74 protein-coding genes (1 of these 74 cut by a window edge) are annotated in these 53,279 nt (G+C 59.8%); 65 read left to right on the top strand and 9 right to left on the bottom strand.

The window, feature by feature from the left end:
• Nucleotides 1-335 precede the first annotated feature (335 nt).
• From AC1DD5_RS02185 to AC1DD5_RS01900, 58 genes are all read left to right on the top strand, one after another.
• Complete coding sequence (locus AC1DD5_RS02185) at nucleotides 336-581, top strand: helix-turn-helix domain-containing protein (RefSeq protein ID WP_477520504.1); 246 nt, start codon at nucleotides 336-338, stop codon at nucleotides 579-581.
• The gene (locus tag AC1DD5_RS02180) at nucleotides 578-739 is read left to right on the top strand and encodes a hypothetical protein (RefSeq protein WP_477520503.1); all 162 of its coding nucleotides are present in this window, start codon (nucleotides 578-580) and stop codon (nucleotides 737-739) included. Before AC1DD5_RS02185 ends, AC1DD5_RS02180 begins: the two co-directional genes overlap by 4 nt.
• Nucleotides 740-749: 10 nt before the next feature.
• Nucleotides 750-1,040, top strand: coding sequence for a hypothetical protein (locus AC1DD5_RS02175; protein WP_477520502.1), 291 nt, complete (start codon nucleotides 750-752; stop codon nucleotides 1,038-1,040).
• A complete protein-coding gene (locus tag AC1DD5_RS02170; RefSeq protein WP_477520501.1) occupies nucleotides 1,037-1,213 on the top strand; it encodes a hypothetical protein in 177 nt (58 codons plus the stop codon). The genes AC1DD5_RS02175 and AC1DD5_RS02170 overlap by 4 nt, the downstream gene beginning before the upstream one ends.
• Before the next feature lie 106 nt (nucleotides 1,214-1,319).
• On the top strand, nucleotides 1,320-1,517 hold the full coding sequence (locus tag AC1DD5_RS02165) for a hypothetical protein (protein WP_431116499.1): 198 nt from the start codon (nucleotides 1,320-1,322) through the stop codon (nucleotides 1,515-1,517).
• Nucleotides 1,514-1,648, top strand: a complete 135-nt coding sequence (locus tag AC1DD5_RS02160; protein ID WP_477520500.1) for a hypothetical protein — start codon at nucleotides 1,514-1,516, stop codon at nucleotides 1,646-1,648. Before AC1DD5_RS02165 ends, AC1DD5_RS02160 begins: the two co-directional genes overlap by 4 nt.
• Nucleotides 1,645-1,938: a hypothetical protein gene (locus tag AC1DD5_RS02155; RefSeq protein ID WP_477520499.1), complete on the top strand. Its 294-nt coding sequence runs from the start codon at nucleotides 1,645-1,647 to the stop codon at nucleotides 1,936-1,938. Before AC1DD5_RS02160 ends, AC1DD5_RS02155 begins: the two co-directional genes overlap by 4 nt.
• A 127-nt stretch (nucleotides 1,939-2,065) precedes the next feature.
• Nucleotides 2,066-2,245: a hypothetical protein gene (locus AC1DD5_RS02150; protein WP_477520498.1), complete on the top strand. Its 180-nt coding sequence runs from the start codon at nucleotides 2,066-2,068 to the stop codon at nucleotides 2,243-2,245.
• Nucleotides 2,242-2,430 (top strand): hypothetical protein, encoded by a 189-nt coding sequence (locus AC1DD5_RS02145; RefSeq protein ID WP_477520497.1) that lies wholly within the window; start codon nucleotides 2,242-2,244, stop codon nucleotides 2,428-2,430. The genes AC1DD5_RS02150 and AC1DD5_RS02145 overlap by 4 nt, the downstream gene beginning before the upstream one ends.
• Nucleotides 2,427-2,579, top strand: coding sequence for a hypothetical protein (locus AC1DD5_RS02140; protein WP_477520496.1), 153 nt, complete (start codon nucleotides 2,427-2,429; stop codon nucleotides 2,577-2,579). Before AC1DD5_RS02145 ends, AC1DD5_RS02140 begins: the two co-directional genes overlap by 4 nt.
• Entirely contained in the window at nucleotides 2,579-3,412 is an 834-nt protein-coding gene (locus AC1DD5_RS02135) for a PD-(D/E)XK nuclease-like domain-containing protein (protein WP_477520495.1), read from the top strand. The genes AC1DD5_RS02140 and AC1DD5_RS02135 overlap by 1 nt, the downstream gene beginning before the upstream one ends.
• Entirely contained in the window at nucleotides 3,409-3,960 is a 552-nt protein-coding gene (locus tag AC1DD5_RS02130; protein ID WP_477520494.1) for a hypothetical protein, read from the top strand. The genes AC1DD5_RS02135 and AC1DD5_RS02130 overlap by 4 nt, the downstream gene beginning before the upstream one ends.
• Nucleotides 3,961-4,077: 117 nt before the next feature.
• A complete protein-coding gene (locus AC1DD5_RS02125; protein WP_477520493.1) occupies nucleotides 4,078-4,908 on the top strand; it encodes an HNH endonuclease signature motif containing protein in 831 nt (276 codons plus the stop codon).
• A gap of 4 nt (nucleotides 4,909-4,912) precedes the next feature.
• Nucleotides 4,913-5,353 (top strand): single-stranded DNA-binding protein, encoded by a 441-nt coding sequence (locus AC1DD5_RS02120; RefSeq protein WP_477520492.1) that lies wholly within the window; start codon nucleotides 4,913-4,915, stop codon nucleotides 5,351-5,353.
• A gap of 232 nt (nucleotides 5,354-5,585) precedes the next feature.
• Entirely contained in the window at nucleotides 5,586-5,909 is a 324-nt protein-coding gene (locus AC1DD5_RS02115; protein WP_477520491.1) for a hypothetical protein, read from the top strand.
• Nucleotides 5,906-7,102: a DNA cytosine methyltransferase gene (locus AC1DD5_RS02110; protein ID WP_477520490.1), complete on the top strand. Its 1,197-nt coding sequence runs from the start codon at nucleotides 5,906-5,908 to the stop codon at nucleotides 7,100-7,102. Before AC1DD5_RS02115 ends, AC1DD5_RS02110 begins: the two co-directional genes overlap by 4 nt.
• Nucleotides 7,099-7,266, top strand: coding sequence for a hypothetical protein (locus AC1DD5_RS02105; RefSeq protein WP_477520489.1), 168 nt, complete (start codon nucleotides 7,099-7,101; stop codon nucleotides 7,264-7,266). The genes AC1DD5_RS02110 and AC1DD5_RS02105 overlap by 4 nt, the downstream gene beginning before the upstream one ends.
• Nucleotides 7,267-7,933: 667 nt before the next feature.
• A complete protein-coding gene (locus AC1DD5_RS02100; protein ID WP_477520488.1) occupies nucleotides 7,934-8,284 on the top strand; it encodes a hypothetical protein in 351 nt (116 codons plus the stop codon).
• A complete protein-coding gene (locus AC1DD5_RS02095; protein ID WP_477520487.1) occupies nucleotides 8,281-8,697 on the top strand; it encodes a DUF4326 domain-containing protein in 417 nt (138 codons plus the stop codon). The genes AC1DD5_RS02100 and AC1DD5_RS02095 overlap by 4 nt, the downstream gene beginning before the upstream one ends.
• Before the next feature lie 74 nt (nucleotides 8,698-8,771).
• A complete protein-coding gene (locus AC1DD5_RS02090; protein WP_477520486.1) occupies nucleotides 8,772-9,059 on the top strand; it encodes a hypothetical protein in 288 nt (95 codons plus the stop codon).
• A 95-nt stretch (nucleotides 9,060-9,154) separates the two neighbouring features.
• A complete protein-coding gene (locus tag AC1DD5_RS02085) occupies nucleotides 9,155-9,298 on the top strand; it encodes a hypothetical protein (RefSeq protein ID WP_477520485.1) in 144 nt (47 codons plus the stop codon).
• Entirely contained in the window at nucleotides 9,295-9,486 is a 192-nt protein-coding gene (locus AC1DD5_RS02080; protein ID WP_477520484.1) for a hypothetical protein, read from the top strand. Before AC1DD5_RS02085 ends, AC1DD5_RS02080 begins: the two co-directional genes overlap by 4 nt.
• A 112-nt stretch (nucleotides 9,487-9,598) precedes the next feature.
• Nucleotides 9,599-9,835, top strand: coding sequence for a hypothetical protein (locus AC1DD5_RS02075; protein ID WP_477520483.1), 237 nt, complete (start codon nucleotides 9,599-9,601; stop codon nucleotides 9,833-9,835).
• Nucleotides 9,828-10,262: a hypothetical protein gene (locus AC1DD5_RS02070; RefSeq protein ID WP_477520482.1), complete on the top strand. Its 435-nt coding sequence runs from the start codon at nucleotides 9,828-9,830 to the stop codon at nucleotides 10,260-10,262. Before AC1DD5_RS02075 ends, AC1DD5_RS02070 begins: the two co-directional genes overlap by 8 nt.
• Nucleotides 10,259-10,591 (top strand): hypothetical protein, encoded by a 333-nt coding sequence (locus tag AC1DD5_RS02065; RefSeq protein WP_477520481.1) that lies wholly within the window; start codon nucleotides 10,259-10,261, stop codon nucleotides 10,589-10,591. Before AC1DD5_RS02070 ends, AC1DD5_RS02065 begins: the two co-directional genes overlap by 4 nt.
• Nucleotides 10,588-10,767: a hypothetical protein gene (locus tag AC1DD5_RS02060; RefSeq protein ID WP_477520480.1), complete on the top strand. Its 180-nt coding sequence runs from the start codon at nucleotides 10,588-10,590 to the stop codon at nucleotides 10,765-10,767. Before AC1DD5_RS02065 ends, AC1DD5_RS02060 begins: the two co-directional genes overlap by 4 nt.
• Before the next feature lie 134 nt (nucleotides 10,768-10,901).
• Nucleotides 10,902-11,390 carry a hypothetical protein gene (locus AC1DD5_RS02055; RefSeq protein WP_477520479.1) on the top strand — a complete coding sequence of 163 codons (489 nt, stop codon included), beginning with the start codon at nucleotides 10,902-10,904 and terminating at the stop codon, nucleotides 11,388-11,390.
• Between the two features lie 120 nt (nucleotides 11,391-11,510).
• Entirely contained in the window at nucleotides 11,511-12,194 is a 684-nt protein-coding gene (locus AC1DD5_RS02050) for a hypothetical protein (protein ID WP_477520478.1), read from the top strand.
• 146 nt (nucleotides 12,195-12,340) lie between these two features.
• Nucleotides 12,341-12,799 carry a hypothetical protein gene (locus tag AC1DD5_RS02045; RefSeq protein ID WP_477520477.1) on the top strand — a complete coding sequence of 153 codons (459 nt, stop codon included), beginning with the start codon at nucleotides 12,341-12,343 and terminating at the stop codon, nucleotides 12,797-12,799.
• Nucleotides 12,800-12,812: 13 nt separating this feature from the next.
• Complete coding sequence (locus AC1DD5_RS02040) at nucleotides 12,813-13,031, top strand: hypothetical protein (protein ID WP_477520476.1); 219 nt, start codon at nucleotides 12,813-12,815, stop codon at nucleotides 13,029-13,031.
• 177 nt (nucleotides 13,032-13,208) lie between these two features.
• On the top strand, nucleotides 13,209-13,496 hold the full coding sequence (locus AC1DD5_RS02035) for a DUF7455 domain-containing protein (protein ID WP_477520475.1): 288 nt from the start codon (nucleotides 13,209-13,211) through the stop codon (nucleotides 13,494-13,496).
• A 467-nt stretch (nucleotides 13,497-13,963) separates the two neighbouring features.
• Nucleotides 13,964-14,164, top strand: coding sequence for a hypothetical protein (locus tag AC1DD5_RS02030; protein WP_477520474.1), 201 nt, complete (start codon nucleotides 13,964-13,966; stop codon nucleotides 14,162-14,164).
• A complete protein-coding gene (locus tag AC1DD5_RS02025; RefSeq protein WP_477520473.1) occupies nucleotides 14,165-14,965 on the top strand; it encodes a ribonuclease H-like domain-containing protein in 801 nt (266 codons plus the stop codon).
• A 1,197-nt stretch (nucleotides 14,966-16,162) separates the two neighbouring features.
• A complete protein-coding gene (locus AC1DD5_RS02020) occupies nucleotides 16,163-16,465 on the top strand; it encodes a type II toxin-antitoxin system VapB family antitoxin (protein WP_477520472.1) in 303 nt (100 codons plus the stop codon).
• Complete coding sequence (locus tag AC1DD5_RS02015; RefSeq protein WP_477520471.1) at nucleotides 16,462-16,743, top strand: HNH endonuclease; 282 nt, start codon at nucleotides 16,462-16,464, stop codon at nucleotides 16,741-16,743. Before AC1DD5_RS02020 ends, AC1DD5_RS02015 begins: the two co-directional genes overlap by 4 nt.
• A gap of 152 nt (nucleotides 16,744-16,895) precedes the next feature.
• Nucleotides 16,896-17,192, top strand: a complete 297-nt coding sequence (locus AC1DD5_RS02010) for a terminase small subunit (protein ID WP_477520470.1) — start codon at nucleotides 16,896-16,898, stop codon at nucleotides 17,190-17,192.
• Nucleotides 17,167-18,726, top strand: a complete 1,560-nt coding sequence (locus AC1DD5_RS02005) for a hypothetical protein (RefSeq protein ID WP_477520469.1) — start codon at nucleotides 17,167-17,169, stop codon at nucleotides 18,724-18,726. Before AC1DD5_RS02010 ends, AC1DD5_RS02005 begins: the two co-directional genes overlap by 26 nt.
• 8 nt (nucleotides 18,727-18,734) lie before the next feature.
• Nucleotides 18,735-18,962 carry a hypothetical protein gene (locus AC1DD5_RS02000; RefSeq protein WP_477520468.1) on the top strand — a complete coding sequence of 76 codons (228 nt, stop codon included), beginning with the start codon at nucleotides 18,735-18,737 and terminating at the stop codon, nucleotides 18,960-18,962.
• The gene (locus tag AC1DD5_RS01995) at nucleotides 18,959-20,941 is read left to right on the top strand and encodes a phage portal protein (RefSeq protein WP_477520467.1); all 1,983 of its coding nucleotides are present in this window, start codon (nucleotides 18,959-18,961) and stop codon (nucleotides 20,939-20,941) included. The genes AC1DD5_RS02000 and AC1DD5_RS01995 overlap by 4 nt, the downstream gene beginning before the upstream one ends.
• A gap of 2 nt (nucleotides 20,942-20,943) precedes the next feature.
• Nucleotides 20,944-21,951 (top strand): hypothetical protein, encoded by a 1,008-nt coding sequence (locus AC1DD5_RS01990; protein WP_477520466.1) that lies wholly within the window; start codon nucleotides 20,944-20,946, stop codon nucleotides 21,949-21,951.
• Between the two features lie 79 nt (nucleotides 21,952-22,030).
• Nucleotides 22,031-23,260 (top strand): phage major capsid protein, encoded by a 1,230-nt coding sequence (locus AC1DD5_RS01985; RefSeq protein WP_477520465.1) that lies wholly within the window; start codon nucleotides 22,031-22,033, stop codon nucleotides 23,258-23,260.
• 76 nt (nucleotides 23,261-23,336) lie between these two features.
• On the top strand, nucleotides 23,337-23,480 hold the full coding sequence (locus tag AC1DD5_RS01980) for a hypothetical protein (RefSeq protein WP_477520464.1): 144 nt from the start codon (nucleotides 23,337-23,339) through the stop codon (nucleotides 23,478-23,480).
• A gap of 2 nt (nucleotides 23,481-23,482) precedes the next feature.
• Nucleotides 23,483-24,049, top strand: coding sequence for a hypothetical protein (locus AC1DD5_RS01975; RefSeq protein WP_477520463.1), 567 nt, complete (start codon nucleotides 23,483-23,485; stop codon nucleotides 24,047-24,049).
• A complete protein-coding gene (locus AC1DD5_RS01970) occupies nucleotides 24,049-24,390 on the top strand; it encodes a phage head completion protein (protein WP_477520462.1) in 342 nt (113 codons plus the stop codon). Before AC1DD5_RS01975 ends, AC1DD5_RS01970 begins: the two co-directional genes overlap by 1 nt.
• Nucleotides 24,390-24,638 (top strand): hypothetical protein, encoded by a 249-nt coding sequence (locus AC1DD5_RS01965; protein WP_477520461.1) that lies wholly within the window; start codon nucleotides 24,390-24,392, stop codon nucleotides 24,636-24,638. The genes AC1DD5_RS01970 and AC1DD5_RS01965 overlap by 1 nt, the downstream gene beginning before the upstream one ends.
• On the top strand, nucleotides 24,631-25,014 hold the full coding sequence (locus AC1DD5_RS01960) for a hypothetical protein (RefSeq protein WP_477520460.1): 384 nt from the start codon (nucleotides 24,631-24,633) through the stop codon (nucleotides 25,012-25,014). Before AC1DD5_RS01965 ends, AC1DD5_RS01960 begins: the two co-directional genes overlap by 8 nt.
• 45 nt (nucleotides 25,015-25,059) lie before the next feature.
• Nucleotides 25,060-25,965: a phage tail tube protein gene (locus AC1DD5_RS01955; RefSeq protein WP_477520459.1), complete on the top strand. Its 906-nt coding sequence runs from the start codon at nucleotides 25,060-25,062 to the stop codon at nucleotides 25,963-25,965.
• A gap of 103 nt (nucleotides 25,966-26,068) precedes the next feature.
• Nucleotides 26,069-26,365: a hypothetical protein gene (locus AC1DD5_RS01950; RefSeq protein WP_477520458.1), complete on the top strand. Its 297-nt coding sequence runs from the start codon at nucleotides 26,069-26,071 to the stop codon at nucleotides 26,363-26,365.
• Nucleotides 26,366-26,424: 59 nt separating this feature from the next.
• The gene (locus tag AC1DD5_RS01945; protein WP_477520457.1) at nucleotides 26,425-26,724 is read left to right on the top strand and encodes a hypothetical protein; all 300 of its coding nucleotides are present in this window, start codon (nucleotides 26,425-26,427) and stop codon (nucleotides 26,722-26,724) included.
• A gap of 27 nt (nucleotides 26,725-26,751) precedes the next feature.
• Nucleotides 26,752-29,442 carry a tape measure protein gene (locus AC1DD5_RS01940; protein WP_477520456.1) on the top strand — a complete coding sequence of 897 codons (2,691 nt, stop codon included), beginning with the start codon at nucleotides 26,752-26,754 and terminating at the stop codon, nucleotides 29,440-29,442.
• The gene (locus AC1DD5_RS01935; RefSeq protein WP_477520455.1) at nucleotides 29,442-30,281 is read left to right on the top strand and encodes a hypothetical protein; all 840 of its coding nucleotides are present in this window, start codon (nucleotides 29,442-29,444) and stop codon (nucleotides 30,279-30,281) included. The genes AC1DD5_RS01940 and AC1DD5_RS01935 overlap by 1 nt, the downstream gene beginning before the upstream one ends.
• Nucleotides 30,282-30,290: 9 nt before the next feature.
• Nucleotides 30,291-31,586 (top strand): hypothetical protein, encoded by a 1,296-nt coding sequence (locus AC1DD5_RS01930; RefSeq protein ID WP_477520454.1) that lies wholly within the window; start codon nucleotides 30,291-30,293, stop codon nucleotides 31,584-31,586.
• 9 nt (nucleotides 31,587-31,595) lie between these two features.
• Nucleotides 31,596-32,561 (top strand): hypothetical protein, encoded by a 966-nt coding sequence (locus tag AC1DD5_RS01925; RefSeq protein ID WP_477520453.1) that lies wholly within the window; start codon nucleotides 31,596-31,598, stop codon nucleotides 32,559-32,561.
• Nucleotides 32,561-33,163: a hypothetical protein gene (locus AC1DD5_RS01920; RefSeq protein WP_477520452.1), complete on the top strand. Its 603-nt coding sequence runs from the start codon at nucleotides 32,561-32,563 to the stop codon at nucleotides 33,161-33,163. The genes AC1DD5_RS01925 and AC1DD5_RS01920 overlap by 1 nt, the downstream gene beginning before the upstream one ends.
• A 20-nt stretch (nucleotides 33,164-33,183) precedes the next feature.
• A complete protein-coding gene (locus AC1DD5_RS01915; protein WP_477520451.1) occupies nucleotides 33,184-33,516 on the top strand; it encodes a hypothetical protein in 333 nt (110 codons plus the stop codon).
• A 68-nt stretch (nucleotides 33,517-33,584) separates the two neighbouring features.
• Nucleotides 33,585-34,217, top strand: coding sequence for a hypothetical protein (locus AC1DD5_RS01910; RefSeq protein ID WP_477520450.1), 633 nt, complete (start codon nucleotides 33,585-33,587; stop codon nucleotides 34,215-34,217).
• A complete protein-coding gene (locus tag AC1DD5_RS01905; RefSeq protein ID WP_477520449.1) occupies nucleotides 34,217-34,402 on the top strand; it encodes a phage holin in 186 nt (61 codons plus the stop codon). The genes AC1DD5_RS01910 and AC1DD5_RS01905 overlap by 1 nt, the downstream gene beginning before the upstream one ends.
• Nucleotides 34,403-34,470: 68 nt before the next feature.
• Entirely contained in the window at nucleotides 34,471-36,456 is a 1,986-nt protein-coding gene (locus AC1DD5_RS01900; protein ID WP_477520448.1) for a glycosyl hydrolase family 28-related protein, read from the top strand.
• Here AC1DD5_RS01900 and AC1DD5_RS01895 read toward each other — a convergent pair.
• Nucleotides 36,444-36,653, bottom strand: a complete 210-nt coding sequence (locus AC1DD5_RS01895) for a hypothetical protein (RefSeq protein ID WP_477520447.1) — start codon at nucleotides 36,651-36,653, stop codon at nucleotides 36,444-36,446. The two genes, AC1DD5_RS01900 and AC1DD5_RS01895, sit on opposite strands and share 13 nt — an antisense overlap.
• Nucleotides 36,654-36,708: 55 nt before the next feature.
• Nucleotides 36,709-36,864 (bottom strand): hypothetical protein, encoded by a 156-nt coding sequence (locus AC1DD5_RS01890; RefSeq protein WP_477520446.1) that lies wholly within the window; start codon nucleotides 36,862-36,864, stop codon nucleotides 36,709-36,711.
• A 137-nt stretch (nucleotides 36,865-37,001) separates the two neighbouring features.
• On the opposite strand from AC1DD5_RS01890, the gene AC1DD5_RS01885 reads away from it, so the two are divergent.
• Genes AC1DD5_RS01885 through AC1DD5_RS01875 form a run of 3 tightly spaced genes read left to right on the top strand, consistent with a single transcriptional unit; the run spans nucleotide 37,002 to nucleotide 37,620 of the window.
• Entirely contained in the window at nucleotides 37,002-37,160 is a 159-nt protein-coding gene (locus AC1DD5_RS01885) for a hypothetical protein (protein ID WP_477520445.1), read from the top strand.
• Nucleotides 37,157-37,432 carry a hypothetical protein gene (locus AC1DD5_RS01880; protein WP_477520444.1) on the top strand — a complete coding sequence of 92 codons (276 nt, stop codon included), beginning with the start codon at nucleotides 37,157-37,159 and terminating at the stop codon, nucleotides 37,430-37,432. The genes AC1DD5_RS01885 and AC1DD5_RS01880 overlap by 4 nt, the downstream gene beginning before the upstream one ends.
• Nucleotides 37,429-37,620 carry a hypothetical protein gene (locus AC1DD5_RS01875; protein ID WP_477520443.1) on the top strand — a complete coding sequence of 64 codons (192 nt, stop codon included), beginning with the start codon at nucleotides 37,429-37,431 and terminating at the stop codon, nucleotides 37,618-37,620. Before AC1DD5_RS01880 ends, AC1DD5_RS01875 begins: the two co-directional genes overlap by 4 nt.
• Nucleotides 37,621-38,024: 404 nt before the next feature.
• Here AC1DD5_RS01875 and AC1DD5_RS01870 read toward each other — a convergent pair whose 3' ends face one another.
• Nucleotides 38,025-39,386 carry a GAF domain-containing protein gene (locus tag AC1DD5_RS01870; protein ID WP_477520442.1) on the bottom strand — a complete coding sequence of 454 codons (1,362 nt, stop codon included), beginning with the start codon at nucleotides 39,384-39,386 and terminating at the stop codon, nucleotides 38,025-38,027.
• 148 nt (nucleotides 39,387-39,534) lie between these two features.
• Nucleotides 39,535-40,983: an FAD-dependent oxidoreductase gene (locus AC1DD5_RS01865; RefSeq protein ID WP_477520441.1), complete on the bottom strand. Its 1,449-nt coding sequence runs from the start codon at nucleotides 40,981-40,983 to the stop codon at nucleotides 39,535-39,537.
• A gap of 164 nt (nucleotides 40,984-41,147) precedes the next feature.
• Between AC1DD5_RS01865 and rarD the strand changes: the two genes are divergently transcribed.
• Entirely contained in the window at nucleotides 41,148-42,221 is a 1,074-nt protein-coding gene (gene rarD, locus AC1DD5_RS01860; RefSeq protein WP_477520736.1) for an EamA family transporter RarD, read from the top strand.
• Nucleotides 42,222-42,731: 510 nt separating this feature from the next.
• Here rarD and gabT read toward each other — a convergent pair.
• Entirely contained in the window at nucleotides 42,732-44,102 is a 1,371-nt protein-coding gene (gabT, locus tag AC1DD5_RS01855) for a 4-aminobutyrate--2-oxoglutarate transaminase (protein ID WP_477520440.1), read from the bottom strand.
• Nucleotides 44,103-44,148: 46 nt separating this feature from the next.
• On the bottom strand, nucleotides 44,149-45,579 hold the full coding sequence (locus AC1DD5_RS01850) for a gamma-aminobutyraldehyde dehydrogenase (protein ID WP_431116058.1): 1,431 nt from the start codon (nucleotides 45,577-45,579) through the stop codon (nucleotides 44,149-44,151).
• Nucleotides 45,580-45,725: 146 nt separating this feature from the next.
• Here AC1DD5_RS01850 and AC1DD5_RS01845 point away from each other — a divergent pair, with 146 nt between their 5' ends.
• The 3 genes from AC1DD5_RS01845 (at nucleotide 45,726) to AC1DD5_RS01835 (ending at nucleotide 49,199) form a co-directional block, all read left to right on the top strand.
• Nucleotides 45,726-47,168 (top strand): PucR family transcriptional regulator, encoded by a 1,443-nt coding sequence (locus tag AC1DD5_RS01845; RefSeq protein ID WP_477519598.1) that lies wholly within the window; start codon nucleotides 45,726-45,728, stop codon nucleotides 47,166-47,168.
• A 73-nt stretch (nucleotides 47,169-47,241) separates the two neighbouring features.
• Complete coding sequence (locus AC1DD5_RS01840) at nucleotides 47,242-48,522, top strand: MFS transporter (protein WP_442016473.1); 1,281 nt, start codon at nucleotides 47,242-47,244, stop codon at nucleotides 48,520-48,522.
• Nucleotides 48,519-49,199 (top strand): FadR/GntR family transcriptional regulator, encoded by a 681-nt coding sequence (locus tag AC1DD5_RS01835; RefSeq protein WP_442016474.1) that lies wholly within the window; start codon nucleotides 48,519-48,521, stop codon nucleotides 49,197-49,199. The genes AC1DD5_RS01840 and AC1DD5_RS01835 overlap by 4 nt, the downstream gene beginning before the upstream one ends.
• Before the next feature lie 89 nt (nucleotides 49,200-49,288).
• Here the strand turns inward: AC1DD5_RS01835 and AC1DD5_RS01830 are convergent, their stop codons facing one another.
• The 3 genes from AC1DD5_RS01830 to cobA form a co-directional block, all read right to left on the bottom strand.
• A complete protein-coding gene (locus tag AC1DD5_RS01830; RefSeq protein ID WP_477519597.1) occupies nucleotides 49,289-50,668 on the bottom strand; it encodes an MBL fold metallo-hydrolase in 1,380 nt (459 codons plus the stop codon).
• A gap of 80 nt (nucleotides 50,669-50,748) precedes the next feature.
• Nucleotides 50,749-52,215 (bottom strand): FAD-dependent oxidoreductase, encoded by a 1,467-nt coding sequence (locus tag AC1DD5_RS01825; RefSeq protein ID WP_477519596.1) that lies wholly within the window; start codon nucleotides 52,213-52,215, stop codon nucleotides 50,749-50,751.
• Nucleotides 52,216-52,251: 36 nt separating this feature from the next.
• Nucleotides 52,252-53,279, bottom strand: the 3' portion of a protein-coding gene (gene cobA, locus AC1DD5_RS01820; protein WP_477519595.1) for a uroporphyrinogen-III C-methyltransferase. 250 nt of this gene lie beyond the right edge of the window; the window shows 1,028 of its 1,278 coding nt (coding positions 251-1,278); its start codon lies off the right edge, out of view; it ends in the stop codon at nucleotides 52,252-52,254.

The following is a 53,279-nucleotide window of genomic DNA, read 5'->3' as shown; positions in this document are numbered from 1 at the left end:
AAGCAGAGTGCTCATTCACTACTTGGCTGTACTTGGATGAACCGCAGCGGCGTGCTCAATGCCACTGGGTTCATAGTGGGCCGGCACTCTCATGCAAGCCCCAAGGCTCAATCAGTTTTCGGTCAAGATCTAAACCCGACCTTGAGCACCATCGTGGCGCACCCTCGACTGAAACAACAAACTTTTTGTAGTTCACCAAACACCGCAAAGCACTGAAAACATCACTTGTAATTTCAGCGAAGTTCAGCGATTTTCCCGCATGATCTAGCGGAAGTTCAGACTGTTTCAGTCTTTTGGGGTTGACTGTTTCAGTTTGATTCAGTAGGGTTCACAACATGGAAACCACAACAGCCCGGAGGAACATCCAAGCCATCACGGATATCCGCATCGGGGAAGTAATCAAAGCCAACCGCAAACTCCGCCGACTGACCCTGGATGAACTCGGGACCGCTGTCGGCCTGACCCACTCAAGCATCGCCAACTTCGAATCCGGACGCCGCACCCTCACAAGGGAACGCGCCGACGCGCTAGCCAACGTCCTCGGCATCAACCCCCGAGTGCTAGACCCCGAAGCTGCATGACACCCGCCATGTACACCATCACGTCCACCACAAACACGGCGCCGATCCGCTTCGACAGGATCAGCCCCGACAAGGTTCAGATAACTCTCGAAGATGGTTCGACTCAGGAGTACTGGGTCACGGACCTACAACAAGCACTCGACTCGGAAGCGTACTAAGGAGCACCCCATGAGCACCCCGACAGTAACCCCCGCGAAGATCAGTCAGGTTGAACTCCTGCGCGAATGGTTGAAGACCGGCAAGACCAAAGGTCAGCACGTCAACTACTTCGTGTTCAGCAAGTTCGCAGCCGAGTACATGACGTACATCAACCAGGGCCGTCACATCCCTGCTGGTTTCGGTAAGCACCGCGCTTCCCGTTACCCGAACAGCCGCTACAACGTGGTCGAGGACGGCGCCCGTGACGCACTCAAAGCCGCGCTCATGGGCAAGCGCTCCGACTACGCACTACGCGCATGAGCAGCACATTCGAGGAATGGGAGAAGGCGAAGAGGCGCCGCAATGTCACCGCCTACTTCATCGCAAGAGCAGTCGCAGCGGGCCTGACCCCAAGGCAAACAGACGTCGACAGGTTCCGCGAAACCGAAACCCTCATGCGCGAACTCGAAACCAAATTCACGGAGGAAACATGAGGACCGAACCGCGCGACTGGTTGTTCTACAGCCAGCGCGAAGACGACGAAGCGCAACAACAAACCCGACACGAAGATGACGCAGACGCACGCAGAAAGGGAGAGCAATGATCTACAACCAGTTCAACCGTAAGAACCCGCACCGCCCCACCGTTTCCAAAGGCGACATCGCCGGCGCTTGGTGGGTTCAAGGCATCGACCCGAACGGCAGACTCCACGCCTCCCTGGAATGGACCCTCGAAGCCGCGCACACCGTAGCTACCGGGTGGGCAGCAAATGGATACCCGAAGAAGACTGCGCAATGACTCGGCAGCCGATTCGTTGGAACCGGGACGCGCTCGAATCCGTACGCGAAACAGTGGTTGGCGTACTCATCCTCGTTGGCCTCCCCACATCCACAATCGTCATCGCCGCAATCATCGGAGGCACACGATGACCGTCCAAGCAGGCATCGAAGTAGACGTTGACCTTGAGTTGCTGGTTGGCGAAATGCCTGAACAGCCCTGTGATTTCCCTCAGCACGGTAAGCACCCTCAGCACCCAGACAACGGGCCAGCAGAGTTCTACTTCAAAGGCGCCTGCGCGAAGTGCAAAGGCGTAGTGCCAGTGCAAGCTATCTGCGCCGTGCTCGCTGACTACATCAAATCCGGCGCGGTCATGACCTGCAACAAGTGCTGGAAATACACAACCGCTGTCGTGATCCTCCTAGAACCGATCAAGCCATGACCTTCAACCCATCCAAGAACCACGAGCACTGCACCGCCACTAGGGAATGGTTCGGCCCGTTCCCCGTCACAACAACCCATCACCACCCCGACTGCAACGACCGCACCGACAAAGAAATGAGAAACCGATGAGCCGCCACCTGGAACTAGTCCCGAGCAACGATCTCGTGAACGGGGCGTCAGTGTTCAACCGCGACATGCTACTTGGCAACACCACCGTCACCGAACACGAACGCCGAGCCGCAGCACGGTACTTGGCAAAGCACGCGCCGGACCTGCACGCGATGGTTTTGGGGAGTGTGGCGTGACTCGCTTCATTACCAAGGCAGAAGAACTGGACGCGCTTGCCAACTTGTCCGTGATTATCGACAACGGCGAAGACGTATGGCAGAAGCGCTGCGATCACTGGTGCAGTTTCGAAACAGCCCTCCATGACAGCAAGCGGCTCGCCCGATACGCACCCCTCGAAGTCATCTGGGAACCGAAGCAATGACCCCCGCCGAGTATTACGCGGACGAGCACCGGAACCTGCTCGCAGCGTCGAACCTCGCCGCCACAGTCCGCAACAGTCACGCACCCGACTGCGCCTGCCACGAAGACAGTGCCATCACCGAACCCATCCCAACAAAGGACGCCGAATAATGACGGTAACAATTACGGAACCAGGGATCTACGACGGCATCAGCAACAAGGACTACCACGCACACCCCGCCCTCGGATCCACGAGCCTCAAGACCCTCGCCACACGCACACCAGCCCACTACCAATGGGACCAAACACATCCGAAATTCTCCGACGCTTTCACTCTCGGCACCGCAGTGCACTCCGTGATCCTAGAAGGCGACCTATCCAACATCGCCGTAGTAGACGCCGACAACTGGCTCACCAAAGCCGCCAAGGAAGCAAAAGCGGCGGTATTAGCCGATGGCAGACAGCCACTACTCAAGAAAGAAATGGCACAAGTCCTTGCAATGAATGACGCGGTAATGGCCCACCCAACAGCCCGTCAAGCATTCACCGGGCACCGCGCCGAAGCATCCGTGTTCTGGGACGAAAACGGGTTGCCGCTCAAGTGCCGGCCTGACGCATGGCAGCCAACACAAATCGTTGACCTCAAAACCACAATCAACGCAGACCCACGCGAGTTCGGCAAAACCGCCTACAACTACGGCTACCACCAATCAGCCGCCCACTACATCGACGGCGTGAAGGCCGCGACCGGCGAAACCCTCCCATTCGTGTTCGTCCTTGTCGAGAAGACCGCGCCCTATCACGTGTCAGTGGTCGAGCTTGACTGGGAAGCCATCGAAATTGGCCAGCAACTAAACGACCGGGCAAAACGCATCTACCAAGAATGCACAGAGTCAGGCAACTGGCCCGGATACCCCACCGCCGAACCCATTGCCCTCCCAAACTGGGCCGTCTACCAAGCCGAAGACCTACTCGGCATAACCGAACCGGAGTTGAAGCTTTGAAAATCACCGCAGAACCACGCTCCGACCAGTGGAACGCAGACGACTTCCTTGGGGGCGCCAGGACATTCACCATCGCAGGAGTTAGGGAAGGAACCGCTGAGCAGAAGTACGACATCGCGCTAGAGGGCGAGCCCCGCGCTTGGCGCCCACCGCTCGGAATGGTCCGGGTCCTGATGCAGGCGTGGGGCGACGAATCAGACGTATGGGTTGGCCGTCGCGTAACCCTCTACCGTGACCAGTCGGTCAGGTTCGGCAAGGAAGTTCTCGGCGGAATCAGAATCTCCCACCTGTCACACATCGACAAGGTATCGAACTACAAGGTGACTACATCCCGCGGCAAACGGGAAACCTTCACCGTGCAGCCCCTCGCAGCACAAGCACCCCCCGCCCCGGCCCGTGACTTCCTGACTGAGGCGCAACTAGCGGGTGGCGATGCCGACTCTCTCCGGGCGCTCTGGGTAGCAGCGCAACAAGCTGGCGCCGCACAGGAAGTACTCGACACGATCCGTTCGATGGCTACCCCGGCTGATGAAAACCCTCCGGCCTGAACGCCTCCCCCGTAGATGCCGTTGCGGGAAACTACTCTGCCGCAGCATCGAACACGCCCGCCAAATCCACGCCATCATCTGGGCCGAGAAAGGTGGGGTTGACGTGAGGTATTACCAATGCGGTCAAGGCGCATGGCATTGGACCAGAGAGACAGAAAGGAGAGCAGCATGACGAGAGGCTGCGAAGTTGAGGAATGCGACAAGCCCGCAGCGAAACAAAGGTACTGCTCAATGCATTACGCCAGGAAGAGGCGAAATGGGTCAGTCAACGCAGTCCGGGTAATCCATGGCGACAGGCTTGCTGGCTTCATGCAGAAAGTTGAGCAGTCCGAAGGCTGCTGGGAGTGGCTAGCGAGTAGGACGCCTCAAGGGTACGGGCAGTTTGTCATGAAGTCGCAAGACGGAAAGCGCCGGCCAACTACCGCCCAACGAGCCGCGTGGATGCTGTTAGTGGGTCCAATCCCAGAGGGGAAGTTCGTTGACCACATCTGCCACAACCGCGGATGTGTCAACCCGCAGCACTTACGCCTAGCTACCCCGAAGCAGAACAACGAGAACCATAGCGGCAAAGCCCCCACCACCAGCACAACCGGAGTTCGCGGAGTTCATTGGGCAAAAGGTCGCTACCACGTGCTAGTCAATCACAACTACAAAGCGCATCACGGCGGGATTTACACCAACCTAGACGCTGCAAAACAAGCAGCCATCAACCTGCGAAATGAACTATTCACCTTCAATGACCGGGATCGCGGCGAGGCTTCCACAACTAACCCCGATCTATATCGGTCCAGGCGGCGACGCAAGAAGGGCGAAGCCATCCCATGCGGCACAACCTCACGGTACAGGAGTGGCTGCCGTTGCGATAAGTGCAAGACCGCGACCCGCGAATACAAGCGTCAAGTAGCACTCAAGAAACGCACCACAAACACCAACCAGAAAGCAGCCTAACCACATGGCGAACGTAACATTCACTGGCAACATCGGCACCTACCACGGCCTCAAGTTCGGGCAGGACGGAAAGCCTCGAACCTCGTTCTCAGCAGCCGAAACCCCGCGAGAAAAGAACCAGCAAGGCGAATGGGTAGACGGGGCAACAACCTGGTTCAACGTCACTTTGTTCGGACGTGACGCGGAATCCCTCGATGAAGCACTGGCGGGCGGCAAAGGCAAGGTGCTTGTCACTGGCCGGATGAAGACCCGCAAGTACGAGCACAACGGCGAACCGCGCGAATCACTTGATGTTGTTGCCGAGTCTGTCGCCCTCGTCCCCCGAAGCTCACAGCAAGGTCACGCGGATCAAGGCAGGCAGGCCGGCGCTCCTGTCACGCAGGCCTGGAACAACCAGCAAGCCGATCCCTGGGCCGCGCCACAGTCAGCCGAAGTTCCATTCTAAACCAAACCCCTGGTGCGCTGCCGACTACTCCCGGCAGCGCACCCCCGACCCCAAGGCACTAATGATCACCCTGAGCACGCCCCGAGTAACCGCAACCCGCATCCAAACGAAACGCGGATGGACCGAAACGCCAGAATGCCACCGCTGCGGAATCACCTTCAACGCCAGCCGCCGCACAAAAACCGACCGCACCCACTGCCGCGACTGCAAACCCTACAAGGAGGACTAGCAAATGGCCGGATACGAATACCGCGGCACAGACTCAATCCGCGCCGCCAAAGAACGCAAACAACGCCTCCAAGCCGAACTAGAAGCAGCGCGCCAAGCACACAAAGAAGCACAACGCCTCAACCGCGAAAACCAGCGCATCGAACGCCGCATCATCGAAACCCAAAACCGCACCGCCCAACTAGTCGAAACCCCTGTACGCCAACGCCGCGAACCACTCCCCGAACCACGATACGGCGGACCACAAGGCCTACTCGCAGCCGTAGCCGAAATCAAAGAACACAACGAACGAAAAAACCACGGCTACCCACAGGAGATCGCAGCATGAAACTTGGCGAGCTGTGCGCAGGGTACGGCGGTTTGGGCATGGCTGTTGAAGAAGTCTTCGGCGCCGAACTTGCCTGGGTATCAGAGTTTGACGAAGCCCCCAGCAAAATCCTCGCCCACCACTGGCCCAACGTCCCCAACCACGGCGACATGACCAAAATCGACTGGGCAGCAATCGAACCCGTGGACATAATCAGCGGCGGAACCCCCTGCCAAGACCTCAGCGGAGCCGGCCGACGCAAAGGCATGACAGAAGGAACGCGCTCTAACCTATGGGTTCAAATGCGCGAAGCAATCGCAACCATCCGGCCCCAATACGTGGTCTGGGAAAACGTGAGAGGGGCATACAGTGCCACAGCCGATAGCGATCTGGAACAGTGCCCGCGATGCATGGGAGACGCCGCAGACGGAAGGGCTGTTCTGCGAGCACTTGGACGTGTACTCGGGGACCTTTCCGACCTCGGGTATGACGCTCAATGGCGTGGCCTACGAGCTGCCGACGTGGGAGCCTGCCATGGACGGTTCAGGGTCTTCGTCCTTGCTCAAGACCCCAACCACGCAGCTCGCGATAAACGGAGGCTCGCAACACCCCGACAAACGCAAAGCTGGAGGTCACGGCCCCACCCTGGCGGACGAGGTCGAACACTTACTCCCTACCCCAGCGGCAGCCGACTCGACCGGAGGGCGAATATCCAAGGAGAAGGGCGGGACGAGGGACTCTGGAGCGAAGAGGTCAATCACGCTTGCAACAGCGATTCACCACGACGTGACTCTACTGCCGACGCCAAGCGCCTGTGTGGCGAACGATGGCGAGTCTACGGAGACCTGGTTGGCGCGACGGGAACGAGTGAAACTGACGGCGGTGAACGGGAATGGAATGGGAATGCCGCTGACAATAGCCAGTCTGTTGATTGGGGAGAATACGAATCAGCAATCCGGCGATGGGAAGTCGAACTCGGAAGGCCATCTCCTAGGCCAACAGAACCTACTGGACGAAATCAGGGACATCGCCTGAGCCCCAGGTTCACCGAGTGGATGATGGGCCTCCCTGACGGCTGGGTTACGGATCCTGCCATTGGGATCAGCCGCAACGAGCAGCTCAAGGCGTGCGGAAACGGCGTCGTCCCACAGCAAGCTATGGCCGCAATCCGAGACATGTTGAACGCATTCCAGGCGGAGGGGATCGAAGCGTGAAAAAAGTAACTGCCGCAGCAGCAGAGGCCGCACTTAGAACCATATGCGATCAAGATGGAATCGACTACGAGCAATTAAAGAACTTCGAGCGCGGAGAGTACCAGGACTGGCTCGGGTGGCTACAAAAACCGCTGGAATCTGCGATAAACGCTGGAGACTCATGACCGCCGCGTCTGACCGGGAGCGCCGGCAGTCACGCAAGCAAGCGGACGGGGCGCGGAAACAAGCCATGCGGGACGAGCGGGAGAGGGGTAAGCCTAGTGGGGCTAGAGACAGGCGTTGAGTGGGTTCGTTGGGACGCGAGTATCTACCGGAACCCGAAGGTGTTGCGGTTGCTGGGGTTGCCGTCAGGGCACAAGACGTTCGTTGCTTACGCGTTTTCGTTGGCTTATGCGGGCGAGAACGGATGCACGGGGATAATCCCGAAGCTCGCGTTACCGGTCCTGCAAGCAACAACTAAGGACGCGAAACGGTTGGAGGAAGCGGACTTGTGGGAGCCAATCAAAGAGGGCTGGTACATCCACGACTGGCACGTTTACCAGCCGACTGTCGAGTACCTGCAACGCCGCACAAAGGCGGGCAGGGAAGGCGCTAAAGCCAGGTGGGCTAAGAAGTCAGCGAAACCATCCGACCCGGCGCAGGACAGCCCCGGCGAACCACCAATCTGACGATGCGATTCGTATGCGATTCGCATAGCGAAAGGCAGTCCGGATCGGTATGCACGTTAACGTATAACGCTTACGCGCCGCGTCTCACCTCCCGCTTTTCAAAAAAGATTGGGCTGCTTTCCGCCGCCGATGTCACTTAAGTTACATGCGAGGTCTCGAAATTATGGCTTACAAATTTGATGAACATGATGCTTCTGATCTGTCCCGGATTATTCGTCGCCGCCGTCCTGGTTGGAACCATAACGGGATCATGGGGCAGCTACAGCAAGCAGCGGAACGTGGCGCTTCACTCACTCAGGTGACGGCGGCGGCGGAAAGAACTTGGATGAATGAGAAGGCTAAAACCCCGGCAGCGTTGTTGTGGCCGGAGCATTGGGAGGAAGCGAAGGGGAAGGCCTTGAACATGAGTGGTGAGCGGTTGTGTGCTGGTTGTAACCCGGCACGTAAGCACCCGGTTGGCGAGATGGTGCGGTCAACGTCTGGTTCCTGGTTCTGCCGGGAGTGCGCCGAATGACTATCAACGAAAGAGAAGAAATGATGAAGCCACAGAGGATCCAACGTAGGCGCACTAAGGGTTGGCGAATGCCAGAGAACACCGTGAGCGTCTGCCGCCCCGGAAAGTGGGGCAACCCTTTCAAGATGGTTGGCCTCAAGTGCGGGTGCTGGGAAGTCGTGGATGAGAATGATGTCACTTACCTGCTGGACATGCGGCACCACCCCGAAGGCAAGCATGAGCCCGTAACTACCCAGCGATATGCAGCAAGAGAAGCTACGGACCTGTTCCGATCTTTGTTCACTGGACATCGAGTTTTTCAGGAGCGCGAAGTGGAAGACCTTCTGGATCTTCAAGGGAAGAATCTTGCCTGCTTCTGCCCGCCAGATCAGCCCTGCCACGGGGATGTTCTGCTGGAACTGGCGAACCAATGAGCCGGTCTAGGGCTAGTGCTAAGGCTGCTGGGTCACGGTTTGAGCGGCTAGTAGCAGACTACTTGGCTGTGCATGTGTCGGATGTGATTGACCGGCGCGTGAAGACGGGCAGCGCGGATAAGGGTGACATTGGCGGGGTTCGTGTGCATGGTCGCAGGGTTGCTGTTGAGTGCAAGGATGTGGCAAAGATGAACCTCGCGGGCTGGGTCACGGAAGCCTCTGCGGAGCGTGTGAATGATGACGCTTTGGTTGGTGTTGTGGTTCATAAACGCCGCGGCAAGGGATCCGCTGGCGACCAGTACGTGACCCTCACCCTGGATGATTTGATCGCGTTGCTTACCGGCAAAAGACCCGAACTTTAGCGAACCCAGCCAGTGAACTTTGGTGCAATATCGGGTACACTTGGTTACATCGGGGTGGACGTGAGCAGCCAGCCCAAGAGCGTAAGAAGCCAGCCATGAGCACCCACCCTGAACACCACAAACTCACCCACTTGTTTGAGCTGATCGACGGACTGGACGAAGGCGCCCAATGGGCGCTCATCCGGGAACTCAAACTCACCGCCCACACCGTAGCCAAAGACATGGAGAACCAGATATGAGCATCCAGCGTGTAAAGGATTTCGTTGAGGGCTACGTGACAGGCCTCGATTTCATGACCTCAAACAGTGACCTGAAAGCCAATGAGTATCAGCTAGGGTTTCGGCACGCGTTTGATGCTATCGCAGGGTTCCTTGATGACATCGAAGCCCAGGATATTGAAGCTGGCATCGCCAAGGACGCGTCATGACCGCCGCTGAGTCCGCCCACCTCGCCACACTCCCCCCGCATTTGGCCGCGAAACTCCGCAACCTCCCCCCGGAACAACTCACCCAACTACTCACAACCAAGGAACCCACCAAATGAGCGAAGAACAGAACCGTGAGTGGGGTGTGACGTATGCGGATGAACGCGGCGACCTCCACACCGAATGGGGCTACACGCGGAACCCGTTCGATCAGATCGACAAAGACGGCGAAATCCAAGTAGGCAAACGCGGATGGGGCAAGGTCTACGAAATCAAGTCCCGCCCACTCGCCACCGAAACAACCGAATGGCAGTCCGATGACTGCCCATGGAAGGTGTCCTCTGATGACTGATTTGCGGGCCCTCCTGGCACCCATCCGGGAACGACTGGCAGCAGCAACACCCGGACCATGGGAAGCGCGTGACATGCCAATGCCGGGAGCCACCATTGACGAGTGGTTCGTTCGTGAGATCGTCCACCCCAACCCCGGATTCCATCCCTTCAACGTCCTCAAAGTCAGGGGCGCCTCGAACGCGGCTCGTGAGTGCTGCTGGCCTCCGAACATTTCCGATGCCAAGTTGATCGCAAACGCGCCTGCGGACCTGTCCCGCCTACTCGCCGCCATCGAAGCCGTGGTGTCAGAGTGTGACCAGATGGATGAGGTGGTTGCAATCAGGTCTGGCATTCCGGCCACTAAGAGCTGGCAAGCCAACCTCATCCGTACCGCTCTTGCCGCCGCTTTGGGGTCTGACACCACAAACCAGGAAGGAACACAATGAACGCGAGAGATGAGCTAGCTGACGCTATCCACGGTAAGCCTGCATCGCTGAGTAGGCCGTCACTGATAAACGCTAACGCGGCGTACAAGCTCGCGGGCGAACTTGTAAACGATGGCTGGGCGAAAAGGCGCGCCATCACCACGACAGTGGAATTGGATGCGCTCCCCGTGCTGAGCAGTGTGATGTGCTTCGATGCGCGGGGCGACGGTTACCCGGCACAGCGCGGCGAGGCCGGGTGGAAGCTCCCCTTCATCGACCAGCTATGGACTTCTCAGGAAATCCTAGACGGGTGCGAATCCGTGATGCTCCTTCATGAGGGGCAGGCATGAGCGACCCGGAGCAGTGCCGGCCCTGCACTGAGGGTGCGTTCAAAGTCAGCCCAGCCGAGGATGTGCCGCTCTGCCAAGGCCACTGGAACGCGTTCATCAACACCTACATGCAAGGCGACGGAATGGGCGGCCTAACCATCAACGCACCCTGCAACGCGCACCTGATCAGCGCATGAGTGTGTCGAGGCCGCATTGCCCGTCGTGTCAGCATCACCACCACGAACGGTGCACGGCCATCACCCACCACCCAGTAACGGACGGCGCCCACAAATGCGGCTGCGTCAGAGCCGCCTCAACCTAAGGACCACTATTGCTGTTCTGGATCATCATCGTTCTCGTCATCGCCGCAACCGCCTACGCCATATGGCAGGGATACGACTGGGTTGACGGCATCCCAGTACTGTTCCTCACCAGCATTGCAGGGCTAGTCATCCTGTTCCTAACCGCCGTGTTCATCCCCTGCAACGTGGACCTCGTCAACGAAAAGACCGCTGGCCTGAAAGCACTTGGCACATCATCGAAAGCTCAGGGCAGGTTCTTTCTTGGCTCCGGATATGTCGATGGCAAGCGAGTTCTCAACTACATTCAGCAAGCCGATGACGGGGCTATGAAGGTCAGCCAAACAGAAGCTGATGACGCCCTCATCTTCGAGGGTTCAGACAGCGCCACGGTCACCACGAAGCACTACGACTACAACAATGGCTGGATCATCCCGTGGCCGATTGGCAGTACTGACAAGTATGACTTTCACGTTCCCAGCGGCTCCGTCACGGAGTCCTACACCATCGACAACGAGTAGGGATCCCCGATGATTTGCCGTTGCGGTAACGAGACGAGCGCGTGGTTGTGCCCAACGTGTGTCACCAAGCTTGGGTATTTGATTGTGCGGGTGGATGCGGTGGTTGCTGAGGTTCGTGCCGTGATCCCGAGGCTGACGTTGACGGCGACGTATGGTGACCGTGCGCCTGGGGTGAGGGCGCAACACGCACCCGCCCCCGTGAGTGTGGATGCTGTTTCAAGTCTGGATGCGTTGCAACGATGGATGCTCAACACCTGCCTCCGACTCGCTGAGATAACCCGCAAACCCTTGACCGGCAAAACACACGAACTGCTCGGCTCCTACCTCATCGCCAACATGCCACGACTCGTCACACTCTCATGGGCGCCCGACCTGTTCGCGCAGCTCGAAACGTTGGTCAAGGACTGCGAACGGATCACCGCCGTCCACGACCCCAAAGTATTCGCCGGCAGATGCGCGAACTGCGACAGCGACCTCTACGCCGTCAAAGGCCAACCAGAAGCGCGCTGCGGCACATGCTCCGAAACATACGAGGTACTGACGTGGCGGAACTTCGCAAAGAGCCTGTTCGGGCAACACGTAGGCACACCAACCGACCTATCCCGGAAACTATCCACACCCGAGTACGGGATAGAAGTCACCGCTGACAGGATCCGCAAATGGGCGCGCAGAGACAAACTCGAACGCGCCAACCCATCCCAAGACGAAGCAGGCGAACAAATCCCGCCCGCATACCGCCTCAACGACGTACTAGACCTCTACAACCAAACACGACGCAAACCACTCGACGGGACAGCAGCATGAGTTGCTACGACATGCCTGCGGACCGCTCCTGGTGCGGCATCCACCGCTGCTGCCGAGAAGCAAGCCATGACGGCCCCTGCGAAGTGGACATAACCGAACTTGACCTAGAACAACTCGAAGCCATCAGAACAAGTAGGGGAAGCAGCATGAACAACGAGACGAACAGGCTGGCGCAAATCATAGGGCGCGCTGCGGATAAGTACCGTGGGCTTGCCGGTTTGCGCCCGACCGAGCAGGACAAAGCCGCCGCGTTGGCCATCGAAGCTGAGTACCTGTTCATCCGCCGCGACGAACTACCGGCCACCACGATCCTCCACAAACAAACCGGCCCGGAACTTGAAGTTGAAGGCGCCGAGATAGGCACATGGCCCCTCAAGCACCCGAAGAACACCGCCGAACAGCAACGCAAATACGCCCTCGAATACCTCGCCGCGCACATCGCCATCCAACAATGGCACGACGACGCACTGGAGAGGCGCCGGGATGAGTTGGCGCGACAATTCGCCAACGACAAAACCAGCTACAACAACGGCATCAGCCCAGCACTACAAGCAGCCATCGACCGCATCATCGAACTTGAGGCTTCCCGTGCTGACGTGGTTTGAGAAGCTGCCAAACATGGACGCGTACCGTGTAGGAGGACACTTCGCCCCATACGCAGTCCTCGCCAGGAATGTCAGGTTCAGCGATGCGGAACTAGCAGCGGAGTACTGGGCCGCTGATGCCGAATGCGCTCACTCATGGGTAGACGGCGAGCACACCGAGCAGATGCAAGGCAGATTCGAAACAATCGAACGCTTCGCCACGCACCCCCATGACACCCTAAGTGAACTTTGATGTACTAAGGGTTGCACTAAAGTGCTCTGTCCTGCTATATTTTTAGTATGCGGTCATTAGCTCCTGAGCGAGCCGATCCGCATACCCCCACGCAAGGCCCTGACTTGTAACGCTGGACGATGAATAGGCCAGCCAAGCCGGGGCCTTTTGCGTACCCACGCACGGGAGGCCCCCGCCATGGCTGCTGATCTAGACAAGCCCAGCTTGAACGCGTCACACCGCTGCGATGCTTGCGGGTCAAGAGCTTACGTGCGAGTCAATATCGAAACCGGCATCAATGACGCCGGCTACGTGGACAACGGTGAACTTTTTTGGTGCTGCCATCACGCGCGGGAACACATGCCAGTGATCAAGGCCCGGTCCATTGTGCTTCACATCCTGGACGAAACCCGGTTCCTAACGGAGCACGTGAAAGATGATGGGCATGTTATTGAAGGTCAAGCAGCGAAGAGGCCCGGAACGTGACCTATAAGCACACCCCGAGTATCCGGACCATAGCTGAAACCGCTGACACGGAAATGCTCACCGGCTGCATCACACACCTCGACAGCACGCTAGACCGGCTCCAAACCGCGTCCGCACGCCTAGCCGTCATGCGAGCCATCCAAAACTTGAACGGCGCCCGAAAAAACATCGGACCCAAATAAACTTCCTGCGCTGGTAAAAAGCGACGACGCACCCCCTGGTTTCCGTCGCTCCAAGCCCACGCCGCTGCTCATCGGAAGATGGGCTGCCAGCGCAGGAACAAACTTTCCCTCGTCCCGCTGGGCGAACTGGCGGGTAACTGGCCAGACGAGGGGAAATCACGTACCCGAAACGTATAGCCCCCACGGGAGAGCATCAGCCGGGAACGCAACACCGGAACTTACGACCAAGTTCACCGGAAGCACCAAAGAACGGTCACCTTTCACCCCTTGAGCAAGGAGCATGAAATGAGCAGAACAAAAGGCTGCGTCATCAGCCGCGTCATGGGACAAGGCGACAACGCCGACCGTGAAGCACTCCAAACCCTGCTCAACTCCGAACAAACCCACATCGGCGTCGCACGCACACTCACCGACGCGGGCGTACACATCAGTGAGCACGCCATACGCAGGCACCGCAAAGCTGACTGCTCATGCGGGTGGCTCTAAATGGGTGACCTCGCCAAGAAGCTAGCACCCAAGATCGCACCCAAAGCGCGTGAGAGTGTCCGCATCCTCACCCTGGACATTGAGAACGCACCCAACCTCGCCCACGTCTGGGGATTGTTCAATCAGAACGTCAGCCTCAGCCAGTTGCAGGAAACAGCGACCGTCATCAGTGTTGCGGCGAAGTGGTACGACTCCAAAGACGTGCTGTTCTTCTCTGACCATCATGATGGTCACACAGAGATGATTCACAAGATACACGCGCTCGTGTCTGAGGCTGACCTCATTGTCGGGTACAACAGTGCCGGGTTCGACATGAAACACCTCAACCGTGAGTTCATCCTGGCTGGCCTGAACCCGCCCGCACCATACAAGAATGTTGACTTGCTCCTGACGGTTCGCAAGCAGTTCAAGTTCGCGTCCGGGAAGCTCGACCACGTTGCCCAGCAGCTCGGGCTAGGTGCCAAAACGCAGCACACCGGCCATGACCTGTGGGTTCGGTGCATGCGCGGTGACGACGCTGCATGGGATTTGATGCGCAAGTACAACAAGCAAGACGTTGTACTCACCGAGAAGCTGTACGACCGTTTGCGTGCATGGATCCCCAACCACCCGCACCTGTCCATGTGGACCGGCAACGAGTGGGGATGCCCGGTATGCGGCAACACCGACCTGTCCAAGTTTAGGGCTGGCACGTCCTACGCCAACGTCCAACGCTACCGCCTCTACCAATGCCCATGCGGCCACTGGGTACGAGGCAACCGCAAACTGTTGGATGCCACGCAAACCAGGAGCGCACGATGAGAATCGGTAACTGGCCGGATCCGATGTGATCCGCCCGTTGCTGTACCACAAGCCGCGCAAATGGATCCGCACATGGGGATTACGCAAAGGTAGCGGAACCACCACGAATATAACCAAAGTCAGCAAAAAGCGGAAATGGTTATTATCCGAGAACCGATAAGCCGTGTTGCCGTACGTGCACATCCCCAAATGACGCCGTACGACAACACGAAGCCGAAACAATAGCCAAACGGCTAGAGTTCCGGCACGCACCAACTCATAACTGAATAGCCCGCGAACATGAGCGCGGGAGGGCTGACGGTTTGTAAGCCGCAACAGCGGGTGGTGCAATTCCCCCGCAGCCCACAACGAAAGCATGACGGCAGGTAGGACCGCATGGGTCACTACCGCAGCAACGGACACGCTGCCATCTAGGTCATGCGAGTAGGACCCGGCGCCACTACCAAACCATGACTGCGTGCAGATCATCACATGGCAAGCGCCGGGTAATCATTACGTGCGAAGAATCGGGCGCTTTCTTTACACGTCACAGCGAACTGTAAAAACGTTTGACACATGGAGGCTGTGATGTCCAAAGGGGACCGCGACCACCGCAAGCGCCTGCGCTCAACCAAACGATGCCCAGAAGCGCAGAACGGCGGATGCGCATACTGCATCACCGGAACCTGCAAACGAGCCGCACGCCGCAAGGACAGGCACGCAGGCAAAGCAGAGACGAGGCTGTGATGCTCACTGGTCAGATCGGTTTGGTGGCGGACAAGCGTTTCTGGATGGGCCGTGCGATACTCCGCATCACAGGTTGGCGCTACCACCATGTTGTTGTGGCTATCAGTGACACGCACTGCATCAGCTCCGAACCAGGAGGCACACGACGCAGACTAATCAGCGACTACCCCAGTGTTATGTGGTCCAACTATGCGATGACCGAGAAGCAAGCACACCTTGTTGCTGGGATTGCTGAGTTCAGTATCGGCGTCAGATACGACTACCTATCATGCATCAGTCACGCAATCGCAGCCATCACCCGCACTGACACGCCACTCTGGTTACAACGCTGGCTAGCAGACCGTGCACCCACAACATGTAGTGCACTAGCCAAGGTAGCGATAGACGCGGCAGGGCTACGCACACCACACGCACCACTACCCACACCCAACGACTGGGAACTCTACTTCAAGACGCGCGGGTGGAACTGAAATGTTCAAAGCCATCATCAGCCGCGACAACGGCGAGCCCTGGGGCAATACCAACATGACCACCACCAAATGGTTACAACAACCCACCCAAACATTCCACATCACAGACCTCATCGCCACACAACCAAGCGTCCTACTCCACGCACTAACAGACACGCACCAAACACACGGCCAAGATAAATACCCGCACGTCATCCAATGGCAAGGCAACACCTACCTAGAAGACGGACACCACAGAGTAGTACGGGCAGCACTCAATGGGGAACGCACAGTAGAAGCACGAGTGCTTGAGGTCGCCGCTTGAGTAAGAACGCCGGCCGATCAGGTAGCAACTGGCGCAACCTCGTAGCCAACCAACGAGCCAAGCAACTCGGCTGCTGCATCTGTAGACAACCCATCGACTACACACTCAAGTACCCACACGAAGACAGCTTCAGCGTCGAGCACATCAAGCCATGGTCAACCCACCCAGAACTAAGGGAAGAACCAAGCAACCTCGACAGCGCACACCTACGCTGCAACAAAGCCAAACAAGACAAGACAGACAAGCCCGACCTAGGCAACACATCACGCAACTGGTAGCCCCCCCACCCCCACCCCCTAGCGGCAAATCAAGACGCGGGGGGTGGGAGGTAAAAATCTCTGACGGGAAATCGTCCAGTCGGCTTCGCCGGGTAGTCAACTCCCCCTCCCTGAGCTATAGGGGGGTCGCGCGCGCGTTATAAGGAGGGCTTATGCCTAGTGAGAGCGTTGTGGAGGCTACTGAGCGTTCCATCAGGGCGGCTACCCACTTGACTGACCTTGACGCTGGCGCGGTCGCTGCGTTGCGGGCGTTGGCGGTTCGGATTGGTACGGCTGATCCGGAGAAGGACAACGTTACGTTGCCGACTTATCTGAAGTTTTGTGATGCGTTACGGCTTACGCCGGCTTCGCGTGGTGTGACGGTTGGGGAGTCTGAGGCGAAGGGCAAGCTTGCGAATCTGCGTGCGTTGAGAGGCGGTAAGAATGACACCGCCGAAGGAACGGGCTAAGCGGTACGGGTCTGAGGTTCCACGGATTTTCACGCCTCCGCTGCGTGAGCTGACGCCGGAAACCTCGAAGGGGTTTGAGTGCATCCAGTTTGCTGAGGATGTGCTGGGCGTGACGCTGCTGCCGTGGCAGAAGTGGTTGCTGATCCACGCGCTTGAGGTTTTGGATGACGGGTCGTACCGTTTCCGGACTGTGATCTTGTTGGTGGCTCGTCAGAATGGCAAGTCCACGCTGATGCAGGTGTTGTCGCTCTGGCGCATGTATGTGGACGCGGCGAAGCTGATCATTGGTACTGCGCAGAATCTTGACATTGCTGAAGAGCAGTGGCAGGGCGCGGTTGAACTGGCTGAGGGCGTACCTGAGTTGGCTGAGGAAATCTCGAAGGTCAACAAGACCAACGGCAAGAAAGCCTTGGAGCTTGAGTCTGGTGAGCGGTACAAGGTGGCTGCGGCGAACCGTAAGGGTGGCCGTGGTTTGTCTGGTGATCTTGTGCTCATGGATGAGTTGCGTGAGCATACTAACTGGGATTCATGGTCCGCTGTTTCTAAGACGACGCTGGCCCGGTTTTATGCGCAGGTGTGGGCGGCGAGTAACGCTGGTGACGCTGCTTCGATTGTTCTGCGCTTCCTTCGCAAGCTTGCGCATACGGCGTTGGGTAACCCTGACGGCCTAGATGATGTGGGCTTGGTTGCGGATCCTGAAGGCGATGATGCCGAGGACGGCGATTCGCTGGGGATCTTTGAGTGGTCGGCGCGTCCTGGTGTGTCGATTTGGGATCGTGATGGGTGGGCTGAGGCTAACCCATCACTTGGCTACACGCTGACTGAGAAGGCTATTGCGTCTGCGGCTAGGACTGACCCTGAGGGTATTTTCCGTACTGAGTGTTTGTGTCAGTGGTTGGATACGACTGCTGACGGGCCGTTCCCTGAGGGTTCGTGGGAGGCCGCGAAGGATCCTGGCTCGGCTATCGCGGGCAAGTACGTGTTCTGTGTGGATGTGTCTTGGGATCGTTCGACGGCTCATATCGGTGTTGCTGGTTTCCGTGAGGATGGCCTACTCCATGTGGAGGTTGTGGCGTCTCGTTCTGGTACTGCTTGGGTGAAGCCATGGTTTGAGGAACGCGCTAAGCAGGAGAACCTGTTTGGTGTGACGTTGCAGCAGAACGGCGCCCCGGCCTCGTCGCTGGTTTCGGAGCTTGAGACTATCCCTGGCCTGAATGTTATCCCGTGGGCTGGCAGTGACTTGGGCCGTGGTACGGGCATGTTCTATGACCGCGTGCGGGGCTTGGATGAGGCATCTGATACTCCGGGTGATAAGCCGCTGATTCGTCATCGTGGGCAGCCTGTGTTGGATGTGGCTGCTGCTGTGGCTGTGACTAAGCCTGCTGGTGATGCGTGGTTGTGGGATCGGGGCAAGTCGCCGGTTGATATTAGCCCGCTGGTTGCTGTGACTGGCGCGTCTTGGGCGTTCCTAGTTCACGCGACGGTTGTGAAGAAGCGCAGCAAGTATGAAGACGAAGACCTTTTGACTATTTAGGAGTTGCGATGAACCGCAGGGACAGGCTGCTTCGTGCGGCTCATTTGGAGCGGTTCGTGGTCACTCTTACTACCGGTGAGACGTTCGACGGGTTACTGGCTGACGCGGATGACAACAGTGTGAAGCTGGTCGGTGCGTACGCGGTCAGCGAGAAGGAAACAGTCCAGGTTGACGGCGATTTGTATTTGCCCCGCGACAAGGTCGCTTACATGCAGAACCCTGGGGGTAGGCCGTGATCATTTCTGATGGCAAGGCTTTGGGGTTCGCCCCACAGGCCCTTGGTGAGACAGTCCCGTCACTGAGTAACGGCTACTTCTACTCTGCTAACGGTATGTCCCTTTCTGGGATTACGGCGACGTATGGGGCGCTGTATAAGGCTCAGCCGTCTGTGGCTACGGTGGTGGATAAGATCGCGGCGTCTGCTGCCCGGTTGTCGGTGAAGGTGTGGGATAACACGCCTAAGACCGGACGCGTAGTGGATACCGTCTCACCGCTCGCCACTCTCATCTCGAACCCTTGCACAGCGATGTCGCCGTTCAGTTTTTATCGCTGGACGATGGCGACGTATGAGATTTACGGCGAGGCGTTCTGGTACAAGGTGCGTAACCCGCAGACGAAGCAGGTTACAAGCCTATTGCCGATGCACCCGTCACGGACGATGGTAAAGCGTGACGATGACGGGAAGCTTTGGTACACGTTCACTCTTGGCGTTGCATCGTCGGGTATTCTGACGGCGCCGGAGACTGATGTGGTTGCGTTTCTGCGTTATAACCCTGAGAACCTGATGCGTGGCTTGTCCAGGCTTGAACCTCTCCGTTCTACCTTGTTGAATGAGGACGCCTCAAGGCGTGCTACTCAGTCGTGGTGGAAGCGTGGGGCTCGCCCGTCTGTGGTCTTGAAGCACCCCGGCGAGTTGTCTCAGCAGGCTGCGGACAGGTTGCGGGCGTCGTTTGATGCCCGTCATGCGGGTGCTGACAACATGGGTGGCACGAACGTCCTTGAAGAGGGCCTTGACCTTCAGGTGATTCAGCTCAACGCCGAAGAGATGCAGTACATTGAATCGCGGAAGCTGAACATGCAGGAAGTGTGCATGGTCTTTGACGTGCCCCCGCCTGTCGTTCACATCCTGGACCATGCGACGTTCTCTAACATCACGGAGCAGATGCGTTCCATGTATCGGGACACGATGAGTCCGCGGCTGGAAGATATTGAATCAACGATTGACCGGTCACTGCGCTCAGAGTTTTACGCGCCCGGTGAGCGTGAGATTGAGTTTGACATGTCTGAGGTGTTGCGCGGCGACTATGAGACGCGTGTGGATAAGGCTTTGGCTGCACGTCAAGCGGGCCTCGTGACAGGCAATGAGGGGCGCGCCATCATTGGCGAGTCGTTGTCTGAGGATCCGGAGATGAACAAGATTTACGCGAACGCGGCTCTTGTTCCGTTGGGTGCGAATGCTGCTGCTCCGGTTGCAGCTGAGTCTGCCCCTGTGTTTGAGGCGGCGTCGAGTGCCAGCCCAAAAGCGTTGACGATTCGTTCCATCATGGGCCGAATCTCGCGCATCAAGGCCAATAAGTCGGCTGTCCGGGATCAGCTTGTGAAGGAACATGCTGACGCGCTGGTGAGGTTCTTCACGGATCAGCGGGACGCGGTTCTTGCGAAAGCTGGCCAGAAGGATGCTGGCGTGTTTGATCCTTCCGCTTGGGACGGGGATCTCGCAGGGATTTTGCAGACCTTGGGGGATGCTACGTCTAAGGCTGTGGGGGACGCTGCGGGCGCCGATCTTGGCGGGCAGTACAACCCGGAGGACATAGCGGATTGGATCGCGTCAGACGCGCAGGAATCGGCGTCGAACATCAACCAGGCGACGGCGGATCAGATTGATGCCGCGCTTGGTGACGATAACGACGTGGACGCTTTGAAGGCGTTCTTTGTCGCGTTGCTGGCTGGGCGTGCGGTTCAGATTGCTACGTCACGGGTTGCGACTATCGGGGGGCTTGCTTCTCAGGTTGCGGCACGGCAGAACAATGCCCGGACTAAGACGTGGGAAACGAACTCGGCTAATGCCCGCCCGTCTCATGAGGCCATGAGCGGCGAAACGGTTCCGCTCAATCAGCCCTTCAGCAACGGGATGAACGGCCCCGGAGATCCCACTGGCGGCGCGGACGAAGTAGCGGGTTGTACCTGCACTCTCTCATTCAGCAAGGAAGGCTAATCGTGAATATCACTAAGAAGGATGCCACGATCACCAATACGGACGATGCCTTCCCTGGCTCGTTTGAGGTGATTTTGTCGGCGCAGACGAAGGACCGTGACGGGGACACGCTGCTGAAGGATGGGTGGAAACTGCCGCTCCCTGAGCACATCACGTTCGATTCGGATCATGGGATGACGGTTGAGAAGACTGTTGGTTCTGGTGTTCCGAGGATTGATGAGGAAACCGGGAACCTGATCGTGTCAGGTACGTATTCCAGCCTGCCCCGTGCGCAGGAGGTCCGGACCCTTGTGAATGAGGGGCACATCCGGACAACGTCCGTTGCGTTCATGACGGAGAAGACGCAGAAGGACGGCGCGACTGTCACGCAGCGTGAACTTCTGAATGGTGCTTTCGTTGCGATCCCGTCGAATCGTGAAGCGCTGGTGTTGTCCTCGAAGGGTTTGAAGGCCGGTGCGCGTAACAGTAAGGCTGATGCGGAGAAGGTGCAGGGCATCCACGATCACGCCGCATCACTTGGCGCTGATTGTGTCGGCGCTCCGGGTAAGTCCTTCAAGCCTGACCCGGCTAAGACCAAATCCCTTGTTGGTTCCCTTGAAGCCGCTCAGGATCGCGTGCGTGACGCCGTGCAGGATGCCAATCCTGGCAAGTGGGCGTGGATCCGCGGCACCGTCCCTGATGGTAACGGCGGCGGGTATGTCGTCTTCGCCATCGAGGATCCCGAAACTTACGACTCTGACTTGTTCAAGCAGTCGTACACAGATGACGGGAGTGTGGCCACTCTGACGGGTGAAGCCGCTCCTGTGGATGTGCTGGAGACAGTAACGTCCGACCCTGATGAAGATGCAGCTGCTTCCGGCGCTGACCCTGCCCCCGTAGCCGGCGCCCCCGTGGCCCCCGCTGCCGGCGTTCGGTCTGCCCCCGTTGCTGACGCTGATTCTGACGCAGTAACGGTCAAGGAACTCGAAGAGCAAGCTCTCCGGATCCAGGCCGAGCAATTCATCAACTAATCACTTTCCGGGAACTCGAACCAACCGCCGCACATGGGCGGTTTTTTTGTGCCCAAAATTCTTGAAAGGAGACTGCCACATGTCGGCAGTTATCGAAGCTAAGCGCGCCATGGCGGAACTTGGCAACAAGGCTCAGGCTGTCCTGAAGGACGACACCCTGACCAACGCGGAGAAGAAGACCCGCCTGGATGCGTATCAGGCTGATCTGAAGTCTCACAGTGACACTATCGCTCTCCATGAGCAGGCTTCCCGCCTGATCGGTGGCGGCGAGGCTGCCCCTGAGGTTAAGGCTGCGGAGCGTGCTGAGGTTCGCTCGTTCGGTCGGTCCATTGTGGACTCTGATGGGTACAAGTCCATGCTGAACGGCCAGTCGAAGGGCGTCCAGGTTGAGGTCAAGACCGCGGCCACCATTGACGAGGGCACCGTCCCGGCGTTCAGCGGTGGTTCTGGTCTTGCCGGTCAGCTTGTCGCGCCGCAGTTCCTCCCCGGAATTGTGCCGCTGAAGTTCCAGCAGCTCACCATCGCTGATCTTCTGGCGCAGGGCACCACGGAATCTTCCGCGCTGACCTATGTCATTGAGGCCGCGTTCCAGGACCTCACCGCGACGGTTGCGGAGAAGGGCACCAAGCCGCAGCTTGACCTGACCCTCGCCCGCCGTCAGGATAACGTCGCGAAGATCGCAAACGTTGCGAAGGTCACGGACGAGATGTTCCAGGACGCAAGCCAGTTCGAGGCGTACCTGTCCAACCGTATGGTGTTCGGCGTGAAGCGTGCCGAGGAAGCGCAGTTGCTCAACGGTAACGGCACTTCCCCGAACCTTCAGGGAATCCTGAACCGTACCGGCCTCGCCACTACGGTTACAACCGCGGCGGGCTTGACCGCGGTGAAGGCGATGGAAGGTATCTTCAACCAGATCACCGCCTTGCGCGCCACGTCTTTTGTTGAGCCTGACGCGATTGTGATCCACCCGACTGACTGGCAGACGATCCGTCTCGGCAAGGACTCTCAGGGCCAGTACTACGCTGGTGGCCCGTTCACTGGGGCTTACGGCAACGGCGGTTACACGAACGTCGCTGACATCTGGGGCGTGAAGGCTGTCATCACGACCGCCATCGCTCAGGGCACCGTCCTCGTTGGTGGTTTCCAGGAGTCTGGTCAGGTGTTCCGCCGTCAGGGCATCACCTTGGAAATGACGAACTCCAACGTGGATGACTTCGTGAACAACCTCATCACTCTGCGCGCTGAAGAGCGTCTGGCGTTGGCTGTTTACCGTCCTGCCGGTTTCGGCAAGGTCGCACTGACCGCGTAGTTGGTTTTTGGGTGGGGTTGGCGTCTGCCGGCCCCACCCGCCCAACAACACCCCCAACAACTTTGAAGGAGGCCTAATGCCTACGGATTACGTCGAGGATTACGAAGAGCTGACCGGCAAGAAGCGCGGAGGCTTCACAGCTGAGACCAAGGTGGTCACCCCACCTGCCGAGGACACCCCGATTTTCAACGCCACTGAGGCTGAAACTAAGGCTGTGTAGCGATGGTGGATCTTGCCAGTGTTGCGGATCTGAACGACTTTTCGCAGTTGGCTCTTGATCCAACAGATACGTCGGCGGCGTTCCTGTTGAAGGTTGCCTCTGGCATGGTCCGCCGTTACTTGGAGCAGGACATTACGTGGGTTGCCGATGATGTTGAGTACGCAGACCCGCTGAACGGGCATGTTGTTCTCCTGCGTCAACTGCCGGTCGCGTCCGTTTCCTTTGTGGAGACGACTACTGACGGTGGCGTGACTTGGACGACCGTGGACCCCGCTAACTATTCGGTGTCACGCAGGCAGGGCCTTGTGTCTGCGAAGCCTTGGACGGGTGTGCAGTGGGGTTCGGATCCGGAGTCGTGGCGGGTCACGTACACGCACGGCTACGAGCTTGTACCTGATGAGATCAAGGGCGTGTGTTGCAGTATCGCGGCCCGGTTCTATTCGACCCCGGCTGGTATTGATATGGAACGCACGGGTCAGCGTCAGGTGAAGTACAGCCTTGAGTCTGCCGGGTTCTCTGGTATGGAGGCCATGGTCTTGGCGTCGTTCCGTAACCCGAGGGTTGCCTGATGGGCCGCCCTTTGGGGCGGGAATCGATCACCGTTCAACGTGCCCCACGGGTCGCCAACGCCTACGGGGATCTGGTGGCTGACTGGTCTGGCACGCTCACGCAGACCGTCTATGGCGGCTGTGACGTGCAGCCTGGAACGACGCAGGAATACCTCATCAACCGTGACAACACCCTTGTGGCGTGGACGGTCTACCGATCCGGCGTTACGGACGTGACCGAGTTCGACCGGGTGCTCTACGCAGGGCGCGTCTACGAGGTCTACGGCCACCCCTCGCGGGATAAGTCCTACTCGGGCCGTCAGGACCACACCGTGATTGTTCTCAAGGATTGGAGTGGCTGATGTTGGAGAAGCTTGAAATCAACGACGAGGCTGCCCGTGCGCTGCTCAACTCTTCCGAGGTGAGAGCGGATCTGTTGCGACGGGCTCATGCTATCGCGAACGCTGCTGGTGCTGGTGTTTACGACGTGTCTGAGGGGCGCACCCCAACGCGTGCCCGTGTGTCTGTTGGCACGGGGGATTACGCGGCGAGGAAGGCTGAGGCAACTAATCGTTCGTTGACGCGGGCGTTGGATGCTGGTCGTGGCTGAGGCGGTCCTGTTTCGGGATGTTGAGGCCTTGGTGTGTGCGTTCCTGCGTAAGCCGTTACTTGGAACTGTTCAGATCGGTATCCGCGTCCCTAGCCCGCGCCCTTCCGAGTTCATCCGTGTTCAGCGTACTGGCGGCCCGAAGGAGACTCTGGTTTCTGAGGCTGCACAGATCACTGTGGAGGCGTGGGCTCAGACTGAGGAACGCGCTTCTTTGCTGCTTTCCCAGTGTCGGGCGTTGTTGAACGCCGCGGACGAAACCATTTACGGGGTCAAGGAGTTTTCCGGCCCCGCCAACCTACCTGATCCACTGTCAGCGCAAGTGCGCTACACGCAAAGTTTTCAGGTCCGTGCACGCGGCACGGTAATCAGCGCGTAACCAATAACCAAGGGTCCGCAAAACACCTTGGAAGGGGTCAGCCTCATGGCTAACTCAATTAACAATGTCGTGGTTGGCAAGCCCCTTGTCACTGGTGGCGTGCTTACCGCGCCCGTGGGTACAGCCCTCCCGACAGATCCGCTCTCCGCGCTTAATGCGGCGTTCAAGGCTGTCGGCTACATCACCGATTCTGGTGTGGTGAAGTCCGAGAAGCGCAACACGGGCACGATCAACGCTTGGGGCGGCGATACCATCGCGGCCACATCCAAGGGCTATGACGTGACGATCAAGCTGGATCTGGCCGAGTTCCTGAACTCGGTTACTCAGAGCCTGATCTACGGCACCGCCAACGTTGTGGCTACGGCTGCTCTTGCCGCTATCGGCACCCCCGTCCTGACCCTTGGTACCACGTCCACCACGGGCGGCACGCTCGCTGCGGGCACCTATTACTGGAAGCTCACGGCAATCAACGCCTCTGGCGAGACTGTAGGTTCCAACGAGGTCACCGCGACCACGACCGGTTCCACTAGCTCTCAGCCGCTCACGTGGGTTGCGATCACCGGGGCTACCGGGTACAAGCTGTACCGCGGCACCGTTGCTGGCGCTGAGAACACCCTCGTGACGACCCTGGGCCTCGTGACCACCTACACGGACACCGGTTCTGCTGGCACTGCCGGCACCGTCCCGTCCGTGGGTAGCACGGGCTCCAAAGGTAACCAGTTGAAGGTCACCGCCACGTCCGCGCCGACGCCTCACAACTCGTGGGTCTTCGAGATCATCAATGACGCCAAAAAGGTCCGCCTCGTTGTCCCGGACGGCAAGGTCATGGACACGGGCGACACCACGTTCAAGGACGACGCGATTGCTGCGGCTGCCCTGACTCTTCAGGCGTTCCCGGACTCCACGGGCGCTTACTACTACGTCTACACCGACGATGGCGTGCGGCTCTAGCCCACGCCTCCACTAACTGGGCGGCAGGGGTTGTCACGCGGACCCTTACCCCTGCCGCCCTTCACCCTTTTAACGAGTCCGCAAACCCCTAAGGAGTCCGCGCATGGTTTTCCAAGTTCCTACGTCTCAGGCGTCCATAAAGCAGAACCGCTTCGAGTTCACATTGCCTGGATCGAAGAAGGTTTACAGCGTTCCGAAGCTTCAGTTTGTAAAGCCTTCGATTGCTTTGCAGTTCAATGACCTTTCGGAAATTCAGATCGCCAACATCCTGTTCAGCGAGTACCTTCCCGAGGTGTTCCCGCAACTTGAGGACGCTTCCCAGTTGGAGGCGCTGCTGAACGCTTGGAAGGAAGAGTCTGGAATTGACGTGGGGGAATCCGGGGCCTCAGCCACCTCCTAAAGGAGCATGGCGAGGCCATCGAGTATGAACTCATTCGGCTGGGTTTGCGGATCTCATGGTTGGGCACTGAGGCCCTGACTTGGCGTGATCTGTATGTGATCGTGCGGCAGTCACCCACCGATTCTGCCATACACCGCTCCGTTGCTGGCCCGGATCATATTTGGGGCCTTCAAGAGCATCTGTTGGCGGGCGTGTTCGATGTCCTTTCAGTGGCGAACTGGCAACGCGGCGGCGACGAGAAGGCTAAGAAGCCTGAGCGTATCCCACGGCCCGGTGTGACGAAGCGGGCGGACGGGCAGTTGCTCGCGCAAGGCAAGGCCATGTCTATCGAGGACATGAACGCACAGCTCGGGTGGTAGCCCAATAACTAGATAGAGGTGGCCCTGGTGGCTGTAGAACTCGCAACTGCCTACATTTCTTTGGTCCCCTCGTTGAAGGGCGCTTCTAGCAAGATCTCTCAGGAGTTGGGGTCTGTTGATACGGGTCCGGCTGGCAATGAGATGGGCCGCAAGATGGGTGGCGGAATTGTCGGGTCAATGAAGTCTATTGTCGGGCCGGCGATGGCTATTGCTGGTTCGGCTATGTTCGCGGGGTTCATCAAGGACGCTGCGGCTGCGAGCGACGCGACGGACAAGTTCAAAGCGACGATGAGTTTCGCCGGGTTGGACACGTCCGCTATCACGGCGGCGAAGGACGCTGCGAAGTCTTACGCGGACCAGACGGTCTATGACTTGCCGACGATCCAGAACATGACTGCTCAGCTTGCGTCTAACGGTGTGAAGGATTACACGGGCCTCACGCAGGCTGCGGGTAACTTGAACGCTGTTGCTGGTGGTAACGCGGAGACGTTCAAGTCCGTGGCTATGGTGATGACGCAGACGGCTGGTGCGGGGAAGCTGACTACGGAGAACTGGAACCAGATGGCGGACGCCATCCCTGGCGCTGCTGGTCCGCTGATGAAATCCCTTGAAGAGGCTGGGGCGTATACGGGTAACTTCCGTGATGCCATGGCGGCGGGGCAGATCACGTCTGTCGAGTTCAACGCGGCGCTTCAGAAGCTCGGCAATGACCCGGTGGCGGTGGAGGCTGCGAAGTCCACCAAGACGTTTGAGGGCGCTATAGGCAGCCTTCAGGCGACGATCAACTCAGGTCTCATGGGTGCCTTGGACGCTTTGAAACCTGCAATTACTGGGGCGATCAGCGGACTTGCCACCGGGCTTGGTGCGATCTTCGGCGCGTTCGGCGCGATTTTCACACTGTTCAAGACGGGCGACTTCAACGGTGGGATCCGGAAGGCGCTGGGCCTTGAAGAGGACTCAGCTATCGTCGGGGCGATCCTCACTATCCGTAATGGTGCGCTTGGGCTCAAATCGGCGTTCAGTGGTGAGGGGATCACGTCTGACGGGTTCGTTGGTGTCATGGAGCGCATCGGTGTTGGCGCGAGGGAAGCCATTCTCGGTGTCAAGGCTATGCGTTCGGCCTTTAGTGGGGAAGGTGTCACCTCTGACGGTTTCATAGGGGCCATGGAACGGATCGGCGTTACCGTCCGTTCGGTGGTTGATAAAGTCGGCCCGACTTTAGGCACAATTTTCGCTGCCGCCGCCCCGATGATAGGGCAGGTTGGCGCGGCCATCGGCCCGCTGCTGCCCCAATTCTTCGGCCTGTTTTCGGCTTTGTCCCCGGTCCAAACCATTTTCAAATCCATCGAACCGCTTTTACCTCAACTGCTCAGCGTGTTCGGGCAGTTAGCCACGGTTATCGGCGGGACGCTCATGTCCGCGTTGACGACGCTGGTCCCGATCTTCATGCAAATGCAGGGCGTCGTGGTGAGCCTGTTCCAGCAGGTCCTTGCCGTGGCGCTCCCCATCATTGTGCAGCTCGTGACGATGCTCGGGCAGACGTTGGCGCAGTTGCTCCCTGTCGTCATGCCGATCATTATTCAAATCGCCACTCTGGCGATGACTCTTGTTTCTCAGCTCGCACCGATCCTGATGCAGCTTATTTCTGCGGTGTTGCCGGTGGTGGTAACGATCTTCGGGGCTGTGCTGCAAGCTATCGGCCCGCTCATCACGATGATCGCCGGTTTGCTGATCCCGATCATTCAGGCGCTCATGCCCGTTGTTGTGACCGTGTTTGGTGTTGTCGCAAGCATCATCACGTCGGTGATGCAGATCGTTCAAGGCGTGATCCAGGTTGTTACGGGGATCATCTCTGGCAACTGGTCACAAGTCTGGGAGGGCATCCAGAACATCTTCGGCGGGATCTGGAACACTATCGTCGCCGTTGTGACTGGCGTGCTTGGCATCCTCTGGTCAGTGATCTCAGCAGGACTGAACCTTGTCTTCGCGTTCATCGGTTCCATCCTTGGCAGCATTGGTCAGTTCTTCGCTGACACGTGGAACAACATCGTCGGCGCCGTCTCGGGTGCTATCGGTTTCGTCAGCGTTGCCATTTCTTCCGGGTTCAGCCTGTGGTGGGGTTTGGTTACGTCCACGCTGGGGAACATCGGTTCGTTTTTCGCTGACACATGGAACAACATCACGAACGGTATCTCCAACTTTGTCGGCGGCATCGGGAAGTTCTTCGCGGGCATACCTGACACGATCATGTCAGCGCTTTCGGGCGCAGGGTCCTGGTTGTTCAACGTTGGCAAGGACATCATCAACGGGCTGCTGGATGGCATCGGTTCGATGATGGGCGCGATTGGTAATGCGATCCTTTCGCTGATCCCTGGGCCTATCGTTGGCGTGTTCAAGTCAGCGCTTGGTATCGCGTCCCCGTCCAAGGTCTTCCGTGGGTTCGGTAAGAACATTGTTGAGGGCCTGATCCTTGGCACGGGCGATAAAACGGATGACCTGACTTCGACGATGCGTGACCTTGTGACGGTCCCTGATGCGCCTTCGTTCAGTTCCTCAGCGGCGTCTATGCCGGGTTCCGCGTCGTCATTGGATGCCCGCCCTATCTATGTTCAGAACCCTTTCACGGGGGAGTACCTTCTGGCGCAGGTCGGGGCGGTTGCTTCAGGGGTTGTTGCCGGCGCGGATTCTAATTCTCAGTACATGCGGAGGGGACGCTAGTGGCTATTAGTGCGAGTGCCGCAGTGGGTATCAGCGACCCTGGTCCCAACTCTGTTGTTACGATCACGGGTCTTGGTGTTGGCACCTCGGTTGTGAATGTGTGGCGGACTGTTGACGATGACCGCGCACCTGTTCGTGGTGCGCGGCGTATCACGATGAATGATGCTGCGCTTGTCATTGATTGGGATGCCCCGATTAACCGGCCTGTGACGTATGAGGTTGAGGTGTTGTCTGGGCCTGTGGGGCCGTCGCGCACTGTGGCGGCCCCGTTGACTATCATCTCGGACACTGGCTGGTTGATGGATCCCTTGGTGCCTCAATCGGCGGTTCCGGTGATGGGGAAACCTAAGGGTGACACGGGCATCCATCTTCAAGCCGCCGCGTTGGCTTCGCTTGAGTACGCGGCGGACGTGTCAATGTACAACGTGATGGGTTCGGGTAAGCCGTTGGCGTTGTTTGGCCAGCGGATGGCGGCTAAGGGCGTGGATTTGTCCATGGCGACTCGTTCCGCTGAGCAGGGCAAGCGGCTGCTGGACTTGTTCAAGTCGTCTTCGGGGTTCTTGTTCCGCCCTGGTCCTGATCTTGACCCGGCGCAGCTTGACGCTGTGATGTTCCTTGCTGCACCCACGGTGAAGCAGCTACCGGTGGATCCTGCGTGGGGTGGCGAGGTCACGTTGTGGGATTTCCAGGCTGAGACTGTTGCCGCCCCCACGGTGAAGGTCCTGACGGTGACGTTCACGTATGGGGATGTGCAGTTGTTGGTGGCTTCGTATCAGCAGAAGCAGGACGCGATGGCTGGGAAAACGTATTTGGATGATTTGAAGAACCCGCTCGGTTAGGAGTTTCCCTTGCGTCGTGTTGATGTTGAGACGTTGGATGCGTTGGGTGGTTCGAGGCCTGCGGATACGTTGACGGTTTGGGCGTGGCGGTCTGGTAAGCGTGTGGTGCTGGATCCTTTGTTGGTGAAGGACTGGTCATTTGAGGATCAGGCCGGCGATTCGGTGAAGGTCGGTCAGAAGGTCACGCTCACTGTGGCGGACCCAGACGGGAACCTTGGGGCGTGGCGGTTTGATGACCCGTTGGGTGTTGGTGGGACCCGGTTGCAGATCATTTATAACGTGGGTGGGTCCGGGGCGATCAATTATGGGTGGTTCCGGATCACTGGGAATCAGCCTACCGAGTTTTGGGATTCGCGGGTTGTTGATGAGTACGGCTATATGGAGCCTGATGGTTCGTTGCCGGTGCATAAGCGCAGGAAGTTTATTAAGACAGCCGCGGTTCAGATCACTGCCGTTGATTTGACGGGTGATGTTGACCGGGACAAGTTGCAGGCTCCCGAGTCACCCCCCGCTAGCGCTTCTGTGGTGTCTGAGTTTAAAAGGTTCACGGCCCGCTATTTCCCGACTGTTGTTGATGCTGGTGTGGTTGATACTGGCGTGTCGAGGCAGCTTGTGTACAACAAGGAACGTCTCGAATCCTGCCAGGACCTGTTGACTCGCATATCGGCCCGGTATCGGATGGGCGGCGACGGGGAAGCCCACATTTACCCGTTGCATGGCGCCTCGGTCCTGAGGATTGAACCTAACGCCGGGTTGGTGTCTGTCTCCCGTAACCAGTCCATTGATGGGTTGTATAACCGGTGGGTTGTTGAGGGTAAGAACGCCGCCAGTGGTGACCCTATCTTTGGTGTGGCCGATATTGAGAACGGGCCTCTGAAGTATGGGGGACCTCATGGGCGGGTGCCTTATTCGTATTCGTCGGAGATGATCACCACCGTTGCGCAGGCCACTACTTATGCGCAGTCGTTGAGGGACACGTTCATCGGCAACCTTGCCGTTCAGCTCACGGTTGAGACGATCCCGCGCCCGGAGTTGCAGGCCGGCGACTGGGTTGAAGTTGGCTGCCCTGTTACTGCCGGTCATGTGGTGTACCTGCCGGGTGCGATCACTGATGTGAAACGTGCGGGTGACACTGTTCCGCGTGGCACGTCGTTGACGGTTTCTTGTTCGTACACGGATGTTATTGCCGCCCTGGACCGTACTGAGTGGGCTAAGTATTTGACTTCGCAGATGCCTGATTTGACGTGGGATTTGATGCCCGCCACGTGGGGTTCCATCCCCGCCATCAACTGGTCCAACGTTTAGGAGGCGCCCGTGGTTCAGCTTAACAAAACGTTAGCGCTCATCCCTGACGCTGGTATTACGCGGGAGTTCGGGACCGCCTATTTTGATGGGGTTTCGTGGTGGGCGAACGTCCGCGGCGGCCTGCTCATGGCGCGGTGGATCCGCTCGGTGCAGCCTATGCAGGGCGCGAAGATCATCGTTGACATCATGTCCGATGGCAAGGGCCTTGCAACGGCGCTGGTGGTCGGTGTTTATGGTGATCAGCCGGCGCCGTCTACTGGTTCGGTGTTGGCGGTGGGTACGGACCAGATTGTTTTCACTGGCGATGACGGCGGGAACTACACGACTGGCTTTTTCCTTGGCCCTATCTCGTCGTACGCGCCGGGTAATCCGGTGAAGCTGATGTGGGCTGATAGTGTCCCCACGATTTTGGGTGTTATCGCGGCGATCACTCCGCCTCCTGCTTCTGACCCGTTGCCGCCTCCTGTTGCTGTGCCTGTTGTTCAGTCGGGTCAGGAAACGCTGATTTGTACGGCTTCTGACACGTGGGGTGTTGGTGGTTGGGGTCGGTGGGCTGGTTCTACTGGCGGCGGCGAGCAGGTGTATTCGGGTACGTGGGGCGGTCAGACTTTGACTGGTTCCTGGTTTTATGGTGCGCCGTTGCCTGTGTTGCAGGGTAAGACGATCACTCGTGTTCAGTTCCGTGTGCCTGCCCGCCTTGATTCTGCTGGGGCTTACAACAGTGCGGCGACGATGCACGTTTACGCGCACACCAGCCAGTACCGTCCTGCCGGCGATGTTGGGCGTTCGGTTGGCCCATCTGATGTTGTGCTTGCCGCGCATCAGCAGCCCGCGTGGGTGGACTTGCCGACATCGTTCGGCGCAGCAATCGCGGCGGGTGGCGGCATTTCAATTGCGGGCGACCCCTATATAGGCCTCGTAGGTAGGCGTCAAGACCCGGACTCGGGCAAACTGCTAATTGACTGGAGTGCGTAATGACGCAGACTTTGAAGAACAAGGTTGTCGTCCCGACAAACGGTGACGCGTACAACCTGACCGGCGACCTTGCAACAGCGTTCCTTGGCGCTAACGTGGTCATCCCTATTGGTTCGCTGGCGGAACGTAACACCCTCACGACTGCTGGGCCTTTGACGGGTCAGTGTATTGTGCGTACAGACTTGCCGGGGCAACCCATCGAGACGTGGGACGGTACGAAGTGGTTGGACTACGCGTCGGGGAACATCACCTATAACGCGAATGGTTTCTATCAGGCGTTCGGCGCGGGTTACGGTAACCCCGGCTACGAGAAGCTACCCACGGGCCGCGCGACACTTATGGGCATGGTCGGCACCACGCAGACCACGTTCACGATGACCGCGAATACCTCGTATGTGATCGGCACTATCCCATCCGCTATTGCCCCTGCGGCGGATGAGCTGTACAACCCCGGCACCTCGTCAGCCATGGGAACCAAATGCACACTCTACGTCCGGTCTAACGGGAACATCAGCTTCGAATCCGCGTCCGGGTTTTCTGGTATCTCGCAGGCGTCGTTCTTCATCGGTTTGGGTGGGATTAACTGGCGGTCGAAGCCATGATGCCCCAATGGATCAGTGATGTGATTAGCGTGTGGCCCTGGTTGGGGGCCTTTTTCTTTGCCGTTTTCTTTGTCTGGAAGGTCGGGCCGGTGCTGCGTAAGTGGTCCCGGTTCATTGACCGTGTGATCGGCGTCCCGGAGGACAAGAAAACTGGGCAGTCTGCCGTGCCGGGGATCTTCGAACGCCTTGACCATCAAGACGGGGTGCTGGAAACGATCCGGCATGAGGTCGAGTTCAATAACGGCACCTCAGTGAAGGACGCTGTGACCCGTGTCGAGAAGGTACTCACTGATCATCTTGCCGCGCCGGTCCCGCAAACAACCATCAACGTAAACCCCGGAGGCGCGCCATGACGGTTCAGTTGATAACGCCGAACCCGAATATTCCGTGCACTCCGGGTTGGTGCTTGCAGTACGTCCGCATGACTTTCGGTCTTAACGGCGTGTATGACAGCGCTACGGATGGGTGGAACGCCTCACCCACGAAGCATCGTGACTGGAATTTTCCGGCTGGTCTTTGGGTCCCGGTGTGGTTTGGGATCGCGAAGGAACCGCTAGGCCATGTGGTGCTGCTAGCCCCTGACGGTTCGGTCTACTCCACGAGTGACAACTCCACTGTCCCGCACCACCACCCAAGCCTCGCGGACCTCATGAACTACTACGCCGCTGCTGACCTGCCGCTGACTTACCGGGGCTGGACTGAGGACATCGAGAACGTGACCGTCGTTGACCTCGGCTCGGCGTCGCTTGGCTATGACGGCGAAATAACTCCCATGGAAGAAGACGATATGTTCACGGACGATGACCGGAAGCTGCTTGTCGCACTCAAGCAGGGTTTCTTTGACGGCGGCACCTCTATGCCTGAGGGTAAGCCGATCAAGGATCTCATCAATGACAGCTTCACCGCTGTTCGTACGCAGCTTGCGACGATTGGCGGGAAGCTGACCACGGCTCCGGGTGGTGACGTGAAGGCGGATGCTGAGGCGATTGCTAAGGCCCTTGCCCCTGATCTTGCTAAGGCCCTACTGGTTGAACTTTCGAAAGGTGATGCCTGATGTTCGCCCCTGAAACTCGCGCCTGGATTTACCGGATCCTGACCGCTGCTGCCCCGGTTGCCGCGTTCTATGGCTGGGTCAGTAACGAGGCATTGCCGTTGTGGCTTGGTCTTGCTGGCGCCGTACTTGGTACTGGGCTCGCTGCCATCAACACGCCAACCAATGGCAAGCACGAAGCTGATTAGATCCCCATCCCGTGGCAGAACCGTACCGCTAACGGTACGGTTCTGCCCCTTTGTTTTAGGAGGCCCGTGTGGCTGTTGAATTGACTCCGCTCGGGTTCAAGAAGCCTGACGGTAACGAGCTTGTCCGCAATGGTGACAACGTGATCGCGGACAATGCACAGAAGTCGCAGGACCTCCATCAAGCGGCGCAGGCACGGTTCGCGTTGTTGGAGAACGCGGCTGGGTTCCCCGGTGCGCCTCTTGATTTCGCGGACACTGTTGTTGAGTCCCTTGTTCTTGGCCCGTCTGACACGTCAGATGCGTTGAATGGTAAGTACGCGCAAGTCGCGCACCTGCCCGTGAACGTGAAGCAGCTCGGCGTGACGGGCAACGGGGCGACGGACGACCGGCCACTGTTGCAGTCGATTATCACCGCTGCCGGGGCGAACGCGACACTGTACTTCCCGCCCGGAACCTACCTGCTCTCCACAGCAACCGTAGCGAGTGACCGCATCCTGGTTGTGCCCGCTGGTCAGAAGTGGATCGGCTCGGGTTCCGCGTCAACGATCAAAGTTGCGAACAACTTCGGCGCGTACAAGACCATCATCGGTTGCACCAATGACAGCACGGACGTTGGCAGTTTCACGATGGAGCGGTTGAGGTTCGATCAGAACAGCGGCAACGGCAACACGTACCTGCTCGCGGACCTCATGGTGAACACCAAACACGTCCTCCGCGTGCTGTCGTTCACCGCTGGGTCGTCCATCCTGATCCGGGATTGCATCTTCGACAACTCGGACTGCATGAACACCCTGTACATCGCCGCTGACACCATCGACATTTCCCGGAACCTCTGGCGCGGCACCGGCACAACGGGCGGTGGCAACTTCCGCGACCACTCATCCATCTACACCACAACCACCGTTGAGGGTGGAACGCAGACGATCATCAACAACACGTTCCGCGGCAACCTTGGCATGGGCTCGTCTGTGTGTGCGATTGAAACGCACGGCGGATCGCAGACCGTGACTGGCAACAACATCTCCGGTTACATGATCGGGGCGAACCTAACCGGCTGGTCAAGCACTGTCCGATGCCAGTCCATTGTGTTCAACAACAACCCGATCACGAACTGCGCGTTCGGGATCCAGGTCTGGTCAAGGTACAGCGGCACCATCACCACGGGACCCGCGATGACAGGCGTGGAAATCCACGCCAACCCAATCATCGTTGACCGTGACTCATGGCTACCCATTACGGGCATCTCTGCAACGTCATGGGCTATCTGTGTGGAGGAAGCATCAACGGCCCCGATTGATGGGCTCAACATTTCACAGAACCAGATCCGCTACAAGCCGTCTGTTCTGACACCCCCCGCGAACGACGCCCGAAGCGTTGGTATCCGCTTGGTTATGGCCTATGCTGCTGCGGTACTCAACAACGTGAAGGTGTTGGATAACACCATCGTCAACCCGCTCTCGTCCGGGATGCACATCTCAGGCATTTTCAACGGGCTTGAGGTCCGCGGGAACAGGGTTGTTGACCCGGCCCAGTCCACGCATTCGTCCGTGGTGGACGTTTACCGTTCAGCCGGCGTTATCTCGGGGACGTTGAATGATGCGACGTTCGAGAACAACACTCTCGTTGATACGCGCGCCACGCACTACTGCGCGTACTTCTTCATCGCCCTCTCAGCGATGACAGCGGCGAACAACTTCACGTTCCGGAACAACAGTGCAAGGTTCGCGGACGGGGCCACGCCGTATGTGTCGATCTGGCCGTCTTCAACTGCCGGGTGCGCCCCGTACATTCAGGAGACTGTGAAGGTGTGGCCGGGTGTGTTCCAGCCGTCTATGGCTGGGTCGAATGTGCGGGAATCGTCAACGGGCAGGGTCTACACGCAGGTCACTGCACCATCGGGCACGTCATGGAAGCTCGGCGCGAATAACGGCATGTCACTGACAACGACTACACCCACGGCTGGCTCGGCTGCTGCGCTACCGGCAACACCGGAAGGCTACATGCTGATATCAGTCAACGGCGTGGACCGGAAGCAACCGTACTACCCTGTGTGACCGGCCATGATGGACTGGGCTAGCTGGTCCATGTATCGGGCTTTCTCCGGGGTGTCTATGAGGTCGCTGAAATCAACGACCTGTTTACCCGCGCCGGACTCAGCCCCGAGCAGCGCGACCTCTAGCCGGTCCTTCATCAGACGCAACTCTGTTTGGCTGAATAGCACGTCGCCCATATCGATCATGCGTACAATCATAAACGCCGCCACCCTCATTTTGCGAGGGTGGCGGCGTTTCGTTGTTTAAGTGGTTCTAGTTGCCGTCGAGTTCGTCTAGTGTGATGGCGCATACGGCGTCGCTGATTGGCGGCGGTGGTGGTGCGCCGTCGCCTTCGATTATTTTGATGCCCTCCGGAAAGAGTAAGGGCATATGGACGGCAGAACGTTCCCCCAGGTTTTCATCTGTCATGCCGCATAGTCTACTCAGGGGTAGCAAGTCAACAAGGGCCGTGATTAAACCGTTAGAAACGGGTGCAAAGTCCCGTGTACTTTGATGCAACACAGAGTACACTAGAAGACACTACTCCTATGAGCAAAGGATGCCCCATGAGATTCCCTGGACTTTTCCAATCGCTTGCTGCCATTGCGTGCATCGTCGCATTTTCCTTTACGGATTCCGTCAGCTACATGTTCGCTGCCGTGATCTTCGCTATCGGCGCTGCTGAGGGTCGCATTCTCGCGGTCATTCGGAAGGACCAACCATGACCGTCCCTGACGAAGCGGTAGAAGCGGCGGCGGAAGCCATGTGGCTTGCACGTCCGATGCAGCGCACCACGGACGGAAGCCCGCTGCCTTTCGCTGAGGCCAAGGGTTACGAACGCAGACGACACCTAGACCAAGCACGTCACGCCCTCGAAGCCGCTGCCCCGTTCATCGCCGCGCAAGCATGGGACGAAGGCCATGAGTCAGGCTTCCAGAACGCTGCGTATGGAACCGCGGAAAACTTTTACACCAACCCCTACAGGAGCGGAACGTGAGCGACCGTTACATGCCACGGTTCGGGGATCCTGTTGCATCCTGGCATCGCTGGTTTGCTTGGCGACCTGTTGAGACTGTGGACCGTGGCGTTGTCTGGCTGCGGGTTGTGAACCGCCGCCGCATCAACAAACACAACTACCTCCACGGCGGCGCTGACTGGTGGTTCCAACACGCAGTAGACATCTAACAACAAAGGCCCCCCCACGTCTTCGTGAGGGGGCCTTTTCGTTGTTTAGGCTACGTCTTCTGTGCCGGTTGTTAGTTGGAAGTTGAGGGTTTCGCCCGCGTCGATGGGCGTGAGCGTGCGCCCGCTCATGTCAAACCGTTGAGTAAGCGTTAAGTGACTGCACGGACGAGTGAATAGCATGATGAAGCTTCCCCGAGTTTACGCGGAATATCGGCCTAAGCAAGGGTTTATACATCGATCCAGTTCTCGTACCGGTCCTTGAAGGTGACCTTCGAACCCTCGGCACCCGGCTGTGCATAAACGGTCATTGCTAGCTCCTTTGCTGCGAATCACGGTGGCTGTCGCCATTGATTCGAGCCTAGGAGCGGGCAGGTTGCAGCTACGTTGCAACCATGTGAGTCAGCTCACGCTTTCAGTTCCGTTTCGATCCGCTCAAGGTCAGCCACGACGGCGGCACGCTTGGGTGAGCGCGGCGGCAGGAGCTTGAGGACGGCAAGGCGGAGTTCGACGTCGTACTTCGCCTCGGGCAGCTCAGCGTACTTCAAGAGCGAATCAACGCTGCCATCACTGAGCAGCGCTTCCCGCAACAGATGCGACACCCGCTCACGCAACTGCACGACGCCGGGCGCCTCCGAGCGCGGCAGGACTGCGCCTTTGTAGATCTCCAAGGCAATCCGATGCGCACCGCGCTGCAGACAACTGAGCACCTGGCCCGAATCGGGAAGCAACTCGACAGGCAAGCGGTAGGGCCTCGATTCGGGAACTGCCCCAGGGCTGAGCTCATGGAGAACTTTGCGCAGGCGAACCATTTCGGCCCGCAACGTAACAGCCGAGCCGTCCCCCGGGTATAGCTGCGCGCAAAGGTCATCAGCGCTCAGGCCGGCAGGTTGGCTGCAGAGGATAGCCAGGATTTCACTGTGCCGGGCCGACAGGGAAACCGTCCGGCCGTCGATGCTGAGGAGGGCCTGGTCGCGGCCCAACAACTGCAGGCTGTTCCGGTACAGAGTGTGGCTGGAAGCGGAAGCTGAGCTTCGGCGTCGTGGTTTGTCCCGGACGGCGGCGGCGAGCTGGAGACGTTCGATGCGCAACTGCGCCTGCGCGGCCGCAACGGTTGCTTCCACCAGAGATACTGTGTGCGGGGCCACCGCAGTCTCTGTTCCAGTGATGTCCACGACGCCCAGCACGGCGCCGGAATCGGGATCGTGGAAGGGAACGGCCGTACAACTCCATGGGTGAACTGATCTCTTGAAGTGCTCGGCACCGGAGATCTGGATGCTCCGATCCAGGGCCAGCGCCGTCCCGGGCGCGCTTGTACCCACTGAGGCTTCTGACCAATCGGCGCCCGCAACGAACATCATTCCCTCGGCCCTGCGCTGCATGACTGGATCGCCATCCACCCACAAAAGCCGCCCGACGTCGTCCCCCACTGCCACGAGCAACCCACTGTCATGGCTGGGCTGGACCAACAACTTCCTGATCACCGGCATGATCGCAGCCAGCGGGTGTTGCCTGCGGTAGTCCTCCAGTTCGTCGCGGTCCATCGCGAGCGGCGCTTCGGGGACATCGGGATTGGCCTGCAGACTGGCCGAACGCTGCCAGGACTCACGCACCAAACGCCGGAGGCCTGAGATTTCCTCCGGAGTCCCGGCCCGCAGCATGTCCAGTTGCTCGTGGCTTCCCAGGTTTTCATGGGCGGCCAGGGCGCGCTTCTGCAGCAGCCTTCCGGCTTCGCTGCCCGGAGCAGGCGAATGGATTGGATTCCTCATCGAACTCCCTCGTAGTCCGCAATGACAGCGCGATGTGCATGTGCTGGCGGCACGGTACCCGAAAGTCTAGTTCCAGGAATGGAGTTTGTGTACAGCTGACGCCTCTTGCCAAGCCTGTTGAGAGCGTTAGCGTACACAAACCCAAGGGTCAGCCGCGCGAGATCTGGATCATTTCCTCACGCGGGACTACCTTGATGCGCTCCCGGATCACGCCATTGCCGTTGCCGGATTCGGACTCCGACTTGGACCATGCGGCGCCGAGGGCAGCCTCGTGCGCATCCAGCCGGTTCCACCCCTCCCAGGTGGTGTATTCGATGCCGCGTTCCTCGAGGAGATCGATGATGGCCTGCGGATCCGGGTTCTCTGCTGGAGGCAACGTGAGCCGGTCTTCCAGGAGGCAGCCGATGGTCTCCAGGGCATCGCCCTTGGTATGACCGATCAGGCCTACAGGTCCACGCTTGATCCAGCCGGTGGCATAGATTCCCGGCACGGGCTTGCCGTCGGCATCCAGGACGCGACCGCCGTCGTTCGGTATGACACCGCGGCGGGCATCGTACGGAAGCTCCTCAAGTGGCGAGCCGTGGTAGCCGATCGCGCGGTAGACGGACTGCACCGGGTACTCCACGAATTCACCGGTGCCCTTGACGTTGCCGGTTCCGTCCAGCTGCATTCGCTCGAACTTGATGCCGGAAACCTTGCCGGGAGTTTCCGGCGAGTCCAGGATTTCCACCGGGCTGTGCAGGAAGTGCAAGTGCAGACGGCGCGAGGATGGCTGCTCGGATTCCGCGTGTTCCTCCACCAGCCAGTTGGTCATCGTGTTGACCATGGTCTTGATCTGGTTATTGGTCCGGATTGCCTCATCGGAGGCTTCATCAAACTCGAAGTCCTCCGGGTACAGCACAATGTCTACGTCATTGCAGTGGGACAGCTCCCGCAATTCCAGCGGAGTGAACTTCACTTGTGCAGGACCGCGGCGTCCAAACACGTGGACGTCGATAACGGGCGATTTCTTCAACCCCTCGTACACGTTTTCCGGGATCTCGGTGACCAGCAGTTCATCGGGGTGCTTGACCAGCATGCGAGCCACATCAAGGGCAACGTTGCCATTGCCGATGACCGCAATCTCCTTGGCATCCAATGGCCAATCGCGGGAAACGTCCGGATGTCCGTCGTACCAGGAAACAAAATCAGCTCCGCCGAAGGAACCGTCCAACCCGATGCCCGGGATGTTCAGGTCGGCGTCCTTGATAGCCCCCGTGGAGAAGATCACGGCGTCATAGAAAGCTCGGAAATCGTGAAGCGTCAGATCCCGGCCGTAGGTCACGTTGCCAAGGAAGCGGATGTCGCCGCGGTCCAACACCTTGTGCAGGGCGTTGACGATGCCCTTGATGCGGGGATGATCCGGCGCCACACCGTAGCGGATCAGCCCGTAGGGCGCAGGGTACGCCTCAAAGAGATCGATGCTGACCTCCACGTCCCCGTCCTTGACCTCGTTGGACTTGGTCAAGATGTCGGCGGCGTACACGCCGGCGGGACCGGCGCCAACGATGGCGACGCGAAGCGGACGTTTGGGGGTGGTGGCGGCTGAGTTGGACACCGTAAGCCCTTCCGAAGCAGTAAGCCACGCCGTTGTTGGGGCGCGCAGATTCCAATTCTAGATGTCCACTCTGCACCCGGCGTCCTATATGGCGGGAGTCACACGAAAACACGTGATTGGTGCCAACATTTCGGAATATTGCGACCCCTTTTGGTGTTGGCGACATTGTGTCGACACCCGAGCAGATCACCGCAAACTCGTCCACTTCCAACCAGCCCCCGACTGCGAGTGCATCCAGCAGTGAACTTAACGGCGGTACGTCTGGGGGCAGGACCTCTGGCGGCAGTACCCGCGGGCGAAAGCCGGTCTGGAGCGAGTCGACGGCGGGAATCCTCTTTGGGATTGGCGCTTACAGTTTGTGGGGACTGCTTCCGCTGTACTTCCTCGCGCTTCAACCGGCGGGTGCCATCGAAATCGTTGCCAACCGCGTCGTTTGGTCGCTGATCTTCTGTGCGTTGCTGATCACGGTCACGCGCGCCTGGAGGGTTTTTGGTGCAGCCGTGAAGGACCGCTCAGTCTTTGGACCGTTGGCCTTGGCCGCTGGATTGATAGCCATCAACTGGCTTACCTACACCTTTGGTGTCACTACAGGCCACGCAGTTGAAACTTCCCTTGGATACTTCATCAACCCCTTAGTGTCGGTCCTGCTCGGCGTATTCGTCCTCAAGGAGAAGTTGCGGCCACTCCAGTGGGCAGCAGTTGGTATCGGCTTCATCGCAGTGGGCGTCCTGACCTTTTCCTACGGCCAGCTTCCCTGGATCGCGTTGATCCTGGCCTGTAGCTTCGGCCTCTACGGCTTCGTCAAGAAGCGTGTCGGTCCCAAGGTCGATGCGCTCACCAGCCTCTCCGTGGAAACAGTGGTCCTGGCTCCGTTTGCTGCCGCCACCATGGTTGTCCTGGGCGTAAACGGCGTCGCAACACTCACTGCCCTTGGGCCTGGGCATTTCTGGTTGCTTCTGGCCTCCGGTGTCATCACGGCTGTGCCACTGCTCTTCTTCGGCGCCTCGGCCCGTCGCTTGCCCATGACCACCATCGGCCTTCTCCAATACTTCGCACCGATTCTGCAGTTCATCGTGGCGCTGGCCGTCTTCAATGAGACCATGACCACTGCCCGCTGGATCGGATTCTGCGTGGTGTGGCTCGCCCTGCTGGTGCTCACGGTGGACATGCTGCGTACAGCGAAGAAGAACTCGTCGCTGAAGAAGAAGGCCCGGATCGCGGCCGCTGCAGGAGCGTAGCCCGGCTGAACCGACGTCGTGCGTGGCTGACGGTCCACCCGAGGACGCGGGAACAGTGCCAGAACGTATGGAAACTTCCAGCGAACTGGACGTGCTCCCGCGAACTCGGCGCGCACCGCCGTCGTGCGTTCGGCTGGTCCACGCGAGGACGCGGGAACAGTGCCAGAACGCCGGGCAGCTCCGGCGAACGGGACGCGCTCCCGCGTAGTCGGCGGGTCACCGGCGAACTCGGTGCGCACCGCCGTCGTGCGTTCGGCTGATCCACACGAGGACGCGGGAACAGTGCCAGAACGTATGGAAACCTCCAGCGAATAGGACGTGTTCCCGCGAACTCGGCGCGCACCGCCGTCGTGCGTTCGGCTGATCCACGCGAGGACGCGGGAACAGTGCCGGAACGTATGTAAACCTCCAGCGAATAGGACGTGTTCCGGCGAACTCGGCGCGCCGCCCGTTAACGCACAAGGAGGGCCGGGGAAAACCTCGGCCCTCCTCCCAAACAAGCGTAGAGAGTTACGCGTTGGCCTTGATGGCTGCAGCGAGGACCTCGAGGCCGTCGATGAGCAGCTCGTCGCTGATCACGAGCGGCGGAAGCAGGCGGATCACGTTGCCGTACGTGCCACAGGTCAGGATGATGACGCCTTCCTGGAGGCAAGCAGCAGCAACGGCCTTGGTGAGCTCAGCGTTGGGTTCCTTGGAACCGGCCTGTACGAGCTCGATAGCCAGCATTGCGCCACGGCCGCGGATGTCGCCAATGACGGAACCCCCGCCTGCGGAAAGCTCGGCGGCCAGTTCGCGGAGCTTGCCAAGGGCGAGCTCTTCGATGTGGCGGGCACGGCCCCTGAGGTCGTGCTGTTCCATGGTGTCGATCGCAGCGAGGGCGGCTGCGCAGGCAACCGGGTTGCCACCGTAGGTGCCGCCGAGGCCGCCCGGGTGAACGGCGTCGAGCAGGTCCGCGCGGCCGGTGATCGCCGACAGCGGGAGGCCGCCTGCGATGCCCTTGGCCATGGTGATGATGTCCGGGACAACACTTTCGTGGTCGACGGCGAACCATTCGCCCGTGCGGCAGAAACCGGACTGGACCTCGTCAGCGATGAAGACGATGCCCTTTTCCTTGGCCCATGCGGAGAGGGCCGGCAGGAATCCTTCGGCCGGGACGATGAAGCCACCCTCGCCCTGGATGGGCTCGATGATGATGGCTGCAACCTGGTCGCCACCGATCTGCTTCTCGATCATGGTGATGGCGCGCTTGGCGGCCTCGGCGCCGGTGATCTCCGGGTTCTCTTCACGGAACGGGTAGCTCATGGGCATGCGGTAGACCTCGGGCGCGAACGGGCCGAAGTTGGTCTTGTACGGCATGGCCTTGGCGGTGAGTGCCATGGTCAGGTTGGTGCGGCCGTGGTAGGCGTGGTCGAAAGCAACCACTGCGTCGCGGCCGGTAGCCAGACGTGCAACCTTGACGGCGTTCTCCACGGCCTCGGCGCCGGAGTTGAACAGCACGGTGCGCTTGGCGTGGTCGCCCGGGGTGAGGCGGTTGAGCTGCTCGGCCACAGCTACGTAACCCTCGTACGGGGTCACCATGAAACAGGTGTGCGTGAAGTGCGCAGCAGCTTCCTGGACAGCGGCGACGACGGCGGGATCGGACGCGCCGACGCTGGTCACGGCGATGCCGGAGCCGAGGTCGATGAAGGAGTTGCCGTCGACGTCGCGGATGATGCCGCCGTCGGCGTCTTCAACGTAAACGGGAACGCCCGAGGCGACGCCGGCAGCAACGACGGCGGCGCGACGCTCGGCCAGTGCCTGCGACTTGGGGCCGGGGAAGGCGCCGTTGATGTTGCGCTTCTGCTCGATGCGGTACGAGAGTTCGTTCGCGGTAGTGGTCATGAGGTGGTTGCCTTTCTGGGAAATTCGTACGGGTTACGCGAACGCGTTATGCGTCGAGCGCAGACATCACGTGCTTGATGCGCGTGTAATCCTCAACGCCGTACATGGAGAGGTCCTTGCCGTAGCCGGACTGCTTGAAACCGCCGTGGGGCATCTCTGCCGTCAGGAGGATGTGGGTGTTGATCCAGACCGCACCGAAGTCCAGGTCGCGGCTCATGCGCATGGCCGTGCCGTGGTCGGTGGTCCAGACGCTGGATGCCAGGGCGTATTCGACGTCGTTGGCCAGCTCGAGCGCTTCGGCTTCGGTGCTGAACTTCTGGACCGTGATGACCGGGCCGAAGGTTTCCTTCTGCACGATGTCGTCAGTCTGCTTGGCACCGGAGATGATGGTGGGCTCGAAGAAGAAGCCCTTCTCGCCTGCGCGGTGGCCGCCGGTTTCGATCTTGCAGTTGGCCGGGAGGTGCTCCACTACCGAGGTGACGGCGTTGAAGTGGTTCACGTTGTTCAGCGGGCCGAAGTAGTTCTCTTCGTCGTTCTGGGAACCGGTGTGCAGGGTCTTGGTGTGCTCCACCATTGCTGCCACAACATCATCGTGGACGGAGTCCTCCACCAGCACGCGGGTGATGGCGGTGCAGTCCTGGCCCGCGTTGAAGAACGCGAACTCGGCGATGGCCGCTGCGCTCTTCTTGATGTCGGCATCCTTGAAGACAATGGCCGGAGCCTTGCCGCCAAGTTCCAGGTGTGCGCGCTTGAGGCCCTTGGCTGCGCCGCTTGCGACGGCGATGCCTGCCCGGACAGAACCTGTGATGGACACCAGGCCGGGAACCTTGTGGTCAACCATCATCGCACCGGTTTCGCCGGTGCCGAGCACAACGTTGAGCACGCCGGCGGGGAAGATCTCGCCGGCGAGGCGAGCCAGGACCAAAGTCGATTCGGGGGTGGTGTCCGAGGGCTTGAGAACAACGGTGTTGCCGGCTGCAAGTGCGGGGCCAATCTTCCAGATAGCCATCAGGAACGGGTAGTTCCACGGGGCAACCTGGGCTACGACGCCGATCGGTTCGCGGCGAACATAGGAGGTGTGGCCCTCAAAGTACTCGCCTGCGGACTTGCCTTCCATGATGCGTGCTGCACCGGCGAAGAAGCGGAGCTGGTCTGCGCCTGCGGCAACTTCCTCGGAAGCGATCAGGGACCGCACCTGGCCGGTGTTGCGGTGCTGGGCGTCAACGAGTTCGTCGCTGTTGGCCTCCACGGCGTCGGCGAGCTTGAGCAGCATGAGCTGGCGCTGGCCGGGCGTGACGTGCTTCCACGTCTTGAAGGCTTCCTTGGCTGCGGTCATGGCGGCGTCAACATCGGCCTGCACCGAAATCGGCGACTTGGCAACGATCTCCCCGTTAGTGGGGTTCACGATGTCCAGGAGACCCGTACCTGCCGGCGTAACGAATTCGCCATTGATGAAGTTCTGCAAGGTTTGAACCACGGCGTGCAACCCTCTTTCGGTGTCTGGGGCATGGGTTTTAGCTGATCAGAGCCTATGCCAGCGAAGGGGTCCACGGAATAGTCAGCTGCACACACCGGCATACCGTCCTTAGTGCGCTTGACCAGCGCCGGGTTACGCTTGTAACCATGGCAATGTCCCTCTCCTCGCTCGTCGCTCTCCCATCCTTGAAGCTCCGCAAAACGGGTAGCGCGGAAACAACCTGGAACCAGGACATCAGTTGGGTGGCCGTGACGGAGCTGGAGGATCCACAGCGCTTCCTCAGCGGCGGGGAATTGGTCCTCACCACGGGCCTGCGCCTGAAGAGCGCCGCCGACCAGCGCCGATTCGTCCGGCAGGTCCAGCGGGCCGGTGCGGTGGGCATCGGTTTTGGCATCGGCCTCACGCACGAATCCGTTCCTGAGGCGCTCATCGCCGAAGCCAACCGTTGGGGCTTGCCCCTGGTTGAAGTGCCTTACGAGATTCCCTTTATCGCGATCGGGAAGCTCGTTGCCGAGTCACACTCAGCGGACCACTACTCAAACCTGGAACGGCTACTGGCCGGACACCAGATCCTGGCCCGGTCACTCCTTACCGGCGGCGGCCTGGGCGAGCTCCTGAAACAGTTGGGCAGCATGCTGCGCACTGATGTTGTGCTCACCCAGTTCAGCGCGCAGCTCTACAACAGCGTTCCCGGGAAACCGGCCCCGACGGCGGACGGCTGGGCTTCGTACCCGATTCCCACCGGCCGCAGGGACGCCTGCACGCTGTGGTTGCGGCAGCCATTCATGGACTCGGGGATTGTGAGCTACGCGCAGAACCTCATCAGCGTGGAGCTCAACAACATGGTCAAGCAGCGCCAGGCCCAGCGCGCCATGGCCGGGCAGGTTCTTGACGACGTCATCCACGGGACCTTGGAAACCATAGAGGCCGCCCGCCGCCTGGCTGGCGTTGGAATCAACAGCACCCGGAAGAACGTGGTGCTCGTGGCAGAGTCCACGGCACACCACAAACAACTGATCAGCATCTCCCTGCCCCAGGCGCTGGAAGCCGGCGTTAGCGCCGTCGTCGGGAAGGACCTGGTCACGGTCATCACCGACGACGGCAGCTCCGCGGCAGCCTTGGCCAAGAGCCTGAGCGACCACCTGCAGGAGGCCGGGATCCATGCAGTGATCGGAATCGGCGGCGCCTATACGAAGCCGAACGGCCTGCGCTGGAGCTACTTTGAGGCGCGCGACGCCGTGGCGCACGGCTTACCCGTCAACGAGCCCGAGCGGCTGAGCCTGACGTCCCTCCTGCTGGCGAGCGAGGACGTTCCGTTGGCCGACATGGCCAGCGAATCGCTCACGCCGTTGAGGAAGTTCGACGCTGCCCACGGCTCTGAACTCGTAGCCACGCTGGAAAGCTACTTGAACCACAATGGGTCCGTCGCGGCCGTCGCCGAATCCCTGACCCTGCACCGCAACACCGTGCGGTACCGGCTGGCCCAGATCACCGAACTGACTGGCTACGACCCGTCGCAAACCCAGGATCGTGTGCAGCTTTGGCTCGCCTTGGCGGTGCAGCGTCTGGGTTCGCGCAATCCGCGGTAGGCCCTGCGAGCTCGTACAGAGAGGTTCGCCACAAAAGCCTAGACATTAGACGTCAAACGTCTAACCTTTACATATGGCTGCGACGACCCCTCTTAACCCCACCACAGGAAACATCCCTACGATTGCCACTGCTGCCCCGGCAACAAACCAGCGACTGGCAGTCCCCAAGACGCGCGTCGTCGCCGTCGTCGGCATCATTGCCGTAGTGCTTATTGGGCTGAACCTTCGCGCCGGAATCACCAGCGCCGCAGCGCTCTTCCACGAGCTGCAGCAAGTACTGGGCTACGGGGCCTTAGTGGCGTCAATCCTGCCCTCGATTCCGCTGCTGTGCTTCGCGGTTGCAGGGATGGGGACCTCGTGGCTGACCCGTCGCGTGGGTGTCGAGAAGGCTATCGCCATCGCCCTGGCCCTGCTGGCTGGAGGCTTGCTGGTGCGTGGCGTTCCAGCCACCGGTGCGCTGCTCGGCGGAACAGTTCTGGCGATGTCCGGCCTTGCAGTGTGCAACGTGGCCATGCCGTCGTTCATTCGCGAGCACTATTCGGACCGCACCTCCATGATGACCGGCCTCTACACCTTCACAATGTCCGGTGGCGCTACCTTCGCGGCTGCCGTGAGCGTTCCCTTGGCGCAGCAGCTCGGTTCGCCATCGATGGGCCTTGCTGCCTGGGGCATCCTGGGTGTCGCAGCGCTGCTCGGCTTCCTGCCGGTGGTCCTGCACTCGCACCGGAACTCCACTAAGACGGACCGTCCGCGCGTATCCATGTGGCCCCTGCTACGCACCCGCCTGGGCATCCTGATCACGGCCATCTTCACCTTCCAGGCCTTCCTCGCCTACGCCGTGATGAGCTGGTTCGCCTACATCCTCACGTCCCAGGGCCTCAGTGCCTCGGAAAGCGGGCTGCAGTTTGGCGTCATGCAGTTGGTCTCCGTGGCCGCCGGCATGATCCTGCTTGCCTTCGGTTCCAGGCCCGGAATGCTGCGGCCTGCCCTCTACCTCGCCAGCAGCTCGACGCTGGTTGCCATTGCTGCGATGATCTGGTTGCCGACCTCCCTGGCGTTCATTTCCGCCGTGCTCTTTGGGTTCGGCTTGGGGATCTTCCCGCTGGTCCTGGTAATCATCAGCCGCAGCGGACGGTCGACGGCGGAAACCACCGCGCTCTCCACGATCGCCCAATCACTGGGATACTTGATTGCGGCAATTGGCCCCTTTGGCATGGGGCTGCTCCACAGCGCAACCGGCGGCTGGGCGCTGCCCTTGAGCTTGCTGTCCATCGTGGCGGTGGCGCTCATGGTTACTTGCCACATGCTTACGAGCAAGCGCACTGCCACAAAGACCGGACCGAGGACAGCATGACCCTAACCCCTTCGCATCGCCCGGCCCTCGCCGAGGAGATCACCGCCAAGCTGCGGGACATGATCAAATCAGGCGAATGGCCGCTCCAGGAGCGCATCCCGGCAGAGCCTGAACTCATGGCAAGCCTGGGTGTTTCGCGGGGAACCCTCCGCGAGGCCATCAAGGCATTGGCGCACTCGGGCATGCTCGAAGTTCGCCGGGGTGACGGCACGTACGTGCGTGCAAACAGTGAGATGTCCGGCGCGGCCCAGCGAATGTACTTGGAGCACACCCAGGAACACATCGTTGAAGTGCGGCTTGGCTTGGACACCCAGGCGGCCCGGCTTGCTACCAAGCACGCAACTGTCGAAGACCTCGCAGAGATGCGCCGCCTCCTGGCCCTGCGCCATGACGCCTGGCAGTCCGAGGACTACCCCACCTGGGCGCGCTCCGATTGGGAATTCCACGAACGCGTTGCCCTGGCTTCTGGAAACCCGCTGCTGCATCAGCTCTATGTCTCCTTTGGCGGGGTCTTCCACAACGATCTCCTCCGCCAGCAACGCAAGGAAGGCTTCAACGGTATCCCCCGGGAAGGCCACGACGAACTGGTGGATGCGCTGGAAGCCCACGATCCCGACGCCGCCGTCCAGAGCGTCTACCGGAACCTCGATTTCTGCGCCGACAAGACCCCGCGGTAGCCCTTCGTTAGTCGTCGCCAGGCCGCTAAGTCGTTGCCAACCCGCTCATCCGTTGTTGCCCTACCACGGCTTAGCGGGGCAGCAACGTCTCAAGGCACGGTCTCGATTCCCACCCCAGCCGCGTCCTTGAACCTCGCGTCGATCAGGACAACGTCCCGTCCCGCCCGGTCCAGGAGACTCGCTGCGACACTCGCCCGGTACCCCGTGGCACAGTGCACCCAGATCCTGGCGTCCGGCAACTCAGTGGTCCTGCCGAGCAACTCGTAGACCGGAATGTTGAGGGCTCCTTTGACGTGCGAGGCCTTGTATTCCTCCGGGCGGCGAACGTCCAGCACCACGTCCTCAGGCTCCCGGTCTTTGAAGAGTGCAGCCCAGTCCCCGTGCTCGTAGCTCGCCCGTGGATGGTCAGGTGCCAAGGCACCGATATCCGAACCACCCGCTTCAGGCCCGACGGCGGCATCCGGACTATCGATGCCAATCCTCGCCAGATCGCGGATCGCCTTCTCCACCTCATCCAACGGGCCCAGCAAGGTAAGCGGCTGATTCCAAGGGATCACCCAGCCGAGGTAGCTGGTGAAGTTATCGCCCCTGCCATACTCGAAGCTCACGCTTCCCCGGAGATGGCTATCCGCGAAGGCCACTCTGTGTCGCAGATCCACCACCCACTCCCCCTCGCCCAAACGCCGGCCCAGCTCTGCGGCGTCCACAGAATCAGGTACTTCCAGGTTCGGCACACCGGGCCCGGCCGCATTGAGGGGGCTCATGTGTGCGTAGTAGGCCGGGTAGGCTGTGATGTTCTCCAACAACTGGGCCACGAAATGGTCCTCGTCGGGGTCCGTGAGGGCATGGTTGGCGGCGGCTTGCTCGCCAATGGTCGATGCCTTCACCTTGCTGGAGGGCCCCACGGAGCAAAAGGAACCGAAGCCGTGTGTTGGATAGAGAAACGCCTCGGGTTGTGCCAAATCCACGAGTCGCCGGACCGATGAATACTGATCGTGAGCCAACATCGCGGTGTCCTGGGGCGAGACTAGGTCCGTTCTCCCGACTGAACCGTAGAGCAAGCTGCCACCGGAAAACACAGCCTCAGGGCCGCCGTCGTGCGCGTCCTCCCGGACGACGTACGAGAGGTGTGTGTGCGTATGGCCAGGCGTCGCAACTACGGAGACGGAAAGCCGGCCGACGTGAAGCACCTGTCCATCCGTGACGGGAACGCGGGTGAACTCCACGTGGTCGTCGGCATTGACCAGGTATGCGGCACCGTGCGCTTGGGCAAGCAGCAAACCGCCAGTGACGTAGTCGTTGTGCAGGTGGGTTTCGGCCACATGGGTGATCCGGACGCCAGCCTCAACAGCGGCTGCTTCTATCCGATCCGTGTCCCGCTGTGGGTCGATCACCAAGGCCACACGGCCGTCATGCACCAGGTAGCTCCGGTCCCCCAACTGGGGTGTTTCGATGACGACGACGTCCATACCTCAGGTTAAAGCAACGCGGGGTCACTTAAGCACCATCCGGAAGCCCGGAAAGGTGCATAAGTGACCCCGCGTTGAGATTAGACTTCGGCTGCCACGCCGTCGCGGGAGATGTTGACCATGTCCTCGCGCGGCACAACCTTGATGCGCTCACGCGTGACCTCAACACCGTGGGAGCCGCCAGCCTCGGTGGCTGCTGCGCCGAGCGCGAGCTCGTGGGCGTCCAGGGCCAGCCAGCCTTCCCAGCTGGTGAACTGCACGCCGCGGGAGTCGAGCAAATCCACGACGGCGTCTGCCGCGGGAACTTCGGCCAACGGCAGGTTTTCGCGGTCCTCCAGAAGGTACGTCACGGTCTCAAGGGCATCGCCCTTGGTGTGACCGATGAGGCCGACCGGACCACGCTTGATCCAGCCCGTCGCGTAGAGGCCCGGTACGTGCTGGCCGTCGGAGTCAAGGACGCGGCCGCCGTCGTTGGTCACGACGCCCTTCTTGTGGTCGAACTCGACGTCCGGCAGGGCCGAACCGAAGTAGCCGATGGCGCGGTACACGGCCTGGACCGGGTAGTCGACGAACTCGCCGGTGCCGCGGGCGTTGCCCGTGCCATCCAGCTCGGTGCGCTCGAACTTGATGCCGGCAACCTTGCCCGGAGTTTCCGGGGAGTCAACGATCTCAACCGGGCTGTGCAGGAAGTGCAGGTGGAGGCGACGCGAAGCCGTGAGCTCGGAGAGGTCCTCGGGCTGCTCGGCGATCCAGTTGGTGAGCGTGCCAACCATGGTCTTGGTCTGGTTGTTCGTCTGGACCTGGCGATCGGACTCTTCGTCGAATTCGAAGTCCTCGGCGTAGAGGATGATGTCTACGTCCTTGGAGTGCGAGAGTTCGCGGAGTTCCAGCGGGGTGAACTTCACCTGCGCCGGGCCGCGGCGGCCGAAGACGTGAACATCGGTGACCGGGGAATTCTTCAGGCCGGCGTAGACGTTGTCAGGGATTTCGGTGACCAGGAGGTCGTCGGCGTGCTTGGACAGGACGCGGGCGACGTCGAGGGCCACGTTGCCGTTGCCGAGGACTGCGATTTCCTTGGCGTCCAACGGCCATTCGCGGGAAACGTCCGGGTGTCCGTCGTACCAGGAGACGAAGTCAGCGCCGCCGAAGGAACCCTCGAGCTCGATGCCCGGGATGTTCAGGTCCGCGTCCTTGATGGCGCCAGTGGCGAAGATGACGGCGTCGTAGTGCTTGCGGAGGTCCTCGATGGAGATGTCCGTGCCGTAGTCAACGTTGCCAAAGAAGCGGATGTCGCCGCGGTCCAGGACCTTGTGCAAGGCATTGACGATGCCCTTGATGCGGGGGTGGTCCGGAGCGACGCCATAACGGATCAGGCCATACGGTGCCGGGTAGCGGTCAAAGAGGTCGATGCTGACGTTGAGTTCGCCGCTCTTGACGGCCTCGCTCTTGGTCAGGATGTCCGCTGCGTACACGCCGGCAGGGCCGGAGCCGATGACGGCGACGCGAAGCGGACGGTCCGCAGAACCTACGGGAGTGCTAATTGACACGGCTGTGTTCCTTCTTCTTGTTCAGTTGGTGCGGACTCAGTTACTGCGGACGCGGGGACGGTTGGGGGTAATCGTCCTGTAGTCAGCGGTCTTGAAATGCTGTGGGGCGAAGGGGCTGACACGGACAACATCGCCGATCACGATGACGGCGGGATTGGCCACGCCGACGGCCTCAGCCTGGTCCGCGATGGATCCCAACGTGCCGATCGTGACGCGCTGATCCGGCAAATACCCGTTCTCAACGATACCTACTGGAGTGTCCAAAGGCAGACCCGAGCCAGCCAGGGCGGCTGCGGAATCGCGCAATTGAGCCACACCCATGAGCAAAACCACAGTGTGATCCGGCCGGGCGGGGACCTCGGAAAGCTCTTCGTGACCGGTCACGACGCTGAAACCCTTGGCCAAACCGCGATGCGTGACGGGGATACCGGCAGCGGCAGGAACCGAAATCGCCGACGTCACACCGGACACCACTTCAACCTCGACGCCGTTCTGCCGGCAGAACTCTGCTTCCTCGCCACCGCGGCCCAGGACATAGGGGTCGCCACCTTTGAGGCGGACCACGCGGTTGCCCTTAAGGGCCTCGTCCACGAGGATCCGGTTGATCTCAAGCTGCGGCACCGGGTGATGGCCCGGCGTTTTGCCGACCTCGATCACGCGGACATCGGGAGCCAGTTCCTTGAGCAGCTCACGCGGGCCAAGACGGTCAGCAACCACGACGTCGGCCTGGCCCAGCAGGCGTCGACCCCGGACTGTGATGAGTCCCGAGTCGCCAGGGCCGCCGCCAACCAGCGCAACAGAACCAGCAGGCGCTTTGCCGGCAGCGTCCGGCTTGCGGTGACGGCGAAGCGGCAGGTCTCCGGTTTCCAGTGCAGTGGCAACAGCATCGCGGAGCGCCATGGCGCGGCGAGGGTCTCCCCCTGCGTTGATGGCGATCTTGACGTCATCCACCACGGCCACTGCGGGCGTCCAGGCAGCTGAGGACTCGTGGTCCGAGGCGTTGACGCACCAGATGCGCTGCGCTTCGGCGTCGGCTGCTACCTCGGTGTCCACAGCGGCGGTGC

Source organism: Paenarthrobacter sp. 10L420, assembly GCF_056395385.1.
Note: the sequence above shows the minus strand (reverse complement) of the source record. Positions and strands in the feature narration are given on the sequence as shown.

Bases quoted from the DNA above. Each gene is read 5' to 3' on its own strand.
- AC1DD5_RS02010 (WP_477520470.1), top strand. From the start codon at position 16,896: ATGCCTAGTGAGAGCGTTGTGGAGGCTACTGAGCGTTCCATCAGGGCG.
- AC1DD5_RS02160 (WP_477520500.1), top strand. From the start codon at position 1,514: ATGACTCGGCAGCCGATTCGTTGGAACCGGGACGCGCTCGAATCCGTA.
- AC1DD5_RS02085 (WP_477520485.1), top strand. From the start codon at position 9,155: ATGAGCACCCACCCTGAACACCACAAACTCACCCACTTGTTTGAGCTG.
- AC1DD5_RS01950 (WP_477520458.1), top strand. From the start codon at position 26,069: ATGGTTTTCCAAGTTCCTACGTCTCAGGCGTCCATAAAGCAGAACCGC.
- AC1DD5_RS01985 (WP_477520465.1), top strand. From the start codon at position 22,031: ATGTCGGCAGTTATCGAAGCTAAGCGCGCCATGGCGGAACTTGGCAAC.
- AC1DD5_RS02025 (WP_477520473.1), top strand. From the start codon at position 14,165: ATGGGTGACCTCGCCAAGAAGCTAGCACCCAAGATCGCACCCAAAGCG.
- AC1DD5_RS02185 (WP_477520504.1), top strand. From the start codon at position 336: ATGGAAACCACAACAGCCCGGAGGAACATCCAAGCCATCACGGATATC.
- AC1DD5_RS02170 (WP_477520501.1), top strand. From the start codon at position 1,037: ATGAGCAGCACATTCGAGGAATGGGAGAAGGCGAAGAGGCGCCGCAAT.
- AC1DD5_RS02045 (WP_477520477.1), top strand. From the start codon at position 12,341: ATGAACAACGAGACGAACAGGCTGGCGCAAATCATAGGGCGCGCTGCG.
- AC1DD5_RS01890 (WP_477520446.1), bottom strand. From the start codon at position 36,864: ATGACAGATGAAAACCTGGGGGAACGTTCTGCCGTCCATATGCCCTTA.
- AC1DD5_RS02180 (WP_477520503.1), top strand. From the start codon at position 578: ATGACACCCGCCATGTACACCATCACGTCCACCACAAACACGGCGCCG.
- AC1DD5_RS02115 (WP_477520491.1), top strand. From the start codon at position 5,586: ATGGCCGGATACGAATACCGCGGCACAGACTCAATCCGCGCCGCCAAA.
- AC1DD5_RS02120 (WP_477520492.1), top strand. From the start codon at position 4,913: ATGGCGAACGTAACATTCACTGGCAACATCGGCACCTACCACGGCCTC.
- AC1DD5_RS02020 (WP_477520472.1), top strand. From the start codon at position 16,163: ATGTTCAAAGCCATCATCAGCCGCGACAACGGCGAGCCCTGGGGCAAT.
- AC1DD5_RS01840 (WP_442016473.1), top strand. From the start codon at position 47,242: ATGGCTGCGACGACCCCTCTTAACCCCACCACAGGAAACATCCCTACG.
- AC1DD5_RS02080 (WP_477520484.1), top strand. From the start codon at position 9,295: ATGAGCATCCAGCGTGTAAAGGATTTCGTTGAGGGCTACGTGACAGGC.
- AC1DD5_RS01885 (WP_477520445.1), top strand. From the start codon at position 37,002: ATGAGATTCCCTGGACTTTTCCAATCGCTTGCTGCCATTGCGTGCATC.
- AC1DD5_RS01910 (WP_477520450.1), top strand. From the start codon at position 33,585: ATGACTTTCGGTCTTAACGGCGTGTATGACAGCGCTACGGATGGGTGG.
- AC1DD5_RS02165 (WP_431116499.1), top strand. From the start codon at position 1,320: ATGATCTACAACCAGTTCAACCGTAAGAACCCGCACCGCCCCACCGTT.
- AC1DD5_RS02035 (WP_477520475.1), top strand. From the start codon at position 13,209: ATGGCTGCTGATCTAGACAAGCCCAGCTTGAACGCGTCACACCGCTGC.
- AC1DD5_RS02030 (WP_477520474.1), top strand. From the start codon at position 13,964: ATGAGCAGAACAAAAGGCTGCGTCATCAGCCGCGTCATGGGACAAGGC.
- AC1DD5_RS02070 (WP_477520482.1), top strand. From the start codon at position 9,828: ATGACTGATTTGCGGGCCCTCCTGGCACCCATCCGGGAACGACTGGCA.
- AC1DD5_RS01870 (WP_477520442.1), bottom strand. From the start codon at position 39,386: ATGAGGAATCCAATCCATTCGCCTGCTCCGGGCAGCGAAGCCGGAAGG.
- AC1DD5_RS01830 (WP_477519597.1), bottom strand. From the start codon at position 50,668: ATGGACGTCGTCGTCATCGAAACACCCCAGTTGGGGGACCGGAGCTAC.
- AC1DD5_RS02075 (WP_477520483.1), top strand. From the start codon at position 9,599: ATGAGCGAAGAACAGAACCGTGAGTGGGGTGTGACGTATGCGGATGAA.
- AC1DD5_RS02000 (WP_477520468.1), top strand. From the start codon at position 18,735: ATGAACCGCAGGGACAGGCTGCTTCGTGCGGCTCATTTGGAGCGGTTC.
- AC1DD5_RS02005 (WP_477520469.1), top strand. From the start codon at position 17,167: ATGACACCGCCGAAGGAACGGGCTAAGCGGTACGGGTCTGAGGTTCCA.
- AC1DD5_RS02135 (WP_477520495.1), top strand. From the start codon at position 2,579: ATGACGGTAACAATTACGGAACCAGGGATCTACGACGGCATCAGCAAC.
- AC1DD5_RS01835 (WP_442016474.1), top strand. From the start codon at position 48,519: ATGACCCTAACCCCTTCGCATCGCCCGGCCCTCGCCGAGGAGATCACC.
- AC1DD5_RS02110 (WP_477520490.1), top strand. From the start codon at position 5,906: ATGAAACTTGGCGAGCTGTGCGCAGGGTACGGCGGTTTGGGCATGGCT.
- AC1DD5_RS01905 (WP_477520449.1), top strand. From the start codon at position 34,217: ATGTTCGCCCCTGAAACTCGCGCCTGGATTTACCGGATCCTGACCGCT.
- AC1DD5_RS02040 (WP_477520476.1), top strand. From the start codon at position 12,813: ATGGACGCGTACCGTGTAGGAGGACACTTCGCCCCATACGCAGTCCTC.
- AC1DD5_RS02060 (WP_477520480.1), top strand. From the start codon at position 10,588: ATGAGCGACCCGGAGCAGTGCCGGCCCTGCACTGAGGGTGCGTTCAAA.
- AC1DD5_RS02155 (WP_477520499.1), top strand. From the start codon at position 1,645: ATGACCGTCCAAGCAGGCATCGAAGTAGACGTTGACCTTGAGTTGCTG.
- AC1DD5_RS02125 (WP_477520493.1), top strand. From the start codon at position 4,078: ATGCGGTCAAGGCGCATGGCATTGGACCAGAGAGACAGAAAGGAGAGC.
- AC1DD5_RS02150 (WP_477520498.1), top strand. From the start codon at position 2,066: ATGAGCCGCCACCTGGAACTAGTCCCGAGCAACGATCTCGTGAACGGG.
- AC1DD5_RS01845 (WP_477519598.1), top strand. From the start codon at position 45,726: ATGGCAATGTCCCTCTCCTCGCTCGTCGCTCTCCCATCCTTGAAGCTC.
- AC1DD5_RS02095 (WP_477520487.1), top strand. From the start codon at position 8,281: ATGACTATCAACGAAAGAGAAGAAATGATGAAGCCACAGAGGATCCAA.
- AC1DD5_RS01980 (WP_477520464.1), top strand. From the start codon at position 23,337: ATGCCTACGGATTACGTCGAGGATTACGAAGAGCTGACCGGCAAGAAG.
- AC1DD5_RS02175 (WP_477520502.1), top strand. From the start codon at position 750: ATGAGCACCCCGACAGTAACCCCCGCGAAGATCAGTCAGGTTGAACTC.
- AC1DD5_RS01880 (WP_477520444.1), top strand. From the start codon at position 37,157: ATGACCGTCCCTGACGAAGCGGTAGAAGCGGCGGCGGAAGCCATGTGG.
- AC1DD5_RS01920 (WP_477520452.1), top strand. From the start codon at position 32,561: ATGACGCAGACTTTGAAGAACAAGGTTGTCGTCCCGACAAACGGTGAC.
- AC1DD5_RS02065 (WP_477520481.1), top strand. From the start codon at position 10,259: ATGAACGCGAGAGATGAGCTAGCTGACGCTATCCACGGTAAGCCTGCA.
- gabT (WP_477520440.1), bottom strand. From the start codon at position 44,102: ATGACCACTACCGCGAACGAACTCTCGTACCGCATCGAGCAGAAGCGC.
- AC1DD5_RS02100 (WP_477520488.1), top strand. From the start codon at position 7,934: ATGGCTTACAAATTTGATGAACATGATGCTTCTGATCTGTCCCGGATT.
- AC1DD5_RS01895 (WP_477520447.1), bottom strand. From the start codon at position 36,653: ATGATTGTACGCATGATCGATATGGGCGACGTGCTATTCAGCCAAACA.
- AC1DD5_RS01965 (WP_477520461.1), top strand. From the start codon at position 24,390: ATGTTGGAGAAGCTTGAAATCAACGACGAGGCTGCCCGTGCGCTGCTC.
- AC1DD5_RS01975 (WP_477520463.1), top strand. From the start codon at position 23,483: ATGGTGGATCTTGCCAGTGTTGCGGATCTGAACGACTTTTCGCAGTTG.
- AC1DD5_RS02140 (WP_477520496.1), top strand. From the start codon at position 2,427: ATGACCCCCGCCGAGTATTACGCGGACGAGCACCGGAACCTGCTCGCA.
- AC1DD5_RS01955 (WP_477520459.1), top strand. From the start codon at position 25,060: ATGGCTAACTCAATTAACAATGTCGTGGTTGGCAAGCCCCTTGTCACT.
- AC1DD5_RS01970 (WP_477520462.1), top strand. From the start codon at position 24,049: ATGGGCCGCCCTTTGGGGCGGGAATCGATCACCGTTCAACGTGCCCCA.